This window comes from Saccharothrix sp. (assembly GCF_031180885.1).
GTDB lineage: Bacteria > Actinomycetota > Actinomycetes > Mycobacteriales > Pseudonocardiaceae > Actinosynnema.
Map to the genome: position 1 here is coordinate 56,111 of NZ_JAPSLK010000027.1, position 47,111 is coordinate 103,221.

37 protein-coding genes, 1 pseudogene and 1 other annotated feature (1 of these 39 cut by a window edge) are annotated in these 47,111 nt (G+C 67.3%); of the genes and pseudogenes, 16 read left to right on the plus strand and 22 right to left on the minus strand.

Translation table 11 applies throughout. The features are described 5' to 3' along the window. The 5 genes from RIN75_RS26495 to RIN75_RS26515 all read right to left on the minus strand — a co-directional run. A protein-coding gene (locus RIN75_RS26495; protein ID WP_309114738.1) for an AAA family ATPase crosses the window boundary here: on the minus strand, positions 1-62 show its beginning. 538 nt of this gene lie to the left of the window's left edge; only the first 62 of its 600 coding nucleotides appear in the window; its start codon is at positions 60-62; its stop codon lies off the left edge, out of view. A 35-nt stretch (positions 63-97) separates the two neighbouring features. Beyond that, on the minus strand, positions 98-718 hold the full coding sequence (locus RIN75_RS26500; protein ID WP_309114739.1) for a 3'-5' exonuclease: 621 nt from the start codon (positions 716-718) through the stop codon (positions 98-100). Next, a complete protein-coding gene (locus tag RIN75_RS26505; RefSeq protein ID WP_375296025.1) occupies positions 715-1,842 on the minus strand; it encodes a radical SAM protein in 1,128 nt (375 codons plus the stop codon). Before RIN75_RS26505 ends, RIN75_RS26500 begins: the two co-directional genes overlap by 4 nt. 523 nt (positions 1,843-2,365) lie before the next feature. Further along, positions 2,366-3,019: an HAD family hydrolase gene (locus RIN75_RS26510; RefSeq protein ID WP_309114741.1), complete on the minus strand. Its 654-nt coding sequence runs from the start codon at positions 3,017-3,019 to the stop codon at positions 2,366-2,368. Between the two features lie 101 nt (positions 3,020-3,120). Further along, entirely contained in the window at positions 3,121-6,822 is a 3,702-nt protein-coding gene (locus RIN75_RS26515) for a patatin-like protein (protein ID WP_309114742.1), read from the minus strand. Positions 6,823-7,247: 425 nt separating this feature from the next. On the opposite strand from RIN75_RS26515, the gene RIN75_RS26520 reads away from it, so the two are divergent. After that, complete coding sequence (locus tag RIN75_RS26520; RefSeq protein ID WP_309114743.1) at positions 7,248-8,567, plus strand: helix-turn-helix transcriptional regulator; 1,320 nt, start codon at positions 7,248-7,250, stop codon at positions 8,565-8,567. Between the two features lie 101 nt (positions 8,568-8,668). Then, positions 8,669-9,217, plus strand: a complete 549-nt coding sequence (locus RIN75_RS26525; RefSeq protein WP_309114744.1) for a 2'-5' RNA ligase family protein — start codon at positions 8,669-8,671, stop codon at positions 9,215-9,217. Between the two features lie 246 nt (positions 9,218-9,463). On the opposite strand, the gene RIN75_RS26530 is transcribed toward RIN75_RS26525, so the two are convergent. Continuing rightward, positions 9,464-10,387, minus strand: coding sequence for an RNA ligase family protein (locus RIN75_RS26530; RefSeq protein ID WP_309114745.1), 924 nt, complete (start codon positions 10,385-10,387; stop codon positions 9,464-9,466). Positions 10,388-10,805: 418 nt separating this feature from the next. Here RIN75_RS26530 and RIN75_RS26535 point away from each other — a divergent pair, with 418 nt between their 5' ends. Beyond that, the gene (locus RIN75_RS26535) at positions 10,806-11,018 is read left to right on the plus strand and encodes a hypothetical protein (protein ID WP_309114746.1); all 213 of its coding nucleotides are present in this window, start codon (positions 10,806-10,808) and stop codon (positions 11,016-11,018) included. 226 nt (positions 11,019-11,244) lie between these two features. On the opposite strand, the gene RIN75_RS26540 is transcribed toward RIN75_RS26535, so the two are convergent. Then, complete coding sequence (locus tag RIN75_RS26540; RefSeq protein WP_309114747.1) at positions 11,245-11,673, minus strand: helix-turn-helix transcriptional regulator; 429 nt, start codon at positions 11,671-11,673, stop codon at positions 11,245-11,247. A gap of 157 nt (positions 11,674-11,830) precedes the next feature. On the opposite strand from RIN75_RS26540, the gene RIN75_RS26545 reads away from it, so the two are divergent. Both RIN75_RS26545 and RIN75_RS26550 read left to right on the plus strand, forming a co-directional pair. After that, the gene (locus RIN75_RS26545) at positions 11,831-12,475 is read left to right on the plus strand and encodes a helix-turn-helix transcriptional regulator (protein WP_309114748.1); all 645 of its coding nucleotides are present in this window, start codon (positions 11,831-11,833) and stop codon (positions 12,473-12,475) included. Then, positions 12,472-13,041 carry a hypothetical protein gene (locus tag RIN75_RS26550; RefSeq protein WP_309114749.1) on the plus strand — a complete coding sequence of 190 codons (570 nt, stop codon included), beginning with the start codon at positions 12,472-12,474 and terminating at the stop codon, positions 13,039-13,041. Before RIN75_RS26545 ends, RIN75_RS26550 begins: the two co-directional genes overlap by 4 nt. On the opposite strand, the gene RIN75_RS26555 is transcribed toward RIN75_RS26550, so the two are convergent. Beyond that, the gene (locus RIN75_RS26555) at positions 13,034-13,195 is read right to left on the minus strand and encodes a hypothetical protein (RefSeq protein ID WP_309114750.1); all 162 of its coding nucleotides are present in this window, start codon (positions 13,193-13,195) and stop codon (positions 13,034-13,036) included. The genes RIN75_RS26550 and RIN75_RS26555 overlap by 8 nt on opposite strands. A gap of 105 nt (positions 13,196-13,300) precedes the next feature. Here RIN75_RS26555 and RIN75_RS26560 point away from each other — a divergent pair, with 105 nt between their 5' ends. Next, on the plus strand, positions 13,301-13,495 hold the full coding sequence (locus tag RIN75_RS26560) for a hypothetical protein (protein WP_309114751.1): 195 nt from the start codon (positions 13,301-13,303) through the stop codon (positions 13,493-13,495). On the opposite strand, the gene RIN75_RS26565 is transcribed toward RIN75_RS26560, so the two are convergent. From RIN75_RS26565 to RIN75_RS26575, 3 genes are read right to left on the minus strand one after another with little or no spacing between them, the layout of a single operon-like run. Then, entirely contained in the window at positions 13,485-13,853 is a 369-nt protein-coding gene (locus tag RIN75_RS26565; RefSeq protein WP_309114752.1) for a helix-turn-helix transcriptional regulator, read from the minus strand. The two genes, RIN75_RS26560 and RIN75_RS26565, sit on opposite strands and share 11 nt — an antisense overlap. Positions 13,854-13,869: 16 nt before the next feature. Continuing rightward, a complete protein-coding gene (locus tag RIN75_RS26570) occupies positions 13,870-14,211 on the minus strand; it encodes a hypothetical protein (RefSeq protein ID WP_309114753.1) in 342 nt (113 codons plus the stop codon). Then, the gene (locus RIN75_RS26575) at positions 14,208-14,510 is read right to left on the minus strand and encodes a hypothetical protein (protein ID WP_309114754.1); all 303 of its coding nucleotides are present in this window, start codon (positions 14,508-14,510) and stop codon (positions 14,208-14,210) included. Before RIN75_RS26575 ends, RIN75_RS26570 begins: the two co-directional genes overlap by 4 nt. 436 nt (positions 14,511-14,946) lie before the next feature. On the opposite strand from RIN75_RS26575, the gene RIN75_RS26580 reads away from it, so the two are divergent. Together RIN75_RS26580 and RIN75_RS44230 are read left to right on the plus strand one after the other, a co-directional pair. Then, the gene (locus RIN75_RS26580; protein ID WP_309114755.1) at positions 14,947-15,564 is read left to right on the plus strand and encodes a hypothetical protein; all 618 of its coding nucleotides are present in this window, start codon (positions 14,947-14,949) and stop codon (positions 15,562-15,564) included. Positions 15,565-15,644: 80 nt separating this feature from the next. Continuing rightward, a complete protein-coding gene (locus RIN75_RS44230; protein ID WP_375296026.1) occupies positions 15,645-15,821 on the plus strand; it encodes a zf-HC2 domain-containing protein in 177 nt (58 codons plus the stop codon). 1,032 nt (positions 15,822-16,853) lie between these two features. Here RIN75_RS44230 and RIN75_RS26585 read toward each other — a convergent pair. From RIN75_RS26585 to RIN75_RS26600, 4 genes are all read right to left on the minus strand, one after another. Then, a complete protein-coding gene (locus tag RIN75_RS26585) occupies positions 16,854-17,315 on the minus strand; it encodes a hypothetical protein (protein ID WP_309114756.1) in 462 nt (153 codons plus the stop codon). After that, positions 17,303-17,584, minus strand: a complete 282-nt coding sequence (locus RIN75_RS26590) for a hypothetical protein (protein WP_309114757.1) — start codon at positions 17,582-17,584, stop codon at positions 17,303-17,305. The genes RIN75_RS26585 and RIN75_RS26590 overlap by 13 nt, the downstream gene beginning before the upstream one ends. 100 nt (positions 17,585-17,684) lie before the next feature. Further along, complete coding sequence (locus RIN75_RS26595; RefSeq protein WP_309114758.1) at positions 17,685-19,964, minus strand: DUF262 domain-containing protein; 2,280 nt, start codon at positions 19,962-19,964, stop codon at positions 17,685-17,687. After that, positions 19,961-21,664: a DUF262 domain-containing protein gene (locus tag RIN75_RS26600; protein WP_309114759.1), complete on the minus strand. Its 1,704-nt coding sequence runs from the start codon at positions 21,662-21,664 to the stop codon at positions 19,961-19,963. The genes RIN75_RS26595 and RIN75_RS26600 overlap by 4 nt, the downstream gene beginning before the upstream one ends. A 556-nt stretch (positions 21,665-22,220) precedes the next feature. On the opposite strand from RIN75_RS26600, the gene RIN75_RS26605 reads away from it, so the two are divergent. The 5 genes from RIN75_RS26605 (at position 22,221) to RIN75_RS44235 (ending at position 31,874) form a co-directional block, all read left to right on the plus strand. Beyond that, the gene (locus tag RIN75_RS26605) at positions 22,221-23,471 is read left to right on the plus strand and encodes a helix-turn-helix domain-containing protein (RefSeq protein ID WP_309114760.1); all 1,251 of its coding nucleotides are present in this window, start codon (positions 22,221-22,223) and stop codon (positions 23,469-23,471) included. A gap of 64 nt (positions 23,472-23,535) precedes the next feature. Continuing rightward, a complete protein-coding gene (locus RIN75_RS26610) occupies positions 23,536-24,780 on the plus strand; it encodes a hypothetical protein (protein WP_309114761.1) in 1,245 nt (414 codons plus the stop codon). After that, entirely contained in the window at positions 24,777-28,100 is a 3,324-nt protein-coding gene (locus RIN75_RS26615) for a hypothetical protein (RefSeq protein ID WP_309114762.1), read from the plus strand. The genes RIN75_RS26610 and RIN75_RS26615 overlap by 4 nt, the downstream gene beginning before the upstream one ends. A 28-nt stretch (positions 28,101-28,128) precedes the next feature. Next, positions 28,129-30,978: an RNaseH domain-containing protein gene (locus tag RIN75_RS26620; protein ID WP_309114763.1), complete on the plus strand. Its 2,850-nt coding sequence runs from the start codon at positions 28,129-28,131 to the stop codon at positions 30,976-30,978. A 500-nt stretch (positions 30,979-31,478) separates the two neighbouring features. After that, positions 31,479-31,874 (plus strand): restriction endonuclease, encoded by a 396-nt coding sequence (locus RIN75_RS44235; RefSeq protein ID WP_375296027.1) that lies wholly within the window; start codon positions 31,479-31,481, stop codon positions 31,872-31,874. 131 nt (positions 31,875-32,005) lie between these two features. On the opposite strand, the pseudogene RIN75_RS44240 reads toward RIN75_RS44235, so the two are convergent. Next, positions 32,006-32,242: pseudogene (locus tag RIN75_RS44240) on the minus strand (DUF4238 domain-containing protein); the annotation flags it as partial. A 701-nt stretch (positions 32,243-32,943) separates the two neighbouring features. Between RIN75_RS44240 and RIN75_RS26630 the strand changes: the two are divergent. Then, positions 32,944-33,861 (plus strand): hypothetical protein, encoded by a 918-nt coding sequence (locus RIN75_RS26630; RefSeq protein WP_309114765.1) that lies wholly within the window; start codon positions 32,944-32,946, stop codon positions 33,859-33,861. Positions 33,862-33,972: 111 nt separating this feature from the next. Here RIN75_RS26630 and RIN75_RS26635 read toward each other — a convergent pair whose 3' ends face one another. Then, entirely contained in the window at positions 33,973-34,719 is a 747-nt protein-coding gene (locus tag RIN75_RS26635) for a phosphoribosyltransferase family protein (RefSeq protein WP_309114766.1), read from the minus strand. Between the two features lie 19 nt (positions 34,720-34,738). After that, positions 34,739-35,689 carry a DNA-processing protein DprA gene (locus RIN75_RS26640; protein WP_309114767.1) on the minus strand — a complete coding sequence of 317 codons (951 nt, stop codon included), beginning with the start codon at positions 35,687-35,689 and terminating at the stop codon, positions 34,739-34,741. Positions 35,690-35,829: 140 nt separating this feature from the next. Between RIN75_RS26640 and RIN75_RS26645 the strand changes: the two genes are divergently transcribed. Next, positions 35,830-37,067 (plus strand): IS3 family transposase gene (locus tag RIN75_RS26645; protein WP_309114768.1). Its coding sequence is split into 2 segments (ribosomal slippage): positions 35,830-36,109 and positions 36,109-37,067, totalling 1,239 coding nucleotides; the frame shifts between segments, so codons are not numbered across the junction. Further along, positions 36,108-36,236 (plus strand) — a sequence feature (AL1L pseudoknot). Its footprint overlaps the gene before it by 129 nt. A 155-nt stretch (positions 37,068-37,222) precedes the next feature. Here RIN75_RS26645 and RIN75_RS26650 read toward each other — a convergent pair. Both RIN75_RS26650 and RIN75_RS26655 read right to left on the minus strand, forming a co-directional pair. Next, complete coding sequence (locus tag RIN75_RS26650; protein WP_309114769.1) at positions 37,223-37,519, minus strand: hypothetical protein; 297 nt, start codon at positions 37,517-37,519, stop codon at positions 37,223-37,225. Positions 37,520-37,530: 11 nt separating this feature from the next. Beyond that, positions 37,531-37,920: a hypothetical protein gene (locus tag RIN75_RS26655; RefSeq protein WP_309114770.1), complete on the minus strand. Its 390-nt coding sequence runs from the start codon at positions 37,918-37,920 to the stop codon at positions 37,531-37,533. Positions 37,921-38,861: 941 nt separating this feature from the next. Here RIN75_RS26655 and RIN75_RS26660 point away from each other — a divergent pair. Further along, a complete protein-coding gene (locus RIN75_RS26660) occupies positions 38,862-39,566 on the plus strand; it encodes a hypothetical protein (protein ID WP_309114771.1) in 705 nt (234 codons plus the stop codon). A gap of 446 nt (positions 39,567-40,012) precedes the next feature. On the opposite strand, the gene RIN75_RS26665 is transcribed toward RIN75_RS26660, so the two are convergent. Beyond that, the gene (locus tag RIN75_RS26665) at positions 40,013-40,216 is read right to left on the minus strand and encodes a hypothetical protein (protein ID WP_309114772.1); all 204 of its coding nucleotides are present in this window, start codon (positions 40,214-40,216) and stop codon (positions 40,013-40,015) included. After that, positions 40,216-46,296: a PA14 domain-containing protein gene (locus tag RIN75_RS26670; protein WP_309114773.1), complete on the minus strand. Its 6,081-nt coding sequence runs from the start codon at positions 46,294-46,296 to the stop codon at positions 40,216-40,218. The genes RIN75_RS26665 and RIN75_RS26670 overlap by 1 nt, the downstream gene beginning before the upstream one ends. Positions 46,297-47,111 lie beyond the last annotated feature (815 nt).

A 47,111-nucleotide genomic window follows, 5' to 3' on the forward strand; every position in this document is an offset into this window, starting at 1 on the left:
CTGCGCAGTTCGTGGGTGAGGCGGGCGATGAACGTGCTCTTGCCGGTGGAATGGGTACCCATCACCCCGACGATCACCGGCTTGTTCGATGGGAGGTTCACCACAACCCGCCTTCCGGCTCGACGAGCGGAGCGAACTGGGGAAGGGCTGCCGCAGCGACCAATTCCTCCCATGTTGGGCCGGCGTCCTCGACGAGGGCGAGCAGCAGCAGCCAGGTGCACCAGGTGTCGAACCCTGCTCGGTGCGGGCGGCGCTGCTGGGTCGTGTCACCGACCGGGAGGCTGGCGTGCGCGACCAGGTCGGACAGGCCGTAGCCCGGTAGGCCCGGCCAGACGTGCCGGGCCAGTCGCAGGGTGTCCAGCACCATCGGTGGCCGCCAGGACGGCAGGTGTTCGCCCAGCACGCGGTAGTCACCGGCGGCCGAGTGCGCCACCATCGTCCTGCCCTCCAGCAACTGCTGCACCGCCGGCGCAGTGTCACGCCACAGGGGACAGGACTCGACGTCGCTGTTGCCGATGCCGTGGATGCGCCGGGCGATACCGTTGATCCTGGTCCTGGGTCTGACGAGCCATTCACGCAACTCGTCCTCGGCGGGCGGTGCGCCGTCGACCGGCAGGATGGCGATCTCGACGATCTCGGGCGGCTGGCCGCCGTTGCCCTCCAGGTCGACCACCGCCACCGCGCGGTCGAGCAAGGCGGCCGGGAGTGCGGTGTTCATGAGACCTCCACGGGGGCGGGCCAGCCGAGATCGGCGCGGCCGTGACGGTGTGGGTGGTGCGGCTTGGCCACGTCGTGGATCTGGAACCCGAGAGTGTGCTGCATGAGATAGCGCCGCTGCTCGTCCAACCCCTCGACCACGACCGCGCGCTCCGTCACCGCGACCAGCCTGCCGCCCAACTCCCGCGCCATGGTCTCGACCCGCCGCGCGTCCGGCACAACCCACCCGTCCGCGCAGCGAGCCACCTGCGCCGCGGGACAGATGTCGCACAGCTCCCGGATCCCGTAGTGGCCGTTGTAGTCCGCCACCCCGTGCGCGTAGGTCACCGCGCAGGACGTCTTGCGGAACAACGGCGACCCCTCGTTTCCGGCCGCCGCCGTCAGGATGCGCTGCTCCAACTGCTCGGGGAAGATCTTGCGCCGCGCCGACTGCTCGTAGGGCTCCGGCAGGCCGTGGTCGCGGTAGTAGTCGCGGATCTGGTCGCGGAAGAACAACCCGGTGAACACCGTCGCATGTGCCGAACCCGACAACTCCAACGCCCGCGCCAGGTGCCGGTCGCTGTCGTTGAGGCCGGGCACGATGGGCCGCCAGTACAGGATCACCCGGTACCGCTCCGCGCACCGGTAGGCCACCTCCAGCGACCGTGCGGCGATGTCGGAGTCGACCGGTTCGATCCGCTCGTCCTCGATCCCCGAATGGGTGACCAACAACGTCACCTTCAGGTGCCGCAGGGCGTTCAGCCGGGCGCAGTCCTCCTCCCCGACCCGCCACCGGGTGATCAGCAGTACGTGGTTGGTCAACTCCTGCTCGTCCAACCGCTGCAACACCTCGAACACGTGCGGCTTGACCACCGGCAGCATCGGGTCGGTCGCCCGGTTCATCAACTGCACCGGCGTCACGTGCGGACGGAAGAACCGGTGCCCGGTCAACGCGGCCACCGCCTCCCGCGGCCCCACCACCGCACGCGGGACCTTCATCCCGAAGTTGCCGAACACGTGCCGCACGCAGTACCCGCAATCCAACGGACACCCGATCACCGAGTTCAGGCTCAACCCGGACTTGCGGTACTCCACCACGTCCAACAACGCGGGCTCCACGCCGTCTCGCTCGACAGCGCTCAACACCCGAAGCCCACCACCGCCGCCTCGACCCCCACCAGGCATCAGCGCCTCCTCACCTCGCCGCCGCCGTGACCGTTCCGGCTCAATGCGACCAGCACCAGCAGCCTCCGTGGGAGGAGGCAAACCGACCCAGGCCGGGATTTGCCCCCGTCTTCGTTCGCGTCGACGACCCACCTGCTGACCTTCCGGGTCGCGCTGCGCCACCAGCGCTTACGTATGGCCTACACAGCGGCGCATCGGCGGCGGCCGTAAGCCCGCGAACACCTCATCGAGGCCCAGCGGGTCGCGCGAGGAGTGTGCGAAGGCATCTACCACGGCAACGGCGTTCGCGGGCGCCCGAACGAGGCGTTCACCTGCATCCAGTCCGCCAAGAGCACCGCCCCGCAGCACACCCACGGACATCCGCAGGTGAAGCAGATCCTCGGCAACGTCCTGAGCACCTGGCGCCACGTTGACGAACAACTCCTCGACCTCGCCGTGTGGGCGAAAGTCGACGCACGGAGGTAACCGTTCGGGGCGCCCGACCTCACCCCGCGGTCGAAGCGATGACCCCGGGAAGCTCCATGAGCGAGTCGATCACCCAGTCCGCGTTCGCCCGCACAACAGGATCGTCCGCCCACAGAAAACCCCACGGACCGCGGCGGACCATCGCCGTGCACAAACCAGCCGTCCTCGCCGGGACGATGTCGTTGTCACGATGATCACCGACATAGAGCACGCTCTCGGCCGTCCCGCCCGGCGTCATCGCGACCACCCGGCGGAAGAACTCCGGCGAAGGCTTCGCGACACCCCACTCACCAGAGGTGGCGATCCCGTCGATCGGCAGCGCCAGCTCACGCAGCAGCTCAGCGGCGCGGACCGTCTGATTCCCCGCGATGCCGACCCACAGATCAAGTTCCTTCAGCCTCGCCAGAGCCGGACGGGCGTCCGGGTACAGATCCTCTTCGTCGAACCGCTCGCCCTTACCGGCTTGTTCGCGAAGGATCCGCTCCCAGCCGACGTCGAAGCCCGGCTTGAAGTACGCGAAGGTCTCCGCGTTGTCCCGACCGGCCGCGGTCACGGCACCCAGCACGGTCGAGAACGTGTGTCGGGAGACCCCAATCCAGTCCGCCCAGGCACCCCACTCGCGCGAGTCGTCCAACAGCGTCTCGCCCACATCGAACACGACCGCGGAGATCACGGACTACACATACGGCATCCACCGCGGGTGTGGCCAGTCGAGCGCCGGGCCGCCATGGCTGACGACGGCGCGCGCTCGTGTCGTTCGTCATTCCTCTGCTGCTACCCGTGCCAGGACCGCGCGATGCGGTGGGCGAGTCGGGCCGTCGCCTTCGTCGGCCTGAGCTGGCCTTCGGCGTCGCGTTCGACGAGGAACCGGTAGAGCTGGGCGCGGTCGGCCAGCCGTGCCTGGAGCGCTTCCTGGATGCTGGGCGAGTAACCCAGGTCGGGCGCCTGTCGGATCAACTGGCGGATGATGTCCCGCCGCGCCCGCAGCGGCAGGAGCCAGCCGACGACCAGCGTCAGCGACAGGCCGAACACGAGCGCGGTGCCGAGGACGGCTTGCCAACCGGGAAACCGGAGTCCCGACAACAGCAGCGCGTCCACGACGAGCAGGTAGGCGCAACCGTAGACGAACGCCCATCCGGCCGTGGCGATGGCGGGCGCTTCGGCCGGCGACTGCACCCAGGCACCTGAGCGCAGCGTCCAGCGCTGGAGGCCGCGGGTGGCCCGGAAGGTGGCCCAGCCGCCGAAGACCATCACCGCGACCGTGGCGACAACGGTCGCCCAGGCTGGCGGGGTGAGCCAGTCCATCCGGTACAGCCGATACCTGACGACCACCCAGAAAGCGGCGCACAGTGCGGCGACGAGCAACACCCTAGGGAGCAGAGAGGAAACGAAGCGGAAGTCCCGCAGCCACGCGAGTGCCGCGCTGAGCGGAGGCCGGATCGGCGTAGGCAGGCTTCCCAGGATGATCAGCGCGAGGACGATCAGGGCGACGCCGCCGAGTGCGACCGCGCCGGTGGTGACCGCTTCCTTGGCGGTCGGCGTGGCGGCGACCGAGGTCTGCGCGCGGCCGAGGGCGACGCCGATCAGTGGCAGCACGGGGGACAGCAGCACGAGCGCGTGGAGCAGGGTGCCGGTACGGAGTGCGGAGTAGCCGACGGCGGCGAGCAGCCATGCCCCGCCGAGTGCCGCGGCCGGCCCGGTGGCCGCCGCGGGCAGCAGGTTGAACACGGCGAGTACCAGCAGACCGCCGCTGACGATGACGTCGACCAGACCGAGCAGGTGTGCCCACTTGCGTCCGCTGGTGAGCCGGTTGATGGTCCAGTAGGGCAGCAGGGCGGCGCCGCGCACCGCCCGGGTGAGCGGTTTCGCGGGCGCGAGACCGGAGTTCTCGCTGTCGGCGACGGTCAGGGCCACGGAGCCGGCGGTGACCGCCATGCGGATCATGTGGTCGCTGCGCACCTCCTCGTCGAGGGGTTCACGGCTGATGCCGGCCTTGTCGAAGGCGCGCAGGGCGCGGATGCCGATCGCGGCGCGGGTGGTGGGCGACGCGTCGATGCCCGCGCCATCGATGCTGTCCAGCAGCGATTGGTGCGCCTCCAAGAACAGTTCGCCGCGGGTGTGCCTGCTGCCGCTCTCTTTCCGGTCGGCGAGGATCGCCATGCGCAGAGCCGGCAGTTCCTCGGTGATGATGTGCACGTGCAGGCCCCAGGCGGCGAGATCGGCCAACTCGCGTGCGGTCGGGGGCAGGTCGGACGGGTCGTCCGCGGTGTAGATCCCGGTGAGTTCCTGCCGCGCCCTGGCGATCGTGCCGGCGATCTCGGGCAGACTGCCGCCGAACATCGTCTCAACCAACTGGTCGACGAACCGGTCCGCGCGCTCGCGTGGATCGGTCGACTCCGAGCCTGGGTTCAGCCGGTCAAGCAGGTGCAGCCGCCGCGGGTCGAACAGCACGCGGCACAGGATCGTCGCGGTGTCCAAACGGCCCCAGATCCAGTCGTTGACACGCCAGGACCTCTTGAGGAAACCGGACAGCCGGCTCAACGACGTGCTGCCGACCTTGTCCGCCGGCGTCCGGCTCGTCTCGGCGAAGGGAGGTGTGGTCTGGAGCGTGACGTCGACGAGTTCGGCAGGTTCGTCAAGCCGCCCTCCCGCTCTCTCGGACAGGCACGTCGCCGCGACATCCCACGCGATCAGCCGCGACAGCCACAGCGCCGGGCCGCCGTCCACTCCTGCGGCGGACTCCGCCGTGGTGGGCTCGGCGACCAGGAGCGTGCGCCATTCGACCAATCCGCCCAGTCGCACCCGCTGCTCGTCCAGACTTGTCACAACGTTGTGCACCACCTCGACGGCGTCACCGATCCGCTGGACCTGCTCGCGCACCCGTGCGCCCACGGACTTCTTCTTCTCGCCCGGTTCGAGCATCTGCGCGGCGTAGGCCTCCAGCCAGAAAGACCAACTGGTCGCGTCGAGCACCTCTGTCGGCCCGGGCATGATCTGGTTCAGTTCGCGGCGCAGCTCCCTCAGCTGTGCCTTGACGTCGTGTAGTTGCGCGCGGGCCCTCGCCACCAGCGGGGCGTCGTCGTCCGGCACAACCCACGCCAGGCGCTTGAGCAGGTCCATCGCGGAGGAGACCAACTCCAGCGCGGTCGACATGCCCCACGGCCAGCCCGACTCCGGCAGCGGACTCGGCGGTGGTTCGCGGTCGACGTACGGCAGCAGCCTGTTCCTGTACAGCCATTGTCGTTGAGCGACCTCGATGTCGGCGCGCATCCGTTCGTAGGTGAAACCCGGCAGGCCGCCCACCCCCATCTCCATCCGCAACGCCGCCACGTCCTGGGCGGTGTGCCGGATGCGGAGATCCTCGTAGACTCCGTACAGCGTGGCGGCCAAGCCGTACATCCGGTCGACCGCGTCGTCCGGATTCCCCGAGGCCTCCACGATCACCCGCCGAAGTACGTTCACCCGTCCGGCCCGCACCGCGGCGGCCCGGCGGTTGTGCTCATAGATACCCGTGGCGAACCGCTGGGTGTTCTGGTCGGCCATCGCGCTGAGCAGCCGGGCTGCCGCGCCGAACGCACTGGGCGGCGCACCGGCTTTGGACGCTTGAAACACGTCATCGGGCGCGGTCTGGGGCGATACGAGCAGCACCGTCCGGCGCACTGGTCCTTCGGCCGGCATCCGGTCGATCGCGCCGAGCACCTCTCGCACCGGCGCGTTGGCCAGCAGCCCGCCGTCGACCGCGTGCCGCGACCTGGGGCTCGCCCCGTCCGACCACGACGCCACTGACGACATGTCGATCGCCTCGGTCCAGGCGCCGGGGTCGACGGGGATGAAGGCCGGCTCGAAGGCAAACGGGAAGGAGGCCGACGCCCTCGCGGCCAGCGCCAACTGGTCGATCAACTGAGACTCGGCGAGTCCGGCGAAGTCGTCCCGACCGTCGGGACGGGGGTCGCGGCGGAACGAGAAGCTCGCCGGGTACCTCGACCGCACGACGGCTTGACCGAGGTCGTCTTGGGCGAGGTAGGGAATGCCGGGCAACAACGTCGTGGTGATGCGCAGGTCCATCGGGCGATCGCCGGTCTCTGCACGCGTGGCGTCGACGGTGAGCCGGTTCAGCGCCTCCCTCAGACGAGGCAGCACGTAATCGTCGCCCTTGAGCAGGGACACCGGCTCGCCTTCGAACGGGGTGCGCAGCATCTCCTCCATGTGGCCCTCGTCGACCCACACGTCCCTCAGCCGTGACAGATCAGCACGGTCGTTGAGCTGCGCGAGGGCCAGCGCGGCCCCGTTGATACCACCCGCTGACGTCCCGCAGACGACGTCGGCGCGGGCCGAGCAGTTGACGAGGTCGAGCAGGTGCCAGTAGTGGCCGTGCCCCTTGCTCAGGCGGTCGACCTCCAATACGGCTCCACCCATCCACACCGCGCTGCTGACTCCGCCGTTGAGGATGACGGCGAACCTGATCTCTTGGCGCACGCGACCCCCGCAATCATTCCCGGTCATCTGAATAATCGCGTGCAGGCCCCAACTGGTTACGCAACGTGCCAGCGGGTCACACGACTCGGTTCGCAAGCCCTGGAGTCAGCACGTTGCGAGTATCGGTGGTTGCCGGGCTCGAAGCCGGGATCGACTGGTGTGCCATCGCGTTCAACCAAGCGTTGCGGTACCTCCACCGCATCATCCGATTGAGCGCTCCTCACGGGTGGCTTGCTCGGTCGCTCAACGGTCGAGCCCGCCAGCTCCACGACCTCGACGGTTTTGCAGCATCCTTTTGACGAATGGCTCGACGCCCGCCGTGTGCTCCTGTCTGTCTAGTATCCAGCGGTACGATTACTGAGGGCGGCAAGTCGACTACATGTCGTACGGCCATCTGTTGCGGGTACTGAGCGAACGGAGCCACGGTGATCGAGGAGCCGGGGGACGACGCCGAGCCGCGGTCGGCGCACGCTCGCTTGCGCCATGCGCTCAAGGCGGCTCGGGATGGCGCAGGGCTGAGTCAGGCAGAACTCGGCGCGCTCGTCGGGTACACCCGCCAGTACGTGTCGTTGGCCGAGCGCGAAGGGCACAATCTGCCTTCGCACGAGCTGGTGGCGGCGATCGACCAAGCGCTCGGTTCGGGCGGAACCCTGGTTCGACTGCGGGATGCGGCTCGACAGGAGCAGTTGCGAGGGCGAAACCGATCGTCGTCGACGGCGCGTCCGCCGATGCCCAACACCGTGGAGGAGCTGCTGATGAGCGCGGCCGGAGAGTCCTCGGAGTTCCTGGCCTGGGCAGAGTCCACCAATGTCGGTGACCTCACTATCGAGCAGATGCACGACGAGATTCGGCGCATCGCCCACTCCTACCTCAAGGTTCCGACACTCCCGCTGTTCGCCCGTGCCAAAGGGCTGCGAAACCGGGCGTTCACGATCCTGGGCGGACACCAGGACCCTCGCCATACCCGTGAGCTGTATGCCGCGGCCGGGTGGTCGCTGACCATCTTGGCGTGGATCTCGGTGGACCTGGGGCGCGCCGATGCCGCCCGGGATCACGCCCGTGCCGCGTGGATGTGCGCCGAGCGGGCCGATCACAACCCGTTGCGCGCGTGGGTGCGCGCCACCCAACACACGGCAGCGTTCTGGCAGGCCGACTACGACACCGCCGCCGGTTACGCCACCGACGGGCTGAACTACGTCGGCACCGGCACGGCGGAGCTGTTCCTGCACAGCGCTCGCGCGTTGGACTTGGCCCGCGCGGGGGACACCCAGGCGGCGGAAACCGCGCTGCACCAGGCACAGCGCGTCGCGGACACGGCAGTTCGCGCGCAGGACGAGCTGGCCGGCCCACTGACCTGCACCGTCGATCGGGCCGGGTCGCTGTGGTCGGACACCGAGCTGGCGTTGGGCCGAGCCGACAACGCCCTCTCGCTCGCTGACCGGGCTGTCGCGCAGTTCGAAGCCGCTCCTGAGGAGCAGCGCAACTTCGGCTCCGAGCGGATGACCCGACTCCAGCAGGTCAAAGCGCATCTGGCGCTCGGTGACCTGCGCTCGGCGGAGGACGCGCTCGTGCCGGTGCTGGACACACCGTCCACCCAGCGCGTCCGCCCCCTGGTGCACCGCGTGACCGAGGTCGGGACGCTGGCCGCGCAGGCGGGTGGAACCTCAGACCCGGCGATCAGGCGGATCCGCGCCGCCGTCACGGACTTCCGCAACGACACCGTGGTGAGGGAGCTGACCGCGTGAGCGACCTTGAGCCGATGCGGGACCACTGGTGGTGGAGGCCAGGCTGGAGGGTCGGCAGGTCGTTCTACACCTGGCACATCACCTTCGCCGACCAGCCCGGGATGCAGGGCTTCGTCGCCGACTACGCCCCTGTGCTCGCTCGGCTTCCGCAACTCGACCCCGTCCCGGCACGATGGCTCCACCTGACGCTGCAAGGGCTTGGCTTCACCGACGAGATCGACCCCGGCGATGTGGACCAGATCGTCGCGGCCACCCGTAAGCGTTGTGCCGAACTGGAGCCGTTCACCGTCACGCTCGGCCCGGCCCACGTCGATCCCGAGACGATCCAAGCACCCGCCAGGCCGCTGGAACCCCTGGCGGAACTGCGTTTGGCGATCCGAGCCGCCATCAGTGACGTGTGGGGACAGGACAACGTGCCAGAACCCGAAGTCGGGTTCCGCGCCCACGTCAGCCTCGGCTACAGCAACACAGCCGGGCCAGCCGAGCCCGTCGCCGCCGCACTCCGCGTCCACGATGGACACACGGTCGAGGCGGTCGTCTCGTCCGTGTCGCTGATCGACCTCAACCGGGACCGCAAGGCGTATGAGTGGACGGAAATCGCGTCGGTCGGACTGGGTGCCGGACGACACCCGTCAGCATCTACAAACTGACCACCGCGCCGTCCCGACCTCCATGTGCACGGGTTCCGCTAGTGAGGGCCGGTTGGCGGCCCCTTGGACTGGCGTGTCGTCCACACCGCCAGACATGCGATGATCAGCGGGATTCTGGAACGTCTCTCGGCGCAGGCCGTGTAGGGCAGCGCCGGGGCGCGTTCCGGCGAGGACCGCACCAGCGCTGCCGCTGGGGTCGCTCATGCACTCCCGAGCGAACTGGCACGTGGATGACGAGCTTCTGGGTTATGCGTTCGGATAAGGCGCGGATCCGGAGCACCGCGGTCGGTGGCGGAATCGGCCGAACTCCACGTTGGGGTCCGCTTCGACTTCGACGACGAGTCGTGGGTGTACCGGCAGGTAGGTGGCGGCCGGTTGGCCTGGCAGGCCGCCGACGGGGCCTGGGAGGGTGGTTCGCTCCGCGCCCGGGATCGGGGTCAGGCGGCCGCTGAGGTTGGCGCGGATGGTGCGGGTGAGCGGTAGTGACAGGCCGACGGCGCGGAGTTGGCCGTGTCCGTCGGATTGGGCCAGGACGAGTGCGTCGGGGTGGCCGACGGTTCCGGTGACCCCGATGACGACGGCGTCGACGCGTTCCTGGTGACGGACCTTGATCCAGTCGCGGTGGTTGCCGAGGTAGCGGCCGTCTGCGTGTTTGGCGACGACGCCCTCGATCCCGACGGCGGCGAAATCGGGGTTGAGCCAGGCCAGGGCGGCTTGTCGGTCGGTGGTGGCGGGAGTGAGTGCGATGGGTGGCCGGACGGGCGTGAGGGTTTGTTCGAGGAGTTCGCGGCGTGTGCGGTAGGGCTGGTTGCGGAGGTCGTGGTCGTCGTTGGCGAGCAGGTCGAAGGCCATGAAGTGGATGGTGATGCCTTCGGTGGCGCGTCGGCTGGGTGCTGACTGCAGTGCGGCGAAGTCCAGGCGCCCGCCGCGCAGTGCGACCAGTTCGCCGTCGAGGACGACATCGCCCAGATGTCGGCGCGCGGCGTGCACGATCTCCGGGAAGCGTCGGGACAGGTTGGCGCCCGATCGGGAGTGCAGCACGCCTCGGGCGAGGTGCAGGCAGCCGCGCCACCCGTCGTGCTTGGGTTCGAACCACCAGCCGGGCGCGTCCGGGACGGTGCGCTCCGGCTGTGCGAGCGCCAGCGGTACCGGCGGGTCGAGGACTGGCATCGGCAGTGGCTCCCGAACTCCCCGCTTCTGAGGCTAACGCGAACGTCGTAGCGGCGCGCGGCTTCGAGCACTTGGGCGCGGTGGCGGGGAGGGCGCGGTGCGCTGGGTTTGCGGTGCGTTTGCGGCTGGTGACGTGGCTTGGGAGGGTCATTCGCATTGGCTGGGAGTGGTCGAACCTGTGTTCGGCTGGTCGGGTGGGTTGGTTCGACCGTGTTCCGCCGGCTTCCCAACGGTATTTGTGGCCTTCGGGGAAGGTGTGATGGCGGGTGGGGTTGGCAGCATCACCTCGATGCCCTGATCGGGTGCAAAACCACCGCCGATGTGGTGACGCGAACCAGGCTGTCGACAGAGCGTGCCTCAGTGTCCGATCGTCCTGATCGCCCCCTCGACGAGATGGAGGCCGTCTGCGGCTGTTCCTGTGAACCTGGACAAGCAGCTGGACAAGGCTTACGAGAACCTTGACCTGTCGGCGATCCTCGACGCCCCGGTCGACGGCCTGGCAGGCGTCAGCGCGGGCGACGTGGAGAAGCTGGCCGCGGCGTTCAACATCAAGATCGTTCGGCAACTCGGCACCAACAAGCACTTCACTCTCGCCGCGAGCCTGGTCCAGCTGGAACAGGCCACCAGCTGACGCGCGAGCGGTCCGGACGGTGCGGGTTCGATCGCCCGCAGCGCAGACCGTCCTCCAAGATCGAGGCAGTCCGCCTCGCGGATGGGATCCGGACTTGCCCAGCGGCTTGAGCCGGTAGCGGAACCGGCCGATTTCCCCTGCCCGCGCTCGCTGCACTCGAAGTCGGTCTCACCACGTTTGGCCTTATGAACGAGCTGTCCGGCGGGACTTGTTCGGAGAGTGCGGCTCAGGACGGCGGCAAGGCATGCTGATTGTCAGTCGGGACGATCAGCCAGCCTGACCGCACAGGACTCCCTGGTTGCGGTGAATCCTGCCCGTGGCACCGATGGTGTAGGTGGGCAAGGCGGCTGCCGAGTTCGGCGAGGATCGCGGTGTCGCTGAGTCCGGCGGGATCGGGTTGGGCGTGTCGTAGGTCGGCTTCTTGGGCGGTGATCAGGTCGGCCGCGACCATGACCTCCAGCAGCGGGCTGCCGAAGAAGGCGGCGAGTGTTCGTGCGGTCTCGATGGTGATCTTGCTTCCGCGTCGCCAGGCGCTGAACTGGCTGCGGTTGAGACCGGTGGCTCGGGCGAGGTCGCCCGTGGACAAACCTTGGGCGGTCAACCGGGACTCGACGTAGGTCCACAGGCGGGGCGGAGTGTCGATGGTGGGACACATGCCATGTGTGTAGCGCGCGCAGGCAAGACGTCGCGTGCACGCTACCTTCATTCGTGGTTCTGGGTGCTGCCGCGCCGGAGTTACGATGACAGGCGGAACTGCATCCGCTACTGCGCGTGGTCGGCCTGGTGCCTCGGCGCGTATCGGACGGGGCGTCATGACCCGGGAGCACCGGCCCGTCGGTGAGACGGTCTCGGCCGCGGCGCGGCTGCGTCGGGAGATCAAGTCTTTGCGTGGCGAGGTCAGTCAGGCGAGGTTGGCGGCCCGCATCGGCTACACCCGCCAGTACGTGTCGATGGCGGAGCGGGAGAGCCACAACCTGCCCTCGCGGGAGTTGGTGGGCGCGATCGACGATGCCCTCAGCGGGGGCGGCAGGTTGCTGGTGTTGTACGAGGAGGCGCGGCGGGAGCAGCGGCGGCTTCGTCGTCGGGGTCGTGTGGCCGGGCCGTCGGGGGAGGTGAGTGCTGGTCCGGTTACCCGTCCCGGGGCTGTGCGGTTCGTGGCGGCGGCGTTGGACGCCCTGCATCGTGACTACCAGGCGGCGCGCTACCACACGGTGGAAATCCGCCTGCCGGACGTGATCGACGCGGTGACCGCGTTGTGCCACGCCGGCGAGGGTGAGCGTCGCGTCCGGGCGTTGAGGCTGCACAGTGGTGTCATGGCGCTGAAGGCGAAGTCGACCAAGCTGGATGACGGTGTGACCGCGTACGCCGCGGCGGGCCAGGCTCTGGACTCGGCCGACGAAGCCGAGGACCTGATCAGCCGGCCGCCGCGTCCTACCAGCTTTCCTGTGCGCTGGTGAAACTCGACGGGGTCGAGGATGCCGAACGCAACGCGGTCGAGTCCGCGGACCTGGTCCGCGGTGACGGCCCGGCTGAGCTGACCTGGCGCGGATCGCTGTCGCTGATCGCGGCGATCATCGCCGCCCGGCGGGTCGATGCCGCGGAGGCGAGGGCACGCCTGGAGCAGGCGGAGTCGTTGGCGCGGCGGCTGGGTCGTGACGGCAACATCGGGTTCAGCGCGTTCGGGCCGACCAATGTGACGATCCACCGCATGTCGGCGGCGGTCGCGCTGGACGATCCCGATACGGTGCTGGCGCTGGGGGAGCGGCTCGACGTCACGGCGATGCCCGAAGGGCTGCACGGGCGGCAGGGCCAGTACCACCTGGACAGCGCGTGGGCGCACGGTATGCGGAAGCGGGACGCGGAGACGGTCATCCACCTGCTGGAAGCCGAACGGATCGCGCCCGAGTTGCTGGGCACCAGCCGCACCGCACGCCAGGTGGTGAAGGACCTGATGGGCCGTGAGCGCCGCCATGCCGTTCCGGGACTGCGCGGTCTGGCCGGCCGGGTCGGTGTCCTCACGTGACCGCCCCGCGGTGGGTGTACCTGGTCGCGTCGGCCGCACCACCCGTACTGCGCATCGAGAGCATGGTCGAACTGCTGACCGGGGCGGGCTGGAACGTCGGCTTGATCGCCACACCGACCGCCTCGTCCTGGGTCGACCTGGACGCGATCGGCACCCGAACCGGGTGCCTGGTCCGGGTGACCGCACGGCCGCCTGGTCAGGACACGTCGTTGCCGCGCGCGGACGCGGTGTTGGCCGCGCCGTTGACGTGTCCGCGGACGTGCCGATCATCGCCGCGCCCTGCGTCAAGGCGCTGCTGCGTGCGCATCCGGCCTATGGCGAGAGTATCCCCAGGTTGACCGCCGCGGGGGTGAGGATGCTCGACCCCGACACCATCACCAGTCGCGGGCCCGACGGGCTGGCCGCGTTCGACTGGCCCGGGATCGCCGGTGAGCTGGCACGGCTCACCGGATAGCCGTCGCGCTGTCAGCGTCGGATCCTCGGCCTTCCTGCAGTCGGCGTTGCACCTCGGCGACCAGTGCCTTGGCGCTGTAGTCGGCGAGCCGGCGAGGGGCACCCTCCATCCTCGCTTCGTCGGGGGTGATGACGCCGCCGATGACGAGGAGTTCGAGGAGGGGTTTGTCGAAGAACTTGGCCATGGCTCGGGCGGTGTCGATCGTCATCGACTTGCCGCGCCGCCAGTCGGTGAGCCGGCTGCGGTGGATGCCGAGCGCACGGACCATGTCGCCGGTGTCCAGGTCGCGATCGGCCAGGTTTTCGACGATGTACGCCCAGAGCGGCGACGACGGGGTGGTGTTGTGCTTGGTGTTCACGGGTCTTCCACCTGGTTCAGAGTCGGTCGCGGTCCTGCCGGTCGGCGTCGTGGGAGCGGTGGGCCGCCCACACGAGGTGGAGCTGCGCTCCGGTGTCCTGGAAGTGGCGCAGGGCGCGTTCGGGGGAGGTCGTGTGCACGTGGTGGCAGCCGTCGACGGAGACCACGTCGGTGTGCTCGGGAAAAGCCAAGCCCCACGCGAGGATTCCGCAGTCCTCGCCGTCGTACTGCGCCCCGACCGCGAACAGTCCCGGCGTGTGCGCGGCGACCAGGCGGTGAAGGGTCGCCGACGGCGCATGCGGGTCCCCGTCGGCGTCCCGCGCCGTCGCGCTGGTGTGCCTGCGTTGCTTTCCGGTCACCTGGTCACCCTCCTGCCAGCAAGCTCGGACGGCTGGTCGATGATGCCGGGCCGCGCGGCGGGCAGCGTTCCCTCGACACGGCCGCGAATCTGGCGTGGCAGCACGTGGCGCCGGGCCGCGACGGCTTGCGCGGCCTCGGCGAGGTCCGCCGCGAGCTGGCTCTCGATCTCGACCAGCTCGGTGGTGTACTCGGTGGTGCACAACGGGTTCGCCTCGTCCACCAGCCGCACGACGTAACGGCCGAGGTCCTGGTTGACCCGGCTCACCCACGCGACGAACGCCAACTCCTCCTCCGTCACGAGCAACCTCCTTCACCCGCGGCCTTTCCCGGCACAGTGCCTAGTGCTCACACTCCAGGACCCGCACGGCCCGGACATGGCCACCATGGCCGCAGCTACGGGCGTGCGTAAGGGGGCAACAACGTTGCGGGCGCATTTGCCCCCTACGCCACCGCACCTGGTGCCGAAGGTAGAAGCACGCACCACGACGGACATGACCCCGGCACCTCCACGGAAGCACGGGAATCGTTTCGGCCTGCTGATCGCTGGGTCGGTCGAGGAGGTCGTGATCGGCCGATCGTGTCGGACAGGCCGGGAGCTGCCGGTGACCTCGTCGGAGACGCGGTCAGCGCTTCGGCAGCGCGGTCGTTCGTCCAGGTGCATCCACGGGTTAACGCGCCACCGGCCGATCGACGATGCCGCCGGCGGGCGCCGGAAGAACGGAAGTTGACCGTCGATGCCGATCACCGGCCGGATAATGCTGATCGACCTGGAGAACGTGGTCGGCACCAACCGCAAGCCCGCCGCGCTGCGGTCCTTGGTGACCGCGTTCCTGGATGCCGCAGGGCCACATCACCACACCGTGGCGGCCTACGCCGTACACTCTCCCGACAGCAAATCCGTCGCCTCGGTCCTCACCGCGCTCGGCGTGGCGCCGTTGCCGGTCGAACCTGGTCCCGATGCCGCGGAGAACGCGTTGATCGCGCACGCTGTCCGGATGCACCGGGAAGGCTGCTGCCGGTTCACCGTCGCCTCCGGCGACGGCGCGTTCACGAGACTGGCCGACGCCACGAACGCCCGCCTCGACATTCTGGTCTGGAAGGGACAACCGATCGCGACCCGACTGTCCAAGATCGCCGGCACTGTCCAACGTGTCCCCCTCCCGGCCAAAGGTGTGCAGGCAGGTTCCGCTCCATCGGGCCAGGCTGTAGCCCGCAAAGGCTCCGACTACACGTCGACTCTTGTCTCGAGTGACCCGGCGGCCCGCTTGTCGTTGTTCGTGTCAGCGTTGCTGGTCGGCATCGGTGTGGCGTTGGGGCAACGGCTGGTCGACGTTGCGCTTCGCCGACGGTAACCCCGCCGTGCACCGGCGCTCGCCTACCGCGCGGCCGCGAGGGATTGCGGCAGTCCTACGTCCAACAGCACGTCGCTGCGATGCCGGATGACGGCTGCAAGTCCATTGTGGACCGCATTGGTGTATGGATCCGAGACGGCACATCGCGCGGAGAACGTGAGGCTGTGCGCGGGCACCTTGCGGTATGCCGTCGCTGTCGCGACTTGGTCGAGGAACTGGTCGATGTCGCTGGTGGGCTTGCGAGGGTCGCCGCGTGATCATCGTGAGTACGCAAGCTCGAACAGTCACCTGATCAGAACGCCGACCATGTCCATGGCCGCTGGATCTCACCCTTCAAACAAGCCACTCGATGACGAGCCTGCGTGGCTGCCTTCGGGTCGAGGTTCGCACCCTCGGGGACAGCCCCAGGCAAGTCCGGGAAGGCGGACCTACTCCACTGTGGACACACGTCGACAATGCCTGGTGCGCCTGGAACGACAACGGACAACCGAGCTGGGAACGCTTCGGCCTCACCGTCACCCCGACACCCACACACTCTGGCTCGACCACCCGGACAACCCGCTCTCAGAGCTGCTCAGTCGTGCCGACCACAACAAGCCCGAGTGACCGGCACCGCCGTCCTCATCCGCGAAACAATATTGCGGGCGCACTGCACACCGTACGTCCCGTGTCTGCGCCTAACATGACCTTGTGCCTACTCAACGGGCGTCCTCGCCTCCCTGGGTCTACATCGAGAACGAACTCCGCAAGCGCGGGCTGACCACCAGGGATCTCATGCGCGGCCTTGACGCGAGCCGCAGCGCCCTGACCGGCTGGCGCGACGGTCGGTCGATGACCCTGCCCACCGCGCGGTTGATCGCCGCACTGCTCAAGGTCCCCATCCTCGAAGTCCTCGTCGGCACGGGCGTCCTCACCCCGCAGGAGGCTCGTCTCCGACCCGCCGCGGAGCCGGACCCGACCGCCATCCCCGATGGGGGGCTGTTCCTCGAACTCGCCGAGCGTCTCCGAAACCGCCCCTGGCTGTCGTCCTTGGCGTCCACGCCGATGCCGTCGGAGGGCTGCAGTGACGACGCCCCTTGTCGACTTGACGTGGAATCGAACCGTGTTCGAGTGGAATCGGCGGCTCTCCCCGGCCGCCGTGGACGCCCGGAGACGGCGCGTCCGACGCCGACGGTGAAAGGAGAACGGTCATGGACTGGCGGGAACGGCGTGAGTACGAGGACATGGTCGACAGGGTTGCGCCGTGTTGTCGGTTCGCTGCCGTACTGGACGGTGGAAGAACACGACGGTCAACCCGTCGACGTCGAGGGCGATGAGGTTCTCCTGCGGTTGAACAGCCCGTGGAACCCGAATCTGTCGGCGTCTTTTCTCGGCGTTCGACCGGTACCGGCTGCTGGAACTGGTCGCGTTGCTGGAGGTCGTGCCCGAGGGAAGCTGCTCAGCAGCCGGTCGTAGAGTTCGGCGCGGGGCAGGTCACCGTCGTCACGCCGGAGCGCGTCGTCGGTGGCGTCGTAGAGAGCGAGCATCAACAGCAGCAGCGGCTGGATCGCCAGGTCCCGGTGGGCCAGCACGGTGGCCGATGTCAGCGCGCCGCGCCGGCAGTCGTGGAAGAAGTCGGTGTTAATGGCGTTCCACACCTCCAGCCACGACGCGACCTGGTCGTCGGTGAACGGTGCCAGGCGGAGCACGCTCGTGTCGGTGGGAATGCGCATCGACGACGCGACCCCGATACGGCTGGTCACGATGACCACGATCGGGCGGCCCGCCTCAGCGCACGCCTGTTGGAGTTTCTCCACCCTGGCCAGATACGCGACCCCGCCTTCGACAGCAGCTCATGAGCCAACCTCACGAAGTCGGCCTTCGCGTCGAACCAACCCAACAGCTCCGCGAACCCGAACGCCACCCCACCCAGCAACGCCCCGCCGACCAACCGGTCCAACGCCGCCACCAGCTTGTGCTGACGAACACCCAGAAGCCGCACCGCGTCGGCATAGCCGAACCTCTTCGCCAGGCCGCGCATGGTGACAGGCCACCTCGACCGCGAGCGTGCAACTACGACTGCCGTCACCCCATCTAGTGGACCGCTCGGACGGTTTGGTCACGTGAGGCGATGCCGACGACTACAGGCCGGCTTCCACCAGATCGCGGAGGAAAGTCGCGCCGATGATCACGCGGTCCGTCGAGTCCACTAGACCACTACCGAAGTCGTGCTGGGGAACCTTCAGCACGATGCCTTCCCCTGCAGTGTCCACGACGTCGTACCGGCTGCAGATCTCGATGAACGTCGGTCGGAGGGCCTCATGTTCGGGGCCTCGGAGCGCGAAGCCAGTGCTTACACTGCGCATGCCGGCCCCGCTGAGTTCCAGTCGTAGCCACCGAGGGTTCGTCTCGTAGCCGGTAAACCAAGGGTCTTGAACCCGGTCGCCGACTTCGCTAGTCCTCCACACCTCCAGGAGGATCGGGTCCCGGTAGTAGCCGTTGCGTTGTTTTGTGCGGAGCATGCACATGGAGTAGCCCAGCTTTCCGTCCACACCGTAGTAGATTCCTGTATCTCCACTCCTCATAGCCGGGTACTTGACGAGGTAGTAGCGCCAGTCGTAGACGCCGGACGCTTCACGTTCGACGAGCCAGGTGTCCATCACGGCCGCGAAGTGCGCTCCGGCATCATCGTCGGCAGCAGCCAGTCCGTCGAGCAACGTGCCCAGGACAGCTCGAGTGCTCGACAGGTTCTCGTACGTGCCCTCGGTGAGGAGTTGGCGCCACACCGTTTCGTGCTGGGTGGAAGCGGTTCCGAACTGCCAGGCTGAAGACTTGGGTCGCAGGCGCTGGTAGTCGCCCGTGGCTAGCAGAGAACCGGTCAAGCTCATCCACTGACGCGGATCGCCGAATGCTTTCTCGAACGCCTCCGAGCGCTGTCGGAACGTTCCGCTGTCAAGCGCGAACGCGGTGAGGGTGCCTCGTAGGATCGAGTGGTCCTCTAGTCTGCACAGCGCCTCGGTCAACTCCGGGTGGGCCTCGAGGAACTGTTTCTTGCGGAGTTCGTCCTCGACCTGGTTGCGGCTGAACCTGGTCACCGCGCCGAGATCGCCGTTGACGGTGATCTCTTCCACGTCACGGACCAGGGCCGGCATGTTCGGGCGGCGCAGTTCGTCCTCGGAGGCGGCAATGAGGTTCCGGAGGACGCGCAGCCTGCGCGGGAAGTCCGTGGTGTCATTGATCAAATGCAAGAGAACCGCGTACAGCAGAAGGCTCTGCTGCAGACTGAAGGGGCGGAGGCCACCGGCCCGCAGGCACTGCTCGAACAGGGCGGTGCCGTTGAAACCGAAGACAACGACCTTCTGCCAATCGTAGCCGGCGCTGCCTGGAAGCGCCGTGGCGAAGACGCTGTCCAAGAGCCGCTTGATGTGCTCGGCGTCCTGCCACCGGTCAAACGCGCCGAACAGGAAATCCAGGTGCTCGCCGGCCCGAGGGTTGTCCTTGCCGAACACGGCACGTGCCCGAGGGCCGAGGCGGCCGGAGTAGGTGACTCGTCTCTCCCGGAACTCGCAGAGCTCGGTGATGAAACCAAGGTAAGCGGTGAACTCGTCGTCCACGATGTTGTCGCCGCCGTGGAACGGCCAGAGGAGGTCGGACCACGCTCCGTCGATCTTGTGCGCGAACTCGTCGGCACGGACCGAGTGCCGGATGTCCTGCTCGAAGCGCGCTTTGAAACTCTCGAACGAGGTCAGCGGCTTCCCGCGTGAGTTCATCTTGATGTACAGGTCCTCGTCGGACTCCATGTCGTCCAGAGGCAGCAGATAGAACGACACCGCCGGGGACTCGGCGTGGGTGAGGCGCTCCCACGCCGCCTGCGGGTCGAGGTCCGGATGGCGGAGTCGAACTTTTTCGTGGATCGTATCAATCATGACGAGCATCGCCTGGATGGTCGGATCTGCTCGCCACACGTGGAGATACCACGCCTGGTCGATGATCCATTTCGACGGGATGCCTTCGCCGTGAGGTAGCGGGTTGGCGACGAGCCGTTGACAGAAGAGCCGGGCACTCGCACGCGTCGCGTAGGAGAAACGGGTCCACGCTGCCCCGGCGTGCAGGCGGTCGGCGGCCGAGGCGAGGTACCAGTGGAGCAGGAACAGCGTGGTCAGTCGTTGCTGCCCGTCGAGGGGGCGGAACGTCGTTCCCGCGATCCTGCCGTACACGAAGTCCAGGCCGACCGGCTCGCCACCAGCGACCGCGTCCAGGAGCACTTCCAGGAAGTTGGCCCGGATCTCCGTCGCCGCAGGGTCTTTGCGTCCCTGGGCGAAGTCGCGCTGGATGAGCGGAATCTCGATGCTGCCGATGTTCGGCACGTCACCCGCCTGCGCCTCGAAGAGGCCCACGTACGACGTCAAATGACCCTTCACCGAGCAGCCTCCTCGTCGGCCAGAAGATAGTCGCCGAGGATGGTGACCATCTCTTCGAGGTAGTAGGACCGATCTTGCGCACTCCAGAAGTGCATCTGGTGCTCATCGGACGGTGAGTAGTACTTTAGGAACACATTCCTGGTGCAGACGGGAATGTACGAACCCTGCCGGTCGCGATCGAGGACTGCGGCGCGCTTGACGGCGAACACCGAGTTGCTCAGCGCGCTGTTGTCGCCGCCGTCGAGCAACGCGAGGTTGGCGATCGAATCCACGCCACCATCACCCGGATCGTTGCCGGCCGAGAGCAGGACGCTGAGCTCGCGTTCGAGCGGACGGAAGTCTGCTTCGGTTATGGTCGAACTGTCGAGTACCTCATCCAGCCGGTCAAGGACCGCCTTCTTCTCGGTCTGGTCGATCCCGTCGACGACCTTCAGCGCCTTGCGGTGCAGGCGCAGCCACTCCTTCCACTGCTCCGCGCGGTTGAGCTGTTCCGCGTTCTGCGCGTGGATGTGCTCCAGGGACCACCGGCCCAGCGCGTGTTCCCGGAAGGAATACCGTTCGGAGGAGTGCGCCCTCCGGCGAACGGTCTCGACGTTCATGAGCAGCAGTACCCGGCTCGCCTTGGCGCTCGAGTACTCCAACTCCTTCAGGGTTGCCTCGGACAGTCCCAGGTCGTCGCGGATGAGCCGGTCGAGGTCGGCATCAAACGCCGACTTGGGCTTGTCGCGGGACTGGTCGATCAGAGTGCTGAACCGCGTTCCCCTGGCGACGAGGAAGCCGATCTTGTGGAACAGGTCTCGGTTCTCGTACCACCCCAGGACCAGCGAGTGCAGATCGACCACGTCATTCCAGAACTCCTGGGGATCGGCGGTGATCCGCTTCCTGAGCGTCTCGAACGTGTGGAATTGTGGCCGATCACGGCCGGTCGGGCCGCCCGCGATCGTGTCCAACAGGAGGCTGATGTGCGTGGGGTCCTCCGACGCCTTGCCGGTGATGAAGGCCCACAGTTCCGGGTCGCGGAGATCGCGTTCGATGACGTCCCACTGTGCGGCGATCTCGAGTGCTCGGTCGGTCACGCCGGCGTTGTTGCGGCTTCGTGACAGCAGGAGGGCTTTGACGAGCTCGGCGTCCGTCAAGGGGATGCGGCCGACGTTGAGCCGAGTGAAGAGCGTGGTCGCATCGAGATCGTCGGAAGCCTCGTACCAGATTACCCGAACGTGTTCGAAGAGGGCGTCGTAGAACTTGTTCGCGACATATTGACGTCGACTCCCGTGGGCGGCGAACCATGCGCGAATGCACTGGTAGGACTCGTATATGTGGAAGAAGTCGATGTTGTCCTGGCTGCGCTCGGGATCGAGTTCCTCCAGGTAGGCGGCGCTGCCCGGCCGTGTCTCGTACCGGAGGGAGTAGCCGGCACCGGAACTCTGGAGTCCCTCGCTCTTCATGTGCTGGAAGATGAGGAACAGCGTGGTGAGCCGCTGCTGGCCGTCGACAAGCTCCCACGTGTCACCGTGTCGCTTCACGACCACCGGCTGGAGGTAGTAGGGCTTGTCGCGACTCTCCCAGATGTCATCGAGCAGCCTACGCACCTCGACAGTGCCCCACCGGTACCCGCGTTGGTAGGCGGGAACGTAGAACCTGCCCGAGATGTCACCCACGAGCCGGGGCTCCAGATAAGCGTCCCCTCCGGATGCTGTCACGGCCGTTGATCCTAGTGAAGGAGTCCGACATCGAGGATGCCCAAGTCAGAGGACGGGTACCTCGACCGGCGACTGGCGGGACAGCGTCCTGGGGTGCGTCACACGTCCGCGCGGTCGCCTCGGTGGTCTGAGTGTGGATGGATGAGCCGGTGGCCGGGGCGGTCAGGGACCAACCTCATGCGTTGCGCCGGCGGATGTAGGCGGGGAAGGCGACGTTGGATCGGCGTTGCTGCGGTAATCGATGCTGTCGAGGCGAGGTAGCGCAGCGCGGTGAACTTGGCCCGGCTGTCCAACCAGGCACGTTTCAGCGGCGGAGGCGCCGTTGTAGGTCTGTCCGCTCGCGGGCCACAGCGCTCCAATCAGCATTACGAGCGGACATGCCTCCGCCGCCCGCCTCGTCAGAGCGGCTGGTGCAGAAGATCGACGTGCGGCGGGTGGTACGCCAGGCTACGGCCAAGGGTGTAGCCCAGGGCACGCTCCGCCCCGCACGCGACGCTTCGGGCTCTCTGTTGCGATGAAGTCTTCAGTCGACTTGTATCGCCTTATGCCTCTTCCCTTGCGTGGGATCGACCCGTCGCGGCTGGCGGCGCGTCGTGAGGAGTTGGGGCTTACCTGTGAGGCGTTGGCCAAGCGGGTCGGGGTTTCGGCGAGGATGATCTTCTTCTACGAGGAGGGCAGGCATACGCCCACGCCGCAACGGTTGAGGCGGTTGGCTGCGGCGCTGGACTGCGGTGTGGATGTGCTCACGGGTGCCGCCCGTGGGCAGGAAACACTGGTGGATCTGCGGTACACGGCCGGGTTGACCCTGGAGCGGGTCGCGGAGTTGCTGCGGGACTCGGCGGCGGGGCGGGAGTTGCGTGTGTCCGCGTCCAAGATCTCGGAGTTGGAGAGCGGGCGGCCGGTTCGCGGACGGTATTGGCGGGAGCCCGAGATGACGGGCAGGCTCGTCGCTCCGCTGGCGAAGGCTTACAGGGTTCCGGTGCGGATGGTCGTGGACGCGTGGATGCGCACACGCCCTGGTGAACCGGCTCCCGTCGTGGCGCCGCAGCGAAAGCCCGAGGCTTCTGGGATGGCGGCGTTGGCGACCTGGCGGTCGTTGAACGAGCGTCAGCGGGTCTACCTCGGAGAGATCATGCGGGAGGACCGCATGAGGGAGACCGAGATGTGGATGCGGCGAGTCCAGCGTTTGCCCGTGGAGAAAGCGGCGCAGTGGCGGGCGTTGCCGTTGGCGCTGCAGGCACCGCCGTCGGTGGTCGGGTACACCCGGTTGCAGGAGCGGTTGCGTGGACGCGAGGTGCACGACCCCGGTGCGGGGCCGACGATCCACGCGCTGGAACGGCGTGGTCTGGTCGTGGTCACCGAGGACTCGGTGGAGCATCCCGCTGTCGGCACCGTGGGGCGTGTGCTGGTGGAGATCACGCGTCGTGGGCGTGCCGCTGCTCGGGAAGGGTTGGGTGAACCGCGCGATCCCGGCCCGGCGGCGCATCTGCTCTCCGAGTGGTTGTGGGGTGTCGTGGCGCGCGTCGCCGCGGCCGAGCCCGCCGGGTTGGAGGACGACGGGCTGGCCGGTCGTTCGTTGTTCTTCATCGGTGTGGGCTACCGCGGCAGGACTGGTGGGCGGCCGAGTCGTGGCCTGGTGGACTCGGTGCCCGTCATGGCGCCGGGCGGGACGCACGTCGTCGAGTACCGGTGGCGCTTGACGCCGTTGGGCCGCCGTCACGTCGCGGAATTCCTTCACGTTTATCGTGAGCTCTATTCGCATATCGACACTGCCGGGCTCGATCGCCTCGCGGCCGGGGAACCGTAAACAAGAAAGCCCTATTCTTGCGGTCGCGCGTTTTTGTCGGTGGTGCTGTCTATGCTCCCCGGCCGTGACGAGTTCCCCCGAGCACGACGTACAGGCGCTCGACGACGTCCGGGTCCGCTACCTGGTGACCCGGTCCGCCCTGCGTGCGGCGAAGGCGATGACCGAACCGGGGCTCAGGCCCGAAAAGCGCCTGGAAACACTGATGGAGTGTCATGGCGCCTTGCTGGCCGCCCGAGGGCCCGGCAGCCCGCTGTCGTTCGGACAGTTCCGTCGGGCGCTCAAGGACGACCTGGCCGTGCTGCTGCCCGACGGTGTCACTCCGCTGGACTTGAAGGGGACGCGGGTCGTCGACCAGGACGGTCGGGTGCCCGAGGACGCGTTCGACCTGGATCTCGAGCAGCAGATGCTGCTGAGGATGCTGCACAAGTCCGACGGTGCCGCGGCGGTGATCAGTGATCGGGAATTCCAGGCGGAACTCGATCAGGAGACCGTGTTCACCCTGTTGCGCAAGCAGGGCGAACAGGCGGTGTACGAGGCGGGCCGCACAGACTTGATCCGCCGTCCCGCGGGCCCTGTGCACGAATTGGCCGAGTTGCGGCTGCCGCCGTTGGTCGTGGACTTCTACCGGGATATTCCCTACGACTCGGCATATCGGGGTTGGTGGTTCCCCTGTCCGATCTGCCGGTGGCCGATGCGGATCACCGTGCGGAACAACGCCGGAACCACCGTGGGCGCGGCGCGCTGCTGGCATGCGCCCCACGCCGAGATGGGCGCCTCCTACCTGTTCAGCGTGCCCGCGGACGCCGGCGCTCCCCGGCTGCTTCCCGAACCCGAGCCCGTGCGGCCCACCGGCCGTGAGGCGGTGCTGTATCCGGATCTGGGCGAGGTTCCGGCGGCGTTGCCCACGGAGGGCCACAAGGCCCTCACCCGGGGAATCTGGCGCTACACGACCATTCCGGGGCTGCCCGAGCTGGCACTGCACGACAAGCTGGCCGCTCGGGGACTGAAGGTCAGTCTGTGGCCAGGGCTGGACGCCTTCGACCTCCTGGTGGAGGTGGGCCCGAAACAGGGAAGAAAGACCTCGTTCAAGGTCGACATCAAGGACTACACGTCGGCCAGGACACTGGCCGAGCTCATCCACGCCCAGGAAGGCGATCGAGGCGGAGCCGACTGGCTCGTGGTGCCCGATCACCATGGTGGCCACGTGCCGCTGCTGTCGGGCGTGTGCGCCAAGTACGACATGCGGGTGGCCACCGCCTCCGAGTTCGGCGAGATGGTCTGCGAGAAGGCCGGGGTGAGCTGGGCATGAGCGACCTGCCGACCGGGCACACCGCGATCTACGCCGCACTGGCCCTCGCGGCCCACTACTTCCCCCGGGAAAGCGAGGACGGCTCGCGCGGCGCCGCGCCGTTCGCCGAGGCGGCGTTCCTCCTGTCGGGGAAGTACCGGGCATGGGACCGCTGGACGCTGCTGCCGCACGAGGAGAAGCAGCGGATCGCCCTGGTGTGCTCGATTGCCCCCGCCGAACTCGCCGACGTCGCGCGATTCTCCGTGGCGGCGCGCTCGCTGCTGGCACGGCTGGACACCGACTCACCCGGTGACACGTTGGTCATGGCGCCCTTCGACCTCGCGGGCGACAACCCGTTCGCCGCCGACGCGGTGTTGCCCCGGCTCGGGGGCGACCCGCTGGGCTATGTCGACCGTCTGACCGCGCGGTTCCGGCGCCCGAGCGCTCGCCCCAAGCCCGCGGAATTCGCCGGACCCGGCACGTGGAAGACCGGAGAGATCTTCGTCAAGGACCTCGGACAGATCCACGGACGGGTAACGATCCCCGCCTACCCCCGATTCACCCAGGCTCTCGACCACGACAGCCTGCCCCACGTGTCGACCGCGCCGCACCTGGCCGACCTGCGCATCCCGAAACCCGAGCTGCTCGACCTCGCCGAGAAGATCGACTCGCGCTACCCGGAGGACGTGCGCTATCTGCACAGCGTCCTGGAGGGCTTGTTCGCCGTGCTCGACACCAGCGACACCATCTCCCCCGCGGAGGTGTTACGGCTGACCGCCGGCGGCATGGAGATCTTCAACGCGCCGACCGGCACCGGCAAGAGCGTGCTGGTGCGCGTCATGGCCGCCTGGTTCGCCGCGCGGAACCTGCGGGTGGCGATCGTCCTGCCCGACATCAAGGCATGCCTGGCCCTGACCCGCAACGTGCGTGGGGACCTGGCCCACCTGCACCGCAGCCGGGTCATCGAGCACGAGCCCGGCTGCGCGCACCTGATGTCGTCCTCGGGCATGCACGAGCGGGCGGTCAAACTCGCCTCCTTGATCAAGGAGGACCCGGACGCGCCGGGGGAGTGGGGCGACCGGGCCGAACGCGATGTCGACCCGCTGGCGTACGGGTGTGCGCTCAAGACGTTCCTCGACGCCACCGGCGACTATCCGCCCGGCCGTGAACCGTGCCTGTCGCTGCACCGCCAGGGCGTCGGATCGGCGGCCTGCCCCTGGATCCCGACGTGCGGGAAGTACACGCCGGTGTACGAGTCGGCCCAGGCCAACGTCGTGATCATGAACCACTACGTGTTCATGCAGGGCAACCTGCGCATCGGCGTCAATCTCGATGGCCGCGCGGTGCGTGGGATGACCGCTGCGGAGTTCGCGCTGCGGACCTGCCACGCGGTCCTGGTCGACGAGGTCGACCAATTCCAGTCCCGGGCCGTGGACAAGTGCGCCAGCGAGATCGTCCTGCACTCGCGACGTCACTGGTCGGCTGCGCCCCAGGAGATCGACACCGACGCCAAGCGGTTGACCATCGACGACGAGCACAACCTCCTGCCAGCCGTCAGCCACGTCCGGCTCATGGCCGAGTTCCTCCTGCTCAGCATCTGCAAGAACGCCCTGAGCCTGCACGTCACCGAGGACGAACGGACACAGACGCGAATCCCGGACCAGACCAGCACCCGTTGGCACCTGGCCCGCGGACGCGACCGCACCCTGCTGCGGCTGTTGTGGCCGGAGGAGGAAACGGAGGACGAGACGTCCATTCCGGTCGAGCTGTTCCACAGACTCAACGCGCTCATGCCCGCCCGATACCGGAGCCGGGACCCGCTGCTCGGTCCGTCTGGGCCTCTCGATCCGGTCTGGCAGGACGTGCGGGAAGCGCTCAGCGCGCTGATCGCACCCCGCGGCGAGCACCTGCTCGACCAGGTCAAGATCGAACTGCACAGGCTGCTCGAGGCCGGCGTCAAGGACCCGCACCGACGCGCCCAGGCCATCAACCTGCTCGTCACCCGGACCGCGATGATCGAACTGGACGAGGCGCTGGCGGTCCTGCAGGGCAAAGCTCACGACTACCGGTCCTCGGGACTGCGCTCGGCCCACAGGATCGTCGAAGGCGTGCAGCCCTCCGCCGTCTCCGCCGCCCTGCCGTTGGGGATGCTCGGACGATCCATCACCGGCTACCGCGTCACCGGCCTCGACGACAAGGAGAAGAACGCCACCTTGGTCGCTCAGACCATCGCCGGCGACCCGCACACCTTCACCGCCGAACTGGGCGGCATCGTGTCGCTGATCCTGGCCGGCGTCGAACGACCGGTGATGGGCCTGTCCGCCACCGCATACTTTCCCCAGGCGGTGCGCGAACACCTGTTCGCCCCGGTGCGGTGGTGGATGACCGACGCGCAGGCCGAGTCCATCCGGGCCCGCAAACACCGCATCGACTACGGCGAAGGCCACCCCCTGTTCGGCGAGCCCATCAAGATCTCCGGAACCCACCCCAGCCGCAAGAAAGACGCACTCATCGAACTGGGCACCAACCTCTACGACCGGCACATCCACCGCGAACTCACCCGCAGCAGCAAAGACGGCCGGGGACGTGTCCTGGTCGTGGCCAACTCCTACCAACAGTGCGCGTGGCTGGCCCGCGGCATCAGCCGAGCCGGACACTACGACGGCGGACTGTGCCTGGCCGTGCGCGCCGAAGACCTCACCAGCACCGACCCGGAGCTGCCCCGGCAGAATGTCGCCGTACGGCTGACGGCAGAGGAGTTTGAGGACTTCCCCAGCCACGGCAAGATCCTGGTCGTCCCTCTGTCGCTGATCGCGCGCGGCCTCAACATCGTCGTCGGCACCCGCTCGGCGGTCCGATCGGTGTACCTGTGCGTGCGTCCTCTCGCGCTGCTCGACGACCCCGCCGAGATGTACGGCAGCATCAACGCCGCCGGTCTGCGCGCGCTGCTCGCGGGCGGTTCGCCCGACCCGTCATACGTCCTCGCCGAAGCCCGCGAGGCGGCCACGGAGCGACTCGCGCTGCTGTTGCGCACAGCGCCGCAGTTCACGGCGATGCACAAGTCGCTACAGGACGAAGTCGTCGCGGGCATGATCGTCGATCTGATCCAGCTCGCCGGACGTGCCCGCCGCGGCGGCACCGATGCCGTGCTGCACATGGTCGACTACGCCTTCCACGAGGACACCTGGAGCGCCGACCTGGAGACCGTCCTGCGACGCATCCACTCCCTGTGGCCCCCCGACGTGCGACAGCGCATGAACGACCTGTACGGGGAGGCCCTCAACGCCTTCCTTTCCTACGCCGGTATCGACGCCCCCGCATCCGGCCACCCCAGCATCTGATGGAAAGCACGAGAGAGAACGAGACCCCGTGACCGAGCACGACCTGGCACCCGGCAAGTACCTCAACACCCTAGCCGTCCGTTGCACCCCTGAGCTGGTCGGCGACTCCGCGGTCCACGTACGGCACTTCGACGACGTGACCTGGAAGTTGTGGGACGACTTCGACCTGCACTGCAAGCGGAAATGCGGCAGCGACGACGCCCAAGCCCCCTACTCCGTCGCCACCACCGTCCTGAGCATGATCACCGGCGGCTACGTCTACCTCGAACCCGACCGACGTGGACCGTTCCTCGCCTCGCTCACTCCGATCGACAGCACGCTGCTGCGCCGCGCGTTCACGCTCACCTACCACCTGGCCCTCGGGCAGCAGGTTGGCACGATCGACCTGACCGCGCCACCGGAGCTGGCCAAGCGGATCGCCGACACCCCGGAGACCAAGTACCAGCTGGCCGACCATCTCCAGCCCGTCCACGACACCCAGCCCACCGCCCCTGGCTGGCTGTACCGCACAGTCACCTGGGAGCTGTCCCAGCGGCTGGCCGCCCAACCCTGGGCGATCTCCGACGACAGGAGCATCACGCTACGGCCCGACTCCACGGGCGGCCTCGTGGCCTTCGACGATCCCTGGCAGAACGAGCAAGGCGGCCGTTACGCCCTGTCTCGGACCGCGCTGCGCCTCAAGACCGTTCCCAACATCAAAAATCCCGTCGTGCTGGTGGGTTCACGCGTTACCCGCATCTCCTCCTCCCTGGTCTTCGCCAGAACCGCGCTGGCCGAACAGCCCGGCCGCGGGCACCCCCTGCTGGAGGTCACCCTCAACGGCAGGGGCGGCGCCCGCACCATCAACCGCCTCGCCCTGCAAGCCCTCGGCCGGCTGGAGATGGACTACTCCGTCCTGCGCACCATCGACGAGCGGTCCAAGCGGGAACAGAAGCTTCTCGCCGAGGCCAAGGAGAACAACCAACCGGCCCGCTTCCCTCAAGACCATCCCGGACAGGTCTGGCCGATCCTGCCCAAGAACTACACCTTTCCCATCGGCACCGGCACCGGTATGCAGCACCTCAGGCTCCTGCACCGCCACGTCATCAGCGTTTTCCCCGACACGGCAGTACCGCTGGAAGCCCGCGAGGTGCGCGTCGCCATGCCACGCCGCCCCACGGACCCGGAGAACATCTCCAAGCAGGAATACCAGCGCCGCAAGCAAGCACGAGAGCAACATCCGGACCCCAAGACGCTCGGGCCGATCCGTGAACGCGGCAGCCTGTTCCCCACACCGGAGTCCATCCGAGCCAGCGTCGAGAGCGCCGGATTCACGTCACTGCGAATCCTGTGCCTGTGGTACCGGGACGAGACCCGCCTGCGGATGCTCGACACCCTCCGCAAGACCTTCGACCTCGACCCCCAGGCCCTGGACCCCCACGACGGCGAGGAACTCCGCCTGCACGGCGAGCAGATCACCGCGGTCTTCCACCACGCCGAGAACTTCCTCAAGCCCGGCACCGCAGGCAACCGCACTGCGGCGCTGACCGCCGTGGACGCCTCCCTGACGACCCACCACCACGTGCTCGTCGGCGCCTGGTGTGAAACCGAGATCCCCACCCCGGCCGACAGCGACAACCCCGGCGAGACCAGCCTCGACGACCTCGACGCCAAGCCACAGACCAAGAAATTCCTCGCCGCGCGCGGCGTGCCGACGCAGTACCTGCTCGGCAAGGACGACAAGGGCGTGATCCAACCGAAAGCCAAAGACCACGCCGCCGAGATGGCACTGCTGGACCTCTACCGCTCGCTGGGCATCGTCGACGACCGCATCGCCAACGCCCTACGGCCCGAGAAGAACGGCTATCCCGTCGACCGCATCGCCCACGTCGGAATCTACGTGCGCCAACAGAACCGGCGCAGGGGCGAGTTCGGCCAACCCAAGGTGATCGTCACCGCGTCGGCCCTCGTGCCCCCGCAGGACGGCAACGGGGTCTGGACCATGCTCGGCTGGAGTTCCATCAAACCGGAATGGCAGCCCTACCACTCCGCACAGACCGCCTTCCACGCCGGCGCCTACCCGGAGGGCATCAACGACAAGAAGTCCTACCGGCAACGCTGGGACGACGCGGCCGACACCGTCGAACGCGCCCTCGCCGACCTGGCGGAGGAACTGGACGACATCCCGTACGCCGTCACCATCGACGCCGCCGCCTCACGGCGGATGTGGGACGGGCTGCAGAACATGCACCTCGGCGGCTCCTCCGACAACAAGAAGAGCCGCTACTGGCTTCCCGGCAGCAGCCTGCCCCCGGACGAGCGCCCCCGCGCTGTCATCCGCGTCAACACCGACGACGAAGAAGTACCCCAACCGGTCGGCACCACCCACATCGCCCGATCCAAGCACAGCGAACCCGTCGAGAAAGAAACCGCGCGAACCCTCTACGCGATCACCACGGACTTCGGCACCCCGGTATGGATCCTCTGCAACGTACCCCGAGCCTACGACGGAGACGGCGCCGGGCGACTCGGGTCGAAGTACACTCGGTGGGACGCCAAGCGATCCGTCTCCTCCGAGAAAAAGGAGGAGCGGCGCAAGGGCGAGATGTCCCAAAACTGGTACTCCATGACGGCCAACGAGATCATCCCGCTCGCGTGCGCCGACGACGTATCCGCGGAAGCCCTCGCCATTACCACCGCGAAGCTCTGCCACCAAGCCCAATTCTGGGACGGCCGGTCGCGCCTGCCCATCCCACTCCACGCCGCCAAGCAGATGGACCTGGACCACCCCCAATACCGGCGCACCGTCGCCCCAGAAGAGAAGATCGACACCGAACCCGGGTCAGCCCAGGGCGTGCTGGATGAGCGTCTCGCAAGCCAGGACATACAGCAGCGGTAGAGATGTGCGGGGTCAGGTGGATTACCGCCGGGCCCCGCACGATCCCTCTAGAATTAACCGAATGGGAAAGTTGGTTAACGTCAGGTCGGCCGGTTGGTAATCGGTTGATCGTCAGGGTCTTTGAGAACTCGTGCGATCGCTAAAACGTTATTGCAATGGCCTTCGTTGTCTGGCAGTCCAAGTGCCCATCGAGGGTTCCCCCGGGCTTGCCGTTAAAGCTTTAGCGGGATCGACGTTAGTTAATGCATTACTGCAAGGTGGAGGTAGAAATGACAGTCCTGGAACGAATCAAGAAGATGTCGCCGGCCTCGCGGGTTGTCGCGGCGATAGTGATACTCATGGCGTCGGACTTCGCCCGGGAACATCCCGTGCTGTCGACGGTGACTGCGGCAATGTTAATGGGCATATTAGTGGCCGTGCTGGTGACGCGGCGGCGTAATCGCCATGCTGAGCGATTGCGCCAGATTGAACGCGAACGTGCAATTGAGGTCACCGACGGTATGGATGGGGCCGAATTCGAGAAATGGACTGCGCGACTGTTGGCGCGATCGGGCTGTAGAGATGTTAGAGTTGTCGGTCGCTCAGGGGATATGGGTGCCGATGTGGTGGCCATATCCCCAAGCGGTGGCCGGCTTGTCGTGCAGTGCAAACGTTACACTGACAAGAAGGTGGGAAGCGGGTCGGTTCAATCCTTCTCGGGGACCGCCTGGCACATTCACAAAGCAAGTCTTGCGATGATGGTCACCACAACGGCTTTCACGAAGCCGGCTCAGGAGGTGGCGGCGAGGATACCCGGAATGGTGCTCATCGATCGGTCCGCTCTCGCTGAGTGGGCCCGCACTGATGTCCTCCCCGGGATCGACGGTGCAGTTCGGCGCTCACCTGCATCCGCATGACGCTGCCTAGCGCACTGTAGGTCTCTTGTGTCCGGAATGGGTGTCGGCCAATTGAAACGGTGCTGCGCGGAACAGTCGATTTCGTCACCCCTGCGGCCGACCTCGTGGAGCTCGACCGCAACCACCTCGATCGCGGTCTCCGCAGCGCCCTCGAGTTCGGCGAACACGTCCTCCAGTTCGTCCGACGGCTCCCCGTCAAGTCCGACGACGGTGTAGAAGTCCTTCTCCACCGTGGCGTCGTTGATCGAGATCCGGTGCCGCGTGGTGCCCGGGATTACGACGCGCATGAGCTGGTTGCGGTCGTCGGCGAAACGCCGCAGGTGCGACTTCGGCACGGTGTGGTGGCGCCGCTTGCGCTGAGGGCTCATGGGCGCAGTTCCGATCGAGTGTTGGACGCCGTTGATGCCGGCGCTGTCCCGGCCGGCAGGACTTTCCGAACCTGGACGATCTCGTCTGAGGGGACCAGGGTCCGAGCGCGCCGTGCCGGTCAGTAGTTTCCCATGCCGGTGTCGTCACCCCGGCTGGTTCCGCGGCGGTCGTCGCCTTTCGACGTTCGGCCGTCGGGCGGCGTTCGTCCGTGCCGTTGCTCCCAGGCGTCCTTCGCTTGCCGGACCTTCTCACGGAACTTGGTCCGATTAAATCCGAGGCCCATGTCGACCACCTCACGGTGCCACCGGCGCGGGCGTCCGATGCGGACGTGCGCCCAGGCAGCTCTCAATGGGGTAATCGGCGTTGCGCCATGCGTGGTACGACGCCTGCGGCTGCGAGCAGGAGGTCGACCGGGACTTCGTGCCCGACCACGAGATCCGCGCTCTCATGGCGCGGGGTCAACACCCAACTTTGGCCACGCGGGCCGCCGGCGGTCACCGGGGTCGTGTTCGTCGACCAGCAGCTCCGGTGGAGGCGTTGGACGGGCCGGTGCTGCCTTGCCTGCTGGCCATGCTGGACCGGGTCCGCTCAGCGCTGGGAGGGCTGCCGCTGACAGGCGACCGACGCCCTGCCCCTGACATCCCGATGACGCCTCGCAGCAGATGCACGTGTTGTCGGTCCGCGCCGATAGCGTGGTCGCGTGAGCGAGGAACACCCGAGCCAGCCGACACGCGACGAGATCCTGGCCGAGCAGTCCGGCCCGCGCGAGCGCGTGCTGGACGAGCACATGTACCGCGTCGAGCAGGCCGGGCTCAGGGCGACATTCCGTTTGCAGCTGTTCACCGCGGCTGGCCTGCGGCCGGTCGCGGTCGCCACCCAGAACATGTCCGAGGGGCAATCCCTGCTCAACGGCTGCGAGACGTTCTGCATGCACGTGTGGCACCATCGATTCCCCGACCAGGAACACCCGCCGCTATGGGTTCAACGCCTGGTCCACGAGCACTTTGGGCACTGGCAGCTGGTCACGTTCGACGTCGACGACGACCGCACGCTGCACAACCCCCTCTGGCCACGCCTGTCCCAGCAGCAACTCGACACGCTCGTCGGAACCACGGTCGACCCCGACCGGGGCAGCGGATTCGTGCCCTGGCCGAAGGCCCCGGAGTACCGGATGCGGTACGCGCCGGCGCCGGTGGCCCGGATGCCGACGACGCGCCCGTTCCGCACGACGTGCATGACCGGCCGCGCCCGACGTCGAGGTCGGTGGGCTTACCGGGTGCTGCGCCGCTGGCGACCGCTGACTGGGGAGACCTGCTGCTGGTACCACGGAGGGGACTGGCGCACCGTCAACCAGCACGCTCTCCGCCTCTTGCGCCTCGCAGAGTCCGCCAGCGTGGACCCGGAGGATGTCGCCGACCACGTGGTTGCCACCGCACGCGCCGAAGGGCTGACCGAGTGGGAGATGGAGGCGTTGGGCAGCCTGTTCGACGATCCGATCGAGACCACCGACAGCGAGCCGCCGACATACGTCAACGGCCAACACCGCATCCAGGCGATGCGCGACGCCGGAGTGAAAACCACCATCACCGGCCGCCTCGAACAGGTCGAGAGCAGCTGATCGTCGGAACCTGTGCGAACGTTCGCAGAGGTGCGAACACTCGCATCCCTGCGAGGGGCATCTGACCTGATCAGAAGAGCGGGTGTTCGAAGAAACAGTCGACCGCTCGATCTAACCCCAGGGCTGCCGGGCCAGCGTGACGCCCCGGACCGTGCGGGCTCCGGCCTCGCGCAGGCGCCGTGCCACCGCGTTGAGCGTGTTACCGGTGGTGAACACGTCGTCGAAGACCACCACGGTGGCACCGACGACGGCAGCAGGATCGAGCACTTGCAGTGCGTCGTAGATGCTGCTGGAGACGGAGAGACGCTCCCCGTAGTCGTTGGTGCTGGCCATTCTTGGGGTCGCCTGGGTCTTGACGATCACGGGTGGGTCGGCTCGGAACGCATAGCCGACGGTGTCCTGGGCTGCCGCGGATTCGATGACCCAACCCGCATGGTCGATCTCCTTGCGGGTCGTCGCGCCTGGAGGAAGCGGCAGGGTGGGCATCGGAATGATCAGGTCAGCCTCCGCCACCGCTGGGTCGCGGGCGAGGTGCCCGAGCAGCACGCGGGCGAATATGATCCCCCACCCCCAGCGCTGGTTGTACTTGTGGTCCTTGATGGCGCGGTCGAGGGCTCCGGTCTTCATCGCAATCGCGTGGTTGAACTCGAACTGCCGGCCGGGGTCTCCACACAGGCGGTTCGAGCAGCGGTCCTGCGCAGTGGCGATGCGCTGACCGCACGCCGTGCAGTAGAAGGGCGCTGCCGGCTCCAGGGTGGCCGCAGCGCATTGCTGGCAGACCAGCGGCGGCCCGGAGGCGAAGTAGGCGCACGTGCCGCAGTTGCCGAAGCCCGCAGGGGTCGGGAGCTGGTAGGTCACCAGGGCGGGAACCCTTCGATCAGGCGAAGTCCATCACTAGTTGGGAGCGTAGGGAATCGACGGCCTGGATGCGCTCCGGTTGGGTGAGGGCGTCGGCAACGGCCTCGACGTCCTCCACCTGCACCGCGCCCCTGGTCTCGACGTACTTCCGCGCCCATTCCTGTTGCTCGGTGAGGCTCTTGATCAGGAACACCTTCTTGCCATGCTCCAGGGCGACGCGAGCCTGCATCTTGGCACCGGAGGTGCTCCCGGCCTCGATGACGACGGTGCCCTGGGCGATGCCGGACATGGTGACGTTGCGGCGAGGGAAGGTGTAGGTCGCACCGGCGGCGTCGGGCCAGAACTGCGACACCACGGCCCCGTGGCCTCCGGTAGCGATCCGGTCGGTGAGATCGCGGTTCTCGGCCGGGAAGTAGCGGTTGATGCCGGTGCCGATCACGGCGATCGTCCGTCCGCCGGCCTCCAGCGCCGCAGTATGGGCCGCGGTGTCGATGCCCCGCGCCAGACCCGACACGACGGTCACGCCCCTCTGGACCAGCTCGCGCGCCATGCGCCCGGCGCGAAGTCGGCCGGCGTCGCTGGCGTTGCGGGTTCCCACCACCGCGACGCTGCGCAGGTCGGCCTTGACCATCGCGCCCCGGACGAACAGGAACGGCGGTGCGTTGGGAACCATGCGCAAGTTGGACGGGAAGTCCTCGTCGATCACGGTGATCAGCCGGACCTCGTCGTCACGGACACGGACCTTGTCGACCTCGGACTGGGCGGCCTCCACGTACTCCTCGACCGCGCCCTTCAGCGGCTTCAGCACCTCGATTGCCTTGAGCGCGTCCGCCGATGCCTCGAGCGGCTCGGCGTTCCACAGTCGCTCGATTCCGCCAGGCCGCTGTGCCTCACGGGCGATGAGGTACCAGTTGACGCCCTTGACCTTGCATAGGGCAAGCAGCCTGAGCTGCTGTTCTGTCAGTCGCATCCTACTCCGATCAAACAACTGTTCGAATGCGTCGGGTCAGATCATTGCATAGATTAGCGATTACACACCCGGAAGCCCCGCCATGCGACTGAACCGCCCCGGGTTCGATGGAGACTCCATTGCTTGTGGAGGATGGAGTCATGGCAGGAACGTCACGGCACTCGGTCGAGGTGCGTCAGCGGGCGGTGCGGCTGGTCCAGGACCATCGGGACGAGTACCCGTCGTGGTGGGCGGCGGTGTCCTCGATCGCGCCGAAGTTCGGGGTGACCCCGGAGACGCTGCGCAAGTGGGTCAGGCAGGCCGAGGTCGACCACGGTGCCCGTCCGGGGACCGCGACGGAGGAGTCCGCGGAGCTCAAGCGGCTCAAGCGTGAGGTGGCGGAACTCAAGCGGGCCAACGAGATTCTCAAGTCCGCGGCGGCTTTCTTCGCGGCGGAGCTCGACCGCCCCGCGCAACGGTGATCGACTACATCGACCGCCACGAACAGGAGTTCGGGGTCGAGCCGATCTGTCGTGTCCTGCGCCGGGCAGGCGTGGCGATCGCCCCGTCCACCTACTACGCGGCCAAGGCCCGCCCCGCCTCGATGCGAGCGGAGCGTGACGAGAACCTCAAGGAGGAGATCCTGTCCGTCTGGCGTGACAACTACCAGGTCTACGGAGCACGCAAGATCTGGACCGCGTTGTGCCACAAAGGAATCACGGTCGCCCGGTGCACGGTCGAGCGGCTGATGCGCGAGCTGGGCATCACCGGTGTGGTGCGCGGCCGTCCGCGCCGCACCACTATCCCGGCGAAGGACGGGCGCCGCGCCGGCGACCTGGTCGACCGGGACTTCACCGCCGAACGGCCGGACGCGTTGTGGGTGGCGGACTTCACCTACGTGCCGACCTGGTCCGGCACCGTCTACGTCGCGTTCGTGATCGACGTGTTCTCCCGCCGGATCGTGGGCTGGAAAGCCGACACGTCCATGCGCACCACGCTCGTGCTCGACGCCCTGGAGATGGCGTTGTGGACTCGCGGGCACACAGGCCACCAGATCACGGCGGGGTTGGTCCACCACTCGGACGCGGGCAGTCAATACACGTCCGTCGCGTTCACCGACCACCTTCTCGCGGCCGGGATCGACGCCTCGGTCGGCTCGGTGGGCGACGCCTACGACAACGCCCTGGCCGAGTCGACCATCGGGCTCTACAAGACCGAACTGATCAACCGGCAAGGCCCCTGGCGCACCCGTGACCAGGTCGAATACGCCACCCTGGAATACATCGACTGGTACAACAACCGGCGGCTGCACGGCAGCATCGGGCACCTGGCACCCGCAGAAGCCGAGGCCGCCTACTACCGTCAACACCAGCCAACCCCGGCTGGAGCAGTCAACTGAACGAGTCTCTATCGAACCCGGGGCGGTTCAGACCTGTACGACCAGGTCGCATCGGTCGCAGCGTAGGCAGACCTGCGAACGTCGCCAACGGGTGGGAGCGTGAGGCGCTGGTGCGCCGCCGCCCGGCCATGCCTCGTGTTCGAATGCGTCGGCGCTCATCGGTCGCCTAGATGCCAGGCCAGCCGGTCCATCTCGCCCGCCAACTCCCGCACGGCCTTCGTCTGCTCCGCCACGGCGGCGGCCTGCGCGGCCGCTTGGTCGTGCCCGTGTCGCAGTTCGTGGTAGATCGCCACCAGCATGTCCAGCATCAGCCGGTCCTGGGACGGTCTCGCCTCGCCGGCGGTGTCGTCGCCCTCCAGGATCTCCTTGACCGAGACGGCGAGAACCTCCCCGGCGTGCCGGTATGGACTCGTGGTGTCGACGGCCTTGACGTCGTGGGAGAAGTTGGCCATGACAGGAGACGCTAGCGGGAGCCGGTGACACGGCGGTTTGTTACCAGCTGTAGGTCCGCGCTGGGGCGTTCGAGCCGGGGTTCGACTAGCCGCTCGCTGGCTCCCGGCACGCTTCGCAAGTTGGGCGCGGGAGCGTCACGGCGCATGGCGTCAGACAGGATGCCTTCGACGCTGTCGATCCACGCGCGTTCCCGCTCGGCCAGGACCAGGCCGGCTTCCAACTCGTCGCGGGTGACCGCGAGGTCGTCGCGCACCGCGAGTACCAGGCGTTCAAGCACCTCGGCCTCGGCGGTGGCCAGGTAGTGGTCGGGCTCCGCGGCGAAGCGCGCCAGGCGACGGCGGGCATCGTCCACGTCGGCCACGGTGATCAGCGGCGAGGACGGTGGGTAGCGATCGGTCACGGATGGTAGTACCACGTTGGCAGATACAGGAAAGGCTCCGTAGCACGCCGCTGGCCCGTGGCACCCCCGTACCACAAGCCCCACAACCCCTCACACGTAGGGCCAACACCAACAAGTAGACCTCATCCCTGGCCACTGCGATCTGGATCCGGTTCAGGTACGCGACCCTGCCCGGCGGTATCGCACCGATCGCAGCGTTGTGCGGATCGGTGACGACGTACAAGTGGCGGCCGAGGGGCATCACCACGCTGTCGGCCCGGTCGACACCGACGCCACTGGACAACCCAAGCCGCGGCTCATCGTGCAGGATCGGCACGGCGGGTACGTCGCCGATGAGGAACTCTTCCGTGGTCCTGAGGAACTGGAGGTGACGGCGATCGAGGAAGGCGCGCACCAACGCGTACGCCCGCTCCTGCTGAGCCCTGAAGAGGAAGCCGTCGTCGTACTTCGCCTTGGTCGGTGCGTGCAGACGGTCGATGCTGGCATCGACCCAGTCGATCCCAGTCAGGAGGAGCCCGGTCTCTCGCACCATATGCTGGCGGAGCACCTCGGGGCGCTGCCGGAGTTGGTCTCGGATCGCCCCGCTTACCGCCTCCCAAGCAGTCTGATGGATGATTGGCGCCTCCTTGCTGCGCACGGTGTGGAGCGCCAGCATGTCCTTGATGACTTCCATCAGGTGAGGCTTGTCCAGGATCGAACCGTCGTCAGCGGCAGCCAGAGCAGCCGGGAAGGCAGGCACGCCAGTACCTGTCGACGCAGCGCTTCGCCATCAAGGTCTGGAACTCCGACAACGTCCTGGCCCGCGTCTTCCAGCACTACGCCGCGCTGCCTGCGGATGTACGGGCAGAGCTGCCGCTCAAGCAGGTGTGGACCCTCGTGGAGGAAAGCGGCTGACCGCACCCGACGGCACCACCCGCGCGGCCCATCGAGGAGGACACCTTATGAACACCCACCAGTCGGATGACATGGTGATCGCCGGAACCATCCGGCTGGATGACCTCCTGGCCGGTCTCGCCCACGCACGCCCGGTGTTTCACAGCGAAGCCGACCTGCAGCACGCCCTGGCCTGGCAGGTGCACCTGCTCGATCCTCACGTGCAGGTCCGTCTTGAAGTCCGGCCTGATCCGGCCGTGCGCGAGGTGTTGGACCTGCTGGTGCACCGGCCAGATCATGGCAGGTCCACGGCCATCGAGGTCAAGTACTGGAAGAAGCGCTGGAGCGGAACCGCCGCGGGTGAGCGGTTCGACCTGCCCAACCAGGGTGCTCACGACATCCGCCGCTACGACTTCGTCAAGGACATCTCCCGAGTCGAGCGCTTCGTCGCCGCCCGACCCGGCTGCGACGGCCTGGTGTTGCTGTGGAGCAACGACGACCTGGACTGGCGTCCACCGGCCACCTTCCGCGCCACCGCCGCCGACGCCTTCCGAATCCACGAAGGCGCCACCCTCGATGGCGAGCGCGCCTGGTCGGCACAGGCCGGTGCCGGGACGACGAAAGGACGCGAGAAACCCATCGCCCTGACCGGCCATTACCGAATGGCCTGGCGCGACTTCACCACGCTCGACCACGTTGTCGGCGGCCGTATGCGACTGCTCGCGGTAAAGGTTGAAAAGATCGCACAAGGCATGACCGATCGCCACGGTTGACAACCAACAGCCCTTGGGGCGCTGCTGGCCGTCGACTAACTCCCACGCGTCACCGTGTCGCTTCACGACCACCGGCTGGAGGTAGTTAGGGCTTGTTGCGACTCTCCCAGATGTCATCGAGGAGCCTGTGCACCTCGACAGTGCCCCACCGGTACCCAACCCGCGTTAGTAGGCGGGAACGTAGAAGCTGCCTGAGATTTCACCCACGAGCCGGGGCTCCAGATAAGCGTCCCCTCCGGATGCCGTCACGGCGTCGATCTTAGGAAGGAGTCCGACATCAAGTACGCCCAAATTGGAGGATAAGTACCTCGACCGGCGAGCGGCCGGACAGTGTCCTGTTGGTGCGTCACACGACTGTTCACCGGCTCCCACGGTCCATGCCGCGACCGTCAGCACGTCGGATGGCAAGGGCCTCGAGTCGGTTGACAGACTCGAGGCCCTTGCGCTTACTTGTTGCGGTCTTTCCGGTCCTGGTAGATCCCGTAGATCCAGCTTGCCACGACCGTCACCAACGCTGCTGCCCCCGACACGACGATCGCTGGGATGATCTGCTCCAGGGAAGTCGGCAGCGTGTAGAGCAGGTTTAAAGCAAGGATCAAGAGGAATGCACCTGCGGCCCTTTTCAGGGTCTTACCGATGCTTCGTTCCATCAGATGTACCATAGTCTCCTGTTGAAGCTCGATCGGATCTGTTGTTTCACGAACCTTACGGTAGTGCGGACGCCGACTCGTCGAACCATGCCGCCCAATCGCATCCCGGAGATCCCCAGGAATTTGCGGTAACCACCGAGGGCGCCGTTCTTGACGCCGCCGATGGTCCACTCGGCGATCTTCCTCCTGGTGACCTGCTCGCGGTTGAGACGCGCCGCGCCGTAGTGTAGCGCCGGTCCGACGACCGCCCCGATCACCGCTCCTGCGATCACGGCGCACCCGAGACCCGCTGTGATTCCACAGAACGCGGCGGCACCGATACCGGCCAACGCCCCGGTTGCGATGTCAGCGAGCTTGTGCGAGCCGAAGTTCCTGATCTGCCTGCCCAGGCTCTTCATCCAGTTGGGCGTCGCCCATCTGCCGTCCAGGTCGTTGAAGTTGATCGGGTCACCGTTGACGTAGTCGTAGTCGTTCGCGCTGCCGCCGTCAACGGGGTCGACGGACAGGAACCTGCCGAACAGCGGACTGTAGGGTCGTGCTCCCATCTGCACGAGCGAAAGCGCGCCAGCGTGTTCGTAGGGGCGTTGGTGCTGCCCGAGCCAGCCGTGATCCATCTGTCCGGGCGCGTTGTCCGGCACATGGTTCGGGTCCACTGCGCCACCGGTCGTCAGCGGCTCGCCAAATGGCGTGAACGTCCGCAGCGCACCGACTTGCTTGCCATCCGCGCCTGTGGTCAGTCCGAGGTCGCCGCGGACGGTCGGGTGATCGAGCGTGAAGGTGTCGGGCTTCCACGTGTACAGCACACCACCCGGCAGGCTGATGCTGCGTGTGAGCAGCCTGTTGTCCGGGCCGAGCGCGAGATCCGCGGTGTCACCACTGCCGGTGTAGCCGTAGCGCACATCGGTCGCGGTGTCACCCGCGGCAGCGGTCCGCCGCACGATGCGATCGGTGGCGTCCCGGATGTAGGAAACGTCCGCTGGCTCGGTGCCGGTGATGCGTGCGGCGATGTTGCGGTCGGCCCCGTCCCACGACAGGTGCGTTGTGGCGCCGCCGGCGGTGTATTGCGTCGTGTTGCCGTTGTTGTCGTACTGCACGTTGGTCACTGCGGTCGCGCCCACGATGGCCAGCAGTCGGTCGGCGGCGTCGTAGCAGTAGCCGGTCTCGGCGACACCCGAGGAGGTTTCGTCGAGCAGCCGGACCCGGTTGGTGTTCAGGCCCGCGTTCGCCTGCGTCCCCGCGGGGCACGCCGACGGTGCGGTGGAGGTGAAATCGTAGGTGTAGTGGTGCCCCGCCACCCACGCCTCGGTCAACCGGCCCGCCGCGTCGTAGACGTAGTTCGGTGCGTCGGGACGGGCATCGGCACCGCCCAGTGTCTCGTCGATGATCGTGCCTGCTCGGGTGCGGCCGACGGTCGTGTCGATCTGGACGCCATCACTGGTTCGCCAGCGCTGCGACACCAACCGGCCCGCCGCGTCCTTGCCCACCGAGGCCAGCGAGCTGCCGTTCGGGTAGGTGACGGCGGCCGGGTCACCCGCTGCGTCGTAGGTGACGGTGGCCAGGACGGTCGTGTCCAACGTGGTGGTCAGGACACGGCCCGCGTCGTCATAGGTGTAGGTGGTGGTCTGAGCGTTGTCTGCGGCGTTGGGCGGCGTCACTTTCTGCGAGGTGACGCGGCCGGCCAGGTTGTAGGTGGTCTCGGTGCGCACACCGTGGACGTCGGTGTACTCGACGACCCGGCCGAGCAGGTCCACCCGCGTGGTGACGGTGCCGTTCTGGTCGCTCACCGACGTAGTCAGCGGGTCACCGTTCACCGCGTAGTTCGTGGTGACGGTGTTCTCCGGCGCCGACGACGTGGACGGGTACTTGACCGAGATCACTCTGTCGCGACCGTCGTAGGTGGTGCAGGTCCACGACCCGCTCGTGCCCTTGGCGACGATCCGGCCCGAGGGGTCGAAGATCTGCTCGTCGTCACGTGCTGTGCCAGAGGCGGGAACGGGCAGGCGGGTCAGCTTGCCCAGTCCACCCTGGTTGATCGACTCCACCTCGGGGGTGCAGGGGTTGTCCCGCGCCTCGGTGTCGCCGTAGAACACGGTCGTCGCCTGCGCCCCGGTGGGCATGGTCTTGCCCGTATTGCGCAGGTAACCCACGCCCGGAGCCTCGTACGACGTCCGTGTGGTGAGGCCGGCGCTCTGTGTGCTGGTTGCCAGGCCGTACCCGGCGTCCACGCCGTTGTCGGTGTAGCTCGTCGAGTTGACCTTGTCCGGCACACCGCCGGACTCGTCCTTGACCGTGGACGTGGTCAGGCCGTAATTCGGGCGCAGGTAGTTGCCGGGCACGATCTGCTCGGAGCCGCCTGGCCGGGTCCAGTGCAGGCGCAAGTCGCCGGGGCCGCCGGTGTTGTTGTAGTCGATGCGGATGCGCTTGATCGCACCCGCGTTCGGCGGGGTGTAGGTGCCGGTGTAGGGGGTGGGGCCTTGGTCTTTCCAGCCGTCGGCGATCAGCCGGTCATCGATCCACAGCCGCACGCCATCGTCGCCCACCACCTTGAGTGTGTACTGGCCGGCGTCCGGGAACGTGATCTCGCCGGTGAGGCGCGCGGAGTAGCCGGTGCCGGGCAGACCTGCGGCCGGTGGCGTGGTGCCGTCGAAATGGGCGTCGACCGTTCCGCCGGTGCCGAGACCGCCGGTCACGTGGGTTTTCACCGTGCCAGTCATGCTCTTGTTGTCCCACCATGCCACGGCCAGGCCCTGCATGCCCTCGTCGTAGTTGGTGCGGGTGTGCGGCATCGTGGCCGCGCAGGCTGCGGTGGGCTGCTGGCCGGTGAAGCAGCTCGCCGGCGCCGGTCCCCACTGGTCGGTGGGGCGGTCGTTGTGGTCGTAGATCGTCGAGGACACGCGCCCGGCGGCGTCAGTGGTGGTCAGTTGCATGTCCTTGCTGTTCCACGTCGTCGACGTCGTCCTGCCCGTCGCGTCGGTGGTACTCAACTGCCGGTCGGCCTCGTCGTAGGTCACCTTCGTGGCGTAGCCGGACGCCGGGTTCAACCCGGCGATGTCCACAAAGGTCTGGCGGTTGGGCAGGTCGTAACGGTACGAGTGCGCCGGACGCTGGCCACCGGCCTGCCCGTTGGGCACCGGGGCCTGCACGCCCGTCCCGCCCTTGCGGGTGCCGACCGTGCCGTAGTTCACGAGCGTGTACGTCTCCCAGATGTTGCGGGTGGAGGGGTCCTGCGCAGCCCAGTCCAGCCCCAGGGAGTTGCGGATCGCTCTCAGCGTGCCGTCGGCGTTGAAGGCGTACTCGGTGAAGTCGTTGCCGGGGTTCTCGATGCGGGAGATCGCCCCGCTGCGGTACCACAGCACGGTCTGCGTACCGTCCCAGTACTGGATGCGGCACAGCATCTGCGACGGCGGCAGCGGGTCCCAACCCGTCGGCATGGTGCGGCCGTAGCAGTCGTCACCGGGCCGGTTGTAGAACAGCTTGTGGGACCGCTGCGAGACCGGGTCGGTGATCTGTGCCAGGCGAGTGGGGGTGCCGTTCCAGCTCATCGTGTTGGCAGCGGGCTTGCGGCTGTCCATGACGGACGACTCCGACGCGAGGGTCCCGTCGGCGTTGAAGCTGTAGACGTTCCCGCCCTCGTGCAGCGTGATCTTGCCGCCGGTGTCCAAGCCGAGGACACCGTCCTCACCCGCCGGCGGCGTGTAGCTGCCGGTGCCGGTCTTGGTCCAGGTGTGCTTGGTGCCGGTGTGATCAGTGAAGACGATCGTCTGGTCCTGGACCTGCGCCTTGGTGTAGGTGGACCCGTCGCCGGTCAGATTGGCGTTGAGCTGCCAGCCGGTCGGCAGGACGGGCAGGTCCTGGGTGTACAGCCACGACGCGGGAATGATCTGCGGCGGCACCGCCTTGTTCGACGCCTCGTTGGTCTGCACGAACAGCTTCATCCGGCCGGGACCGCTGGAGTGGTAGAGCTCGGCCTTGATCGGCACCCGCTGCCCCGCGGTGAGAGCGATCTCGGTGACCGGGCCGTTCTGGCTCGTCAGCGCGAAGTTGACGTCCGAGGTGTTCGGGTTGTTGTACACCAACTGGTTGTTGACCCAGATCTTCGCGCCGTTGGCGTGCACACCGGCGAAGTGGTACGTGCCGGTCACCGGGACCTGGAAGAAACCCTCCCAGCGGCCGACGAACCAGTCCTGCGCCAACGCCGGCGCGAACACCGACTCGGTGCCCCAGTCGGAGTTGACCTGAGGCTCGTTGCGCACCAGCACCGGGTTAGCGTCCGGCGTCCCCGAGCGGGTGGAGTCGTTGAAGTACGACGCGCGCAGCCCGTAGGGCTCGCGGGCCTGGGAGTTGTAGCTGAACGTCAATCCGGACGAGCCGCCGACGGTGTTGAACGTTGGGCCGCCGTTCTCGGTGTGGACATTGCCGTTGGCCAGGTTCACCGTCACCGGGCCGAGGGTGTCCTTGGGCGCAGGGCCGGTGGCGCCGATGCGCTGGTCGACCTTGAAGTGCCCGGTCCACCCCGGTCGGGTCGTGGTTACTCCGCCAGCGAGCGCGGTCAGCACGGTCCAGGTGTAGCTCGTGCCATCGGTGAGCACACCTTGGGGCACGGTCCAGGTCGTGCCGGTGATGCAGCCGGAGTCGACGACGATGCCGGACTGCGCGTCCGCGCCGGTCGCGACCTTGAAGCAGTACAGGGTGCCGTCACCGGACGGATTGCTCACCGGGCTGACGGACAGCGTTGGGGTGAGGGTGGTCAGCACGCTGCCGTCCGCCGGGCCCACCAGCGACGTCGCAGGCGGCGCGGTGCCGTGGTCGACGATCAGGTTGACCTGCATGTTCTTGTACGACCAGTCGCTGCCCTCGGCACCGGTGAGCATGAACCAGGTGCTGTTGTCCCGCGCGTTGACCTTGCCGGCGATGAAGTCGGTCAGCGCCTTGGACTGGATCGAGCCCTGGTCACCGATCGGCCCGGACGCCAGGTGCTGGCCGACCCCGTTGATGTCCAACGAGGTCGCGTGGTAGAGGTTCGACTGCCACGACAGCATCGACCCGGTCTGCGCGTTGCGCCAGAAGTCGTACCGGGCGCCGATGACGTTCTTGCCGAACAACGGCGTGAAGTCGTGCCGGAACGCCGTGCGCCAGATCGTGTCACCACCGTTCGGCCCGGACTTCGAGTTGCCCACCGCGATACCGCAGTTGGTGCACTGGTAGCCGTCGGACTTGTAGGCCCTCGACTCGTCGTCGTTGTTGAACCCGTACGTGTAGGTCGGGTCCACCACCACAGGGAACACGCGAGCCTTGTCGTTCAACCAGTTCGGGTCGACCGACACCGTCAGCAGCCAGGTGTTGCCGTCCTGCTTGAGCCCGTAGGTGCCGCCCGTCTGGGCGGGCGCCTTGTTGTCCTGCGCGCTGCCGGACGAGTCCCAGGTCACGATCGGCGGCAAGGACGCCACGACATTGCCCTTGGCGTCCTTGATCAGCACGCCGTCGTTCTGCAACGACGGGGTGAGTGAGCCGAGGTCCATCCGGAACACCCAGCTGCTGGTCGACGTGGGCTTCTTGAGGATGATGGATTCCTTGACGCTGCCCGGCTCGACCTCGTACTCCAGGTCGGTGTCCGGCAGCACGTCCACATAGGATGCTTTCGAGTCCTTCGTCTGCCGAGCAACGCGCCGGGCACCCTCAAGCGCGACCGAAATCCGCTGGCCCGGCCCGCCCAGGTTGATCGGCTCCAACGTGACCAGGTGGCGGTCCTCGGCGGAAGCGGCGAACTCCGGCTTCAGCTGGTGCAGCCCGGCCTTGGCGCGCTTCGAGCCGCGGTCCTCGGTCAGCCGCGAATCCACCGCCTGCCAGGTACCCTTGTCATCCCGCACACTGACCGGCACCTTCGACAACACCGTCGTCCGAGTGCCGTCGGAGTTGACGTACTCGACCGACTTCTCCGCACGCCCGACCTCCTTCGACGTCTTCGCATCGAACTTCGAGGTCCCGCGCACCCCGCCCGACTCGGCGCCCATCAACGGCCTGAAATCACCGGCCGCGTTCGGCGACTCGTGCTGGCGGCCTTCCTGCTCTGCGTTCGGCAACGACGGCACCTCACGCGGATCGCGATACGCCGGCGCAGCCACCGCGCCCGGCGGCACCACTACCGCCTGCACCACCGAGGCCACCAACGCAGCCACCAGCACAGTCGCAACCGGCGATCTACCTCCAGGCTTGCGCAGCCGTCTCTCGCGTCTGACACCGGACAGACTCATCCACACTCCCGTGAACGAAGAAGCAACACAAACATCGGCATAACACCGCCGATGACATCCGTCACAAGCACAACTGCCGACAGTTAGAGATCAACTGCGCAACGGCGCGCGCCGGTACGGAAGACCGGATACATCCCACCTGGCAAAGCGGGGAATCAAAAGATCAGGAGATCATGAATTGTCGGCGATAAACCCAGCGCGGCGGCGGCAATCCGGAGAAATGGCGACAGTCGCGATTGATCTAGGAAGAAACCTGTCGGTACGCGACATCAGCACGACCCCCCTCGGGTGCACCGCCGAGTGACCACCCCCCCGGTGATCGCAGGACTACTCGGCGTGCCCGGATGGACACTAGCTAACGCCCATCACACACCCTAGACTCCGAATGGGGTAATCACGCCGCCCCCTGTGGTTTTCACCAGGTGCCCAGTGGCTATCTGTGTGCCGTGGAGCAGCCCCGATGGGCCCTCGCGACGCTGTCCTATCTCACCGGGAAGCTCGCCTAGTGTCCTGCGCTTGAAGTTCGTTGAGTAAGTGTAGATTTGTCCGATGGCTCGGACGGGTCGGCCGGTGGCCGCTGTGGTGTTGACCGACGAGGAACGCAAGACGCTGACACGTTGGGCACGGCGGGCGAAGTCGTCGCA

Excerpts from the sequence above, each read along its gene's own strand:
- RIN75_RS26500 (WP_309114739.1), bottom strand. The coding sequence starts at position 718 with ATGAACACCGCACTCCCGGCCGCCTTGCTCGACCGCGCGGTGGCGGTG.
- RIN75_RS26525 (WP_309114744.1), top strand. The coding sequence starts at position 8,669 with ATGCAGGGCTTCGTCGCCGACTACGCCCCTGTGCTCGCTCGGCTTCCG.
- RIN75_RS26530 (WP_309114745.1), bottom strand. The coding sequence starts at position 10,387 with ATGCCAGTCCTCGACCCGCCGGTACCGCTGGCGCTCGCACAGCCGGAG.
- RIN75_RS26540 (WP_309114747.1), bottom strand. The coding sequence starts at position 11,673 with ATGTGTCCCACCATCGACACTCCGCCCCGCCTGTGGACCTACGTCGAG.
- RIN75_RS26545 (WP_309114748.1), top strand. The coding sequence starts at position 11,831 with ATGACCCGGGAGCACCGGCCCGTCGGTGAGACGGTCTCGGCCGCGGCG.
- RIN75_RS26580 (WP_309114755.1), top strand. The coding sequence starts at position 14,947 with ATGCCGATCACCGGCCGGATAATGCTGATCGACCTGGAGAACGTGGTC.
- RIN75_RS44230 (WP_375296026.1), top strand. The coding sequence starts at position 15,645 with ATGCCGGATGACGGCTGCAAGTCCATTGTGGACCGCATTGGTGTATGG.
- RIN75_RS26590 (WP_309114757.1), bottom strand. The coding sequence starts at position 17,584 with ATGCGCGGCCTGGCGAAGAGGTTCGGCTATGCCGACGCGGTGCGGCTT.
- RIN75_RS26615 (WP_309114762.1), top strand. The coding sequence starts at position 24,777 with ATGAGCGACCTGCCGACCGGGCACACCGCGATCTACGCCGCACTGGCC.
- RIN75_RS44235 (WP_375296027.1), top strand. The coding sequence starts at position 31,479 with ATGGATGGGGCCGAATTCGAGAAATGGACTGCGCGACTGTTGGCGCGA.
- RIN75_RS26640 (WP_309114767.1), bottom strand. The coding sequence starts at position 35,689 with ATGCGACTGACAGAACAGCAGCTCAGGCTGCTTGCCCTATGCAAGGTC.
- RIN75_RS26650 (WP_309114769.1), bottom strand. The coding sequence starts at position 37,519 with ATGGCCAACTTCTCCCACGACGTCAAGGCCGTCGACACCACGAGTCCA.
- RIN75_RS26660 (WP_309114771.1), top strand. The coding sequence starts at position 38,862 with ATGAACACCCACCAGTCGGATGACATGGTGATCGCCGGAACCATCCGG.
- RIN75_RS26665 (WP_309114772.1), bottom strand. The coding sequence starts at position 40,216 with ATGGAACGAAGCATCGGTAAGACCCTGAAAAGGGCCGCAGGTGCATTC.